Below are 57671 nucleotides of genomic sequence, written 5' to 3'. Positions count from 1 at the left end.
TGATGACGAAGCCGTCCCCTGTCACATGCTGTCAGGAAAGCCCGGGCCACTTCAGCCGGGCACCGAAGAGTTTCAAACCAACATGGCCGCATATGCCCATGACGCAGGGCGCACGGTCACACTGCGTCACCGGTGGCCGATACGCGCCCGGAAACGCGCCATTTCCTCTTCGGGGGGGCGTTTGCCGGTGTAGATTTCGACGTAATGCGGGAAGCGTTGCAGGCGAATGTCCATCGGTTCTTCCACGCGCATGGAAATGTATCCGATCTGCACGAGGTAGATCGTACGGGCGCGCACATCCGCGTCGTCGGGGGCATGGCCCCAGCGTACGAGCATTTTCGTGAGCGCGTCGAGCCGGACAGTGTCGGCCTGCTGCACGCGTTCGACTACCTTGCTGTCCTGCTGGGCCCAGGACCTGACGGCCTGCTCGAGCCGGGAATCGAAGCGGTCGTCGGGCAGGAAGCTGCTGATGACGTTCAGCATCGCCTCGGTCTCGGTCGCCGCATAGTCCTCGGTGGCGCGGACGAGGTGGCCCGTGGTCGAGTTTTCCCAGCGGTCCAGAAGCGCGTCGAGAAGCTGATTCCGATCCTTGAAGAACCAGTAGAAACTGGTGCGCGACAGTTTCAGCGACTGCGCGAGCGGCAGAATCTTGACTGCATCGACGCCGTGTTCGGCCAGGGCCGCATAAGCCGCGTCGAGCCAGACTTTGGGCGACCCGCGCCATCCGCGTTCGGGGAGCGACTCATTTGGCATGTGCATATCCGCGTTAGAAGCGACAGAATTTCGAGAACTGTACGTTAAATGTGCGCTCTTGTTCATTTCTGCAACCGAAATTTCTTGCAGCTCGCGTGTTTCGCGCCTGCTCGCCTCCCGCTCCCACAGGGATATGCCTTGGTAAGCGACTGATAATAATCAATTCAAATTAGCTGCTCCGGCAAGGTTTCTAAAAAAGACACTACTGAACAATAATATTGACATAAGTGAACATTATGAAAAAGGATGTCGTCAATCCTTGTATCTTCCAGCCCACAAGAGACGCGACACATGTCTAACGATCCCTTGCTCCAGCCCTATCAGCTTAAACACCTGACGCTTAAAAACCGGTTCATGATCACCAGTCACGAGCCGGCCTATCCCGAGGATGGCATGCCGAAAGAGCGCTACCGCGCCTATCATGTGGAGCGTGCGAAGGCCGGTGTCGCGTTGACGATGACCGCCGGATCCGCATCCGTTGCGCGCGACAGCCCGCCCGTCTTCAACAACATCCTGGCCTGGAAGGACGAGGTCGTCGGCCATATGAAAGCGCTAACCGATGCCTGCCATGACGAAGGCTGCGCTGTCATGATCCAACTCACCCACCTCGGGCGCCGTACGCGCTGGGACAAGGCGGACTGGTTGCCGGTCGTTTCCCCGAGCCACGAGCGCGAAGCCTCCCACCGCGCTTTCCCTAAGAAGTTGGAAGATTGGGACATCTCGAGGATCATAGAAGACTACGTCGATGCCGCCGAACGGATGAAGGCAGCCGGTCTCGACGGTGTTGAAATTCAGGCCTACGGCCACCTGATGGACCAGTTCTGGTCGCCGCTGACCAATGATCTTGAGGGTGACTATGGCGGTAGCCTCGACAACCGCCTGCGTTTTACCTTCGACGTTCTTCAGGCCATTCGCGAGCGCTGCGGCGACGGGTTCCTTGTCGGTGTGCGCTACACCGGGGACGAGGACCTGCCCGGCGGGCTGACCAAGGAGGATGGCCTCAGCATTTCCCACAAGCTCAGGGATAGCGGGCTGGTCGACTTCCTCAACGTGGTCAAGGGCCATATCGATACCGATCCGGGGCTGACGGACGTCATCCCGATCCAGGGCATGCGCAATGCACCGCATCTGGATTTCGCCGGAGAAATCCGCGCCGCAACGCAGTTCCCGACGTTCCACGCGGCGAAAATCCCGGATGTCGCCACGGCCCGCCATGCCATCGCCAGCGGCAAGCTCGATATGGTCGGCATGACGCGCGCGCAGATGGCCGATCCGCATCTCGTGCGCAAGGTGATGGAAGGGCGGGAGGATGATATCCGTCCCTGTGTCGGCGCGAATTACTGCCTCGACCGCATCTATCAGGGCGGCATGGCGCTTTGCCTGCACAATCCCTCCACCGGGCGCGAGATCGAACAGCCGCATGCGATCGCCAAGGCGGAAAGCAAAAAGCGCGTGACCATCGTGGGCGCAGGTCCCGGCGGCATGGAGGCGGCGCGTGTCGCGGCCGAACGGGGCCATGAGGTCAACGTGTTCGAAGCCGCCGATGCACCGGGGGGGCAGATCCGTCTCACCGCGCTTCAGGAACGCCGCCGTGAAATGATGTCGATCATCGCCTGGCGCTACGATCAATGCGTCAAGATGGGCGTGAATTTCCACTTCAACGTCTTTGCGGATGCCGATGACGTGGTGGCGACGACCCCGGACGAAGTCATCGTTGCGACAGGCGGGTTGCCGCATACCGAGGTGCTCGGAGAAGGGAACAATCTGGTGGTGTCGAGCTGGGACATCCTGTCGGGGGACGTGGCCCCGGGCAAGAACGTGTTGGTGTTTGACGACGCGGGCGATCACGCGGGACTTCAGGCGGCAGACCTGATTTCCGAACGCGATGGCCGTGTCGAAATCGTCACGCCGGATCGGTCCTTCGCTCCGGAGGTCATGGCGATGAACCTCGTCCCGTACATGCGCAACCTGCAAAAGCGCGACACGGTGTTCACCGTGACCTGGCGGCTCAAGTCGGTGGCGCGCGAGGGCAACCGGTTGAAGGCGCTGCTTGGTTCCGATTACGGCGACATGACGCGCGAAAGGATCGTGGATCAGGTCGTGGTCAACCACGGTACGCGCCCGCTTGATGACCTCTATTTCGACCTCAAACCGAAGTCGCGCAACCTGGGCGAGGTCGATTACGAGGCGCTTGTCGCCGGGGAAGAACAAGCGGTCGAGCGCAACGCTGACGGGGCGTTCAGGCTATTCCGCATCGGCGACGCCGTTTCCGCGCGCAATACCCACGCGGCGATATACGACGCGCTGCGCTTGACGCGCTGCTTTTGAACCGATGCCCCGGAGTTTCACGGCTCCGAGCATTCGCCCGATACGCGGCCGCACGCGGGTGTGGCGTCGCCCTCCGGACCGAAACGGCCGCGCTGGACCTTTGCGTCGCGATAATCAGGCGGCATTCCGGGCGGCGGCGCGACCGGCGGCTTCGCCGGTTGCGAATGCCGTCCCCATTACCCGGATCGAGGCATAGGCCGCCGCATCGGCTCCGATCGTACGGCCCGCGAAATACAGGTTGTCCAAACCTTTGGCGCGCAGGCAATCAAGCGGGATGTCGGCATAGCCATCGCCGCCGATCGGACGATAGACCGGTTTGCCCGCCACGGCGTGATCTTCGATGGGCCAGGCCGCTTTTGCCACGCCGTCGGGGCGTTGCCGACCGGTCAAAAGGTCTTCGCCGGTCAGTTCGTAGCGCGCCGCGGGATGGCGGCTTTCGCGGATGCCGATTTGCGGGCCCGTTTGCGAAAGATAGGCGTTTTCGAAACCGGGCACGCGATTGCGCAGCACCTCGACATAGTCCTGCGCGGCGGCGCGGGCCGCCTGCTCGGCGCGGGTGAAGCTTTCGGAGCTCAGGTCGGGAAGCGCGTGATCGTACATCATCCACCACATGTCGCCGGTGCGGGGCACCTGGGTGAATATGCCGCCGTCCTCGCGCGCGGTCGGGTAGGCGCCGGTTTTGTTATATTCCCTGAAGGCTTCGATGATCGCCGTGCGGTCGATCGGCACCGAGGTATCAAGCCCACCGACGCGAATGGGGCCCGACACCGCCTGAAGATGGCCCATGTCATTGCCGGTCCGGCAGGGCAGCCCCGCGATCAGCGACAGGTTAGCGTCGCCTGTCGCATCGATGAAGGACTCGGCCACCACGCGCCGGCGCCCGTCCATGCCCGCAAGCGTCACCGATTGAAGCCTCTCGGCCGTCCGTGTCGCCGCAGCCACGCGGGTATGGAGCAGAACCGTCACGCCATGCGCCGCCAGCACCCGGTCCAGCGCCAGCTTGACCGCCTCGGGTTCAAGCAGGATGATCCAGTTCTGGGTCGTGGGCGAACAAAACGGGGCGCAGTCGAGCCCGAGGCGGCGGAGTTCGTCCAGCACCAGATCGGCAACGCCGCCGACGGCCTTGATCGGGTCGGGGCCCTGTTGGAAAAAGCCGCAATAGGCCAGGACGTTCGATGTCGTCGCTGCGCCACCCAGAAACCCGTATTTTTCCACCAACAGCACCCGTGCGCCGGCCTGTGCGGCGCCTAGGGCCGCGCCGATGCCGCCGGCGCCGCCTCCGCAAACGATGACGTCGTAGTCGCTTTCGGGTTTCGCGCTCATGTGGGATGCTCCTAGGTCAGGGCGGGCCGCTTGTGGGCCGCAATGATCGGCACGCCATGCGTCGCGTGGCGTGCCGGTATCGTGGTCACTGGGTCAGGTCAGGGTCGAGAAGTAATGCTTTCCGGGCGCCCTTTCGGTTGGGCTGCCGGCATCACATCCGCCAGCCCAGCAAGCGTCGCTCGATCCATCCGATCGCCGCGCTGATGATCACGCCCAGAAGCGACAGGATCACCACCCCCGCGAACAGCCGTTCGAGGTCATAGAGCGACCCCGCCTCGAGGATGTAGGCGCCGATGCCGTATTCCGCGCCCAGCATTTCCGCCGCGACCAGCAGGATGATGGCGATGGCCAGAGAGATGCGCAGGCCCGACAGAATGCCGGGCATCGCGCCGGGCAGAACGATCTTGCGCACGATGGACCACCACGAAAGGCCGAAGCTCTGCCCCATCCGGATCAGGGTACGGTCTACGTTGTCGACCGCGCCATAGGTTGCCACGACGGTCGGGGTGAAGGTGCCGAAGGCGATCAGGGCGTATTTCGATCCCTCGCCGATACCGAACCAGATCACGAACAGCGGCAGCAGGGCGATTTTCGGGATCGGGAAGATCGCCGCGATCAGCGGCACCATGCCGGACCGGATATAGGAAAACAGCCCGATCAACACGCCGACGCTGATCCCGATACTCACGCCGATCGCCGCCCCGACCGCCAGTCGCGACAGCGAGGGGCCAAGATGCTTGAACAACAGGCCACTGGTATAGAGCCCTTGCATGGTTTCGAGAACGTCGGACGGTTTGGGCAGTGTCAGCGCCGAAATCCAGCCCGCCCGTGTCCCCATTTCCGCAATGGCGATGAGGACCACGAAAACCATGACGCCGACCCAGCGTTGCGGCTTGGGCGCAAAGCCGCCCCCGCGGAAAACGACGGATTTTGCTTCGACTTCAGACATTGATCAACTCCGCATCCGCTGCACGGGCTTCATCCCGCATCAGGAGCCACAGGTGTTTTTGGGCGGTTTCAAGGTCGGCATCGCCGGTTTCGCGTTCGGCAAGCGGAGTGTCGATATTGACCACCTCGCGGATACGTCCCGGGCGGCGCGACAGCACCACGACCTTGTGGCCAAGGCGCACCGCCTCGGCAAGGTTGTGGGTGACATAGACCGCGGTGAAGGGTTGGCGGGTCCACAGATCCACCAGGTCGTCCATCAGCAGTTCGCGGGTCTGCGCGTCGAGCGCAGACAGCGGTTCGTCCATCAGCATCACCGCGGGCTTGACCGCCAGCGCGCGTGCAATCGCCACGCGCTGTTTCATGCCGCCGGAAAGCTGCTTGGGCAGGGCTTTGGCAAAATCGGTAAGCTTCGTTCGGGCAAGGACATCGTCGATGATTTCCTGCGCCGCAGCGCCCTTGATGCCGTGGTCTTCCAGCACCAGCGAGATATTGCCCGACACCGTGCGCCACGGCAGCAGGGCAAAGTCCTGGAAAACATAGGTCAGCGGGTTCAGGCAGCCTTCGGGCGGTTCACCCATTTGCAGCACGCGCCCCGACGTCGGGCGTTCCAACCCGCCGATGAAGCGCAGCAGCGTGGACTTGCCACAGCCCGAGGGGCCGACGATGCACAGGATTTGCCCTTTGGGGATGTCGAGGCTGATGTCGCGCATCACTTCGAAATCATCATAGGAATGGCTGATGCCATCCAGTCGGATATCCATGAAATACCTACCGTTTTGAGGCGGGGGCATGTCGTTGCACGCCCCCGCCGTTGAGAGACAGCTGAGTTATGCGCCGACGGTCTCGACGTAAGAATCGTCGACCAGCGTATCGAGCGTGATGTCCGCGCCAACCAGGCCTTCGGACTGGAACCAGCTGAGCTGATCCTGCACCGACGCCACGTTCAGCGCCGCGTTCTTGCTCAGGCGCATGGTGCCGTTGACGATTGAAGGCGCTGCCTTTTCGCGCGGCCGGTCCGTGTAGACATATTTGTGGATCAGATCGATCATTTCGTCCTGGCCCGCATCACCGCCGGTCTTGTCGATCATCGCGGCGGCGTAATCGTCGACGCCCTTGGAATAGCCGGCCAGGAAGCTTTCGGTCTGGCCCCGTTCATCCGCGGCGTTCTTGGCCGAGGTGAAGACGGTGGTGACCTGATAGTCCGGGATGTAGTCCGATACGTTGCCGGCGATGTGCCACGCGCCCGCCTTGGCCAGCGGTTTGGCGATATGGGGCACGATCGACCAGCCATCGACCTGGCCGGATTTCATCGCGCCGATGATCGCGCCGACCTTTTGCAGCGGCGTGAAGCGCAGGTCGATCCCTTCGGCCGCGGCCATCTTGGACCCCATGTAGTGGAACGACGATCCGGCTTGCGTCACCGCGTATTTCTTGCCGTCGAGATCCTTCAGCGTCGTGATGCCCGCGTCGTAAGAGGCGCTGGAAATCAGGTACTTCTGGCCGTCGATGCCTTCTTCTTCGGTCAGGGCGCCACCGATGACCTTGATCGCACCCTTGTCGGCGAGGCTGATCAGGCCGCCCGAAATGGCCGTCACGGCATAGTCGATGTCGCCGCTTGCGATGGCCACGGCCATCGGTTGCGCCGCCTGGAAGAACTCGAATTCGACATCCAGCCCGGCCTCGGCGAAATAGCCGCGTTCGAACGCGACGAAGCTTCCGGAATGCGAGGTGAAGCGCAGCGCGCCGACCTTGACCTTCTTGTTCATGGCGATGGCCGGTGCGGCCAGTCCGCTGGCGGCCAGGGTGCCGCCCATCAGGGCGAGTGCCTTGCGGCGATTGAGCGTGATCATGATAATCCTCCCTATGATCCTGGTTCAGGTTTCTGCAGTCAGTTCGGCCTCGATATCCTTTTGCAGGATCGCGATGGCCTGATCTTCGTCGCGTGCCAGCACCGCATCGACCAGCTGGCGCTGCCGGTCCTTGCGTTTGCTGAAATCCAACCGGCCTTCGCGCAGCAGCGCCAGGCGGAAACGGCGGCTCTGGTCGAAGAGTTTGCGATGCAGGTCGATCAGGCGCGGGCTTTCGCAGCCCTCGATCAGCGCCTGTGAAAAGGCGCGGCAGGCTTCGTCCCATTCCAGCGCGGTCAGGTCATCGGCGTCGCCGGCCACCACGCTTTCCGTCTTCTGCAGCGCATGATGGGCGGCGATCACGCGGCCTTCCCAGGCGACATCGCCGATTTTCAGCGCCAGGCTCAGCGCGATCTTCTCGATCTCGCTGCGTACCATCATGATGTCGCGCAGGTCGTCCTCGGTCGCCGAGGCGACGCGGAATCCACGCTGCGCCGACGCCTCGACCAGACCCTCTGCGGCGAGCGTCCTGAGCGTTTCGCGCATCGAATGGTTCGATCCGCCGTAACGGGTGCGCAGCTCTGCGATTTTCAGCTTCTGGTCCGGCAGCAGGGTGCCGAAGGAAATGTCCCGGCGCAACGCGGAGGCCAGCATATCAACGATCGTGTCGTCATCGCTTGTATCGCGCCTAAAGATCATTTTGTTCCTCATTCATAAAAATGTTGGATATTATTGCGATTGATGTATGTTTTCTGTCAAGTCTGTTTTTGCCGGAGCCTCAAGCAATGGATATCACTGGAAAAACGAAGCTCTTTCCAATCATCGGCAGCCCCGTGGATACGGTGTTTTCCCCCGGGGCCTTCAACGAGTTCTTCCGCGGCAAGGGAATCGATGCGCGTATGATCGCGCTGGAAATCCCGTCGGACGCGTTGGGCGATTTCTGGGCATTGCTGCGCGCGAGTTCGAGCTTTCTGGGCTGTTCGGTTACCTATCCGCATAAGCAGGCCGCCTTCGGGCAGGTCGATGCGTTGACGCCGCGCGCATCGCGCCTTGGGGCGATCAACACGATCAACCGCGGCCCCGACGGGCGCCTGACGGGCGATGCAACCGACGGGGTCGCGATGCGCGCGGCTCTCCGGGCGGCAGGGGGCAGCGTGCGGGGCAAGACGGCGGTCATCCTCGGTGCCGGAGGCGGGGCAGGGCAGGCGATTGCGGATGCCTTTTGCGAAGCCGGGATCCGTCAACTCTGCCTGATCGAGCCGGACGACGGGCGCCGGGCGGCGGTTGTGGACATGATCGCCATCCATTGGCCGGACGTGTCCTGCACAGAGCAGCGCGCCGGGGCCGAAATCCTCGTCAATGCAACCACACTGGGAAAATCAGCCGATGATGCGGTGCCCTTCGGAGAAGACGACCTGGAGCAGGCGGAAATCGTGTGCGACGTCGTGACCGGCCCGTCTGTCCCGCCTCTCCTGCTGGGGGCGGAGCAACGCGGCGCGCTTACGGTTTCGGGCGCGCAGATGGGCGCGCAGCAAATCCCGGCCCAGCTGTCTTTCATCGGCCAGGTCTGAGGTCGCGCGCTTCGTCATCAACACTGTGCGGGGTTCTCGGCTGTCATCGTTCCGGTCGAGACCGGAAGCGCTACGGTCGCCTCGAAGCCCGAAGCCCGACCCGGTCGGGGCGATTTCAGGTCAAGTTCGCTGCCGATGCGTTCCGCGATCGCCGCGACGATGGCAAGCCCGAGCCCGCTGCCATCGATGCCGGTTCCGGCGCGTTCGAACCGGGCCGTCAGCTGCGTCAGCGTTTCGGGCGGCACGGTGGCCCCGTCATTGGCCACGCTCAGCGTCCCGTCTGCCATCAGTTCCACTTCGACCGGGGCGGTATCCGAACCGTGTCGCAAGGCGTTCTCGACAAGGTTACGGCACAGGATGCCGAATATGTCCGGGTCGAGGTCGGAAATCACCGGCTGATCCGGCAGCGTGAGCGCAATGCGCCCGGACGGAGCCGCCTGCCCGATATCCTCGATCACGATACGCGCCACCGTTCGCAGGTCCGAGCTTCGGTCCAGCCGCAGCCGGCCGCCTTCGGCGCGGGCGAGCTGCATCAGCCGCTCGGACAGTCGCGTGAGCCGTTTCAGGGTCGCCTCGATGTCGCCGGCCCGCGCCTTGGCGGCGGGATCGGTGGTTTCGGCTTGAAGGCGTTGCGCCTGTGCGATCGCCCCGGCCAGCGGGGTCCGCAATTCATGCGCGGCGTTGGCGGCAAAGCTGCGCTCGGCGTCGAACGCCGCGCGCAAGCGTTCCAGAAGGGCGTTGAGCGTCGCCGCCATCGGGGCGATATCGGAGGGCAAGCCGTCTGCGGGCACCGGCGAAAGGTCGCGGGCATTGCGCGCATGGAGCGTTTCGCGGAACCGGCGCAGCGATCCCAGGCTGGCCCGCACCGCGAAAGCGATGACCAGCAGCGCGACGGGAATGACGATCAATAGGGGCAATCCGAGACCGATCTGGATTTCGCGCGCCACGGCCGCCCGGTGGTCGAGCGGTTCGGCGACGGTGATCCGGATGCTGCCCTGAAGCGCGTCGTCGTTGTAGAGCCTGTGGGTCGCCGTCTGGCGCAGCCCCGGTCCGTCATAGGCCGGGAACACCGCGGGATCGGCGGCGTGCGATTGCAGCAGGATACGCCCCTCTGCGTTCCGCACGATATAGGTGAAAAACTCGTCATGTTCGCGGACGGCCCCAAGCCGTTGCGTAATGCCGGCATCTTCGCGTCCGATGATATCCACGACCGCCAGCGGCAGCAGGCGTTGCGCGGTTTCCTTCAGCGCGGAATCGAACACTTCGTCCATTTCGTGACGCAAGAGCGTGGCCGTCACCGAAGCGGCCGCGATCCAGAGGATCGTCAGCAATATGCCCAAAGACAGCGCCAGCCGGGCCATGAGGCTGCGCGGCGGTTTCATGGCGTGCCCAGCCGGTAGCCCATGCCGCGTTCGGTCTCGATCACTTTCGGTCCCAGCTTCTTGCGCAGGCGGCTGACATGGACCTCGATCGTGTTGCTTTCCACCTCGGCATCGAAGGCATAGAGCTTTTCCTCGAGCTGCGCCTTGGACAGAAGCTGACCGGGGCGAGACAGGAAGGCCTCGAACAGTGCCCATTCGCGGGCGGTCAGCTGAACCGGCTTTCCGTCGCGGAAAACGCTGCGCGCGGCAAGGTCTATTTCCAGCGCGCCGTGGTTGATGATCGGGTTCGGGTTGCCGCTGTAGCGCCGCGCGACCGATCCGATCCGGGCCGACAGTTCGGCTAGGTCGAACGGTTTGACCAGATAGTCGTCGGCGCCCGCGTTCAGCCCCTCGATCCGGTCGGACACCTGGTCGAGCGCGGTGAGAATGATCACCGGCGTCACGTCGCCGCGCGACCGCAGCCCCTTCAGGAAGGGGATCCCGCGGCCGTCGGGCAGCATCAGGTCCAGCAGGATCAGGTCATAGGCCGTGCCCGCCAACGCATCGCCGGCCGCATCGAGGCGCGTGACCCAATCCGCCGACTGGCCATCGCTCGTGATCTGGTCGCGCACTGCGGCGCCCAGAACCGTGTCGTCCTCGATCAGCAGAATGCGCATGTCCGTTCCCGTTCCTGTTCCGTTGCGCCCTTCATGACCGCCTTGGCTGACGCAAAGCTGACGCCGCCCGGGCACCGGGCTTCAGGCTGCTGTCAGCTTTGCCGCTCATAACCGATCCCGAAATGGCCGCAACACGGAGTTTGGCCCATGAAGAAGACACTGACAATTCTTTGCTTTCTCGCCGTTGTTCCGGCCGGCGCCGCGTTCGCCGACGACGATTGCTTCGTGCCGATGGCGGATTGGCAGCCGCGCGCCTCGGTCGCGCAGCTGGCCGAAGAAAACGGATGGACCGTGCGGCGCATCAAGATCGATGACGGCTGCTACGAAATCGACGGCACCGATGCGCAAGGCCGCCGGATCGAGGTGACGGTTCACCCCTCGACGCTGCAGGTGATCGAGTTCGAATACGAGGATGACGACGAACGGCCTCGGACTGACAAGGAGAAATCGGAAAATGACTGACACAGGCGCCCAGGGAACTGTCCGGATGAATGGCGGTGCGGAGGAAACGGTGCGGGTCTGGGACCCGCTGGTCCGCATCTTTCACTGGGGGCTCGTTGCCGCCTTCGCAATAGCGTGGATCACGGCGGACGAATTGCAGCCGGTGCATGAAATCGCCGGCTACGCGGTTGCAGGCCTGGTCGCGTTCCGGCTGGTCTGGGGCCTGATCGGCAGCCGCTATGCGCGTTTCACGCAGTTCCTGAAAGGGCCGGGCGCAACGATCGCCTATGTCGGTGACATGGTGAACGGCAGGGAACGCCGCTATCTCGGCCACAACCCGGCGGGAGCCGCGATGATCGTTGCGCTGCTCGCCACCCTGTCCGGCACCGCCTTCACCGGCTGGCTGATGGAAGAACCGGCCCGCATGGCGATGCTGCCCGATCTGCCGCAGGTCGTGGCACCGGCCTTCGCCGACGGCGACGAGGACGAGGAACACGAAGGCCGTGGCGAAGGCTATGGCGAAGGCGGTGAAGAGATGCTCGAGGAAGTGCACGAAGCCTTCGCCAACCTGATGCTTCTGCTCGTCGCGCTGCACGTGGGGGGCGTGGTTCTTGCGTCCTTCCGGCATCGCGAAAACCTTGCCCGTGCCATGGTCACCGGCGACAAGCGGGCGCCCGGACCCGGCGATATCGCCTGATCCCGCCCCCGGCCGACCGTCCCCCTCGGCCGCTCTGGCCCCGCCCATCCCGGCGGGGCCTTTTTCGTTCCTGACGGCTGGCTGAAGCGGGAATCGCGGCCGCGTCAGGAAACCCTCAGGTCGGGTTCCCAGATTGGGTGCAGCAGATGAAAGGAAACCCTGTGATGGAAAAGACTCTCACCCTTCTTGCCGCCTCGACCGCTCTGACGGCGGCCATTGGCGTGCCCGCTTGGAGCGCCATGCACGCACCTGCCGGGGACGGTGCATCCCGGCCCTTCGCGGTGCTTTTCGACGACGCGCAGGACGACCTGCCGCTGATCTTCGCCAGCAACCATGACGACGACGACGAACATGGCTATCGCCGTTGGTCCCGGCACGATGATGAAGATGATGACGACGATGATGATGACGACGACGATGACTATGGCCGCAAGGGGGGCGCCTGCAATCCGGCCCCTGCCGGTACAGTCGCCCCGCCGCAGAACGGCCTGTTCGGCAACGGCGCGCTGCCGAAGGTTCAGGTGAACTGAGCCCGGCCACCCTATCCATATCGTCGAAGAAGGAATTGACCCGATGAAATCCCCCCTCGCAATGCTTGCGCTGACCACGGCGCTGACGCTGCCCGGTCTGGCCATGGCGCGTCCGGTCACGCTGACCACCAACCTCAACAACTACGGCGGCGACGGCGCCTATCTCGCGCTTTATGTCACCGATGCTTCGGGCGCCTATGTCGGCAGCCTCTGGATGGCGGGCGGCAAGTCGAAATACTACGAACACCTGACCGACTGGTATCGCGCCACCGGCGGCGATCCGGCGCAGATCAACGGCATCACCGGGGCCAGCGTGGGCGCCGGCCGGTCGCTGGAGATCACGCTCGATCTGGCCGATGCGCTGTTCGACGCGGGCTACACGCTGCATATCGACGCGGCGGTCGAGGACATGCGCGACAGCCCGAACGAGGTCGCGGTGCCGCTGACCACCGAAGGCGCGGGCCAGCCCACGCGCGGCCGCCGCTATGTCGCCGATTTCAGCTACGACATGTAAGGAGGCGAAGCGATGATCCGCGCCCTTCACCGCTGGCCGGGGCTGGTGGCCCTGGCCCTTGTCACCGTGCTGGCGCTGAGCGGCGCGGCCCTGTCGATCTTCCCGGCGGCCGATCGGATCGCCGCGCCGCAGGCAGAAACCGGTTCGAGCGTTGCGGAACTCGGCGCACGCATCCGCGCGGCCTATCCCGGCGTTGAACAGATCCGCCGCGCGCCGTCGGGGCGGATCACGGCCTATTGGTTCGAGCAGGGGGCGCCCGGCGCCGCGGTGATCGATCCCGCGACCGGGCAGGGAGTTGGTTCGGCCGATCCCAACCAGGCTGAACGCTGGCTCACCAATCTGCACCGGTCGCTGTTTCTTGGCGATGGCGGGCGGGTCGCCATGGCGGCGGGGGCGGCGGCGATGCTGGTGCTGGCGCTGTCCGGCGCGGCGCTGGTGGCGCGGCGCGCGGGCGGTTGGCGGCGTTGGTTTGCGCCGCTGCAGGGACCGCTTGCCGGGCGGCTGCATGCGGAAATCGCCCGCTTCGCCGTTTTCGGCCTCGTCCTGTCCTCGGCCACGGCGCTGTGGATGAGTGCGGCCACGTTCGAACTGCTGCCCGATGGCGCCGCCGGCCCGGTCTTCCCAGCCGAAGTCAGCGGCGAAACCGGGGTGTCGCTTGCCGCCATCGAACAGTTGCGGGTGACCCCGGTCGCCGAGCTGCGTGAGCTGAGCTTTCCCTACCCGGACGATGCGACGGACGTTTTCACGCTGAAGACGGATCGGGGCACCGGATATATCGACCAAGGAACCGGCGCGCTTCTGTCCTGGGCCGACCTTGCCGTGTGGGAACGGGTGAACGAAACCATCTACATGCTGCATACCGGGCAGGGGGCTGCCGCTCTCGGCCTGCTGCTTGGGGTGATGGCGCTTGGGGTGCCCCTGCTGGGCGGCACCGGCGTTCTGGTCTGGCTTGCCGGGCGGCGCGGACGGCCGTGGATTCGCGGCAACCAGCCCGCCAGCCGTGCCGAAACCATCCTTTTGGTCAGCAGCGAGGGCGGCAGTACCTGGGGTTTCGCGGCGACGCTGCACCGGGTGCTGAGCGAGGCCGGGCAAAGCGTCTATGCCGCCCCGATGTCGGGGTTCGATCCGAACCGCTATGCCCGCGCCGAACGCTTCATCGTGCTCGCCGCGACCTATGGCGACGGTGATGCACCTGCCTCGGCGAAGGGGGTCCTCGACCGGCTCGAACGGCTTGAAACCGTGCCTGCAGCGCCGTTGGCCGTCCTTGGCTTCGGCGATCGCAGCTTCCCGGATTATTGCGCCTTCGCCGCCGCCGTGGACCGGGGCGCGCGGGCCAAGGGCTGGGCGCAACTTGTCCCATTCGACAGCGTCGACCGCCAGTCGCCGCAGGATTTCGCCCGCTGGGGCCGTGCATTGGGGCAGTCGCTTGGAATCGATATCGAACTGGCGCATCAGCCGGTGCAGCCGGTGACGCAGCAACTGACGCTGCTGTCGCGCCGCGATTACGGCGCCGAGGTGCAGGCCCCGATGGCGATCCTGCGCTTTGCGCTGCCGAAAGTGACGCTGTGGCAGCGGCTGACCGGGCAGGGCTTCGCGCGGTTCCGGGCGGGCGACCTGCTGGGCATCCTGCCGGAAGGGGCCGCCCTGCCGCGGCTTTATTCGCTCGCCTCCGCCCGCCGCGACGGGTTCGTGGAAATCGTGGTGCGCAAGCATCCCGGCGGGCTGTGCTCCGGCCAGCTGACGGCGCTGCGGCCGGGCGATACGGTGTCGGCCTTCCTGCGCCGCAATCCCGGGTTCCAGCCGGATCGTGGCAAAACCCCGTTGATCCTGATCGGCGCGGGCACCGGGATCGGCCCGCTGGCCGGTTTCGTGCGCGGCAACGCGCGGCAGCGACCGGTCCACCTGTTCTTCGGCATGCGGCATCCCGACAGCGATTTCCTGTATGGCGAGGACATGCCGGTCTGGCAGGCCGAGGGCTGCCTGTCCCGGATCGTCACCGCCGTGTCACGCGGGGTGCGGCCGCATTACGTGCAGGACGTGCTGCGCGCCGAAGCGCCCGAGGTCGTCCGGCTGATCCGGGGCGGCGCGCGGGTCATGGTTTGCGGCGGCCGCGACATGGCCGCGGGCGTTGCCGAGGCGTTGACCGAAATCCTTGCGCCCAGCGGGATGACCCCGGCGGTGCTAAAAGCGGAGGGGCGCTATGCAGAAGACGTCTACTGATCCCGAACGCCACGCCCTGAACGGGCCGACCATGGGCACGCGCTGGTCTGCTCTGTTCTTTGCGCCGAAGGGTTTTGATCCCGCGCCGTTGCAGGCCGCGCTTCAGGCGGCGGTGGACGAGGTCGACGGCCAGATGTCCACCTGGAAGCCGGACAGCGACCTGATAAGGCTGAACGCGGCGCCGGTCGGCGAATGGCTGGAGGTCCCGGCGCGGCTGGTCGAGGTGCTGCGCCTCGGCCTGGATATCGGGGAGGCTTCAAGCGGGGCCTTCGATATTGGCATGGGTGATGCCGTCAGCGCCTGGGGCTTCGGCTCGGAGGCGGCACGGCCCGAGCGCATCCGCGCCGCCTTGGCCGTGCCGCGCAGCCCGGCCTCCGATGCGCTTGAACTCGACATCGCGGCGGGGCGTTTGCGCAAGCTTGCGCCGGTAACGCTGGACCTGAACGGGATCGCCAAGGGCTATGGCGTCGACCGGCTGGTCGAGACACTAGCCGGTTTCGGGATCGGGTCCGCGCTTGTCGGCATCGACGGCGAAATGCGCGCGACCGCGCTGCGGCCCGATGACGAGGCATGGACCATCGCGGTCGAAGCCCCGGACCGGACCCGCCGGGCGCCGCATTCGATCCTCGCGCTGCAGGATGCCGCTGTCGCCACTTCGGGCGATTATCGCCATTGGGTCACGGTCAACGGCCGCGACCTGTCGCACACGATGGACCCGAGCAAGGGCGGTCCGGCGCTGAAAACGCCCGCTTCCGTGACCGTGGTGGCGCCGAGCACGGCGGAGGCGGACGCATGGGCGACCGCCCTGATGGTTCTGAGTGTTGAGGAAGGAAGCGCGCTGGCGCGGCAGCATGGTTTCAGCGCTCTGTTTCTTCTGCGCGATGCCGATGGTGGCATCCGCGCCACGGGTGTCGGTGCGTTGTTTTCGAAACAGGCTGCCTGACCACTTCGGGGCAGGCCTCCGGCTCAACGCAGTCCGCGCAGGAACGAATAGAACCGGCTGTCGTTCACACGGCTCCAGTTCAGCCGCAGGGCTGGGCCGTGATGCGTTTCGCCTGGCCGGAACAATGTTCCCGGAGCCAGGAAAATCCCCTGTGCCGCGGCCTGTTGCGCGACATCGAGATCGTCGAGATCGCCGGGCAGCGGAAGCCAGCCATAAAGCCCGCTCGCAGGCGGTGCAAAGAGCGGCATTCCCAGACCAGACAGCCTTTCGATCGCCTCTTCTCGCTCTCGCTCGAGCCTCTTGGCGAGCTGACCGCGCAGTTTCTCATACCGCCGCGAGCGGATGATTTCCGCGATCATCCGTTCGGTGAAAACCGAACTGCTGACCGTCAGCACCATCTTCAGTTCGGCCAGAGATGTCGCGATTTCCGTGTCCGCGATCAGGTAGCCCGAACGCAGCGATGGCGACAGGATCTTGGAATACGTCCCGATCTGGATCACCCGGCGGAACTGGTCCAGACAGGCCAGCCGGGTGCCGCTGACACCGGGCAGGTCGATGAACGGATCGTCGTCGATCACCAGCATGTCGCGTCGCTCGGCGATCTGGAGGATGGCATGCGCCGTGGGTAGGTCGATCGAGCAGCCGGTGGGATTTTGCGCCAGCGACTGGGTGAAAAAAAGACGGGCGCGATGGTGTTCGGCCGCCCGTTGCAGCGCGTCCGGATCGGGACCGCGTGGACCGCGTGGAATACCGATAACAGACAGCCCCGCGAGCTTGAGCTTGGCAAACAGCGGGTAATATCCCGGATCGTCGACCAGAACGGTTTCGCCGGGACGGGTGAAGCGCCTTATCACCAGATCAAGCGCATGATTGGCGCCGAAGGTCGTCACGATCTGCGCCGGGGAAACATCGATCCCCGCCGTGATCTGGGCGCCGGCGATATATTCCCGAAGGGCGAGCAAGCCATGCGGCGTGCCGTAACCACGTTCGCCCGAGCCGAGCGTGATTGCGGGGGCGGCATTGAGCAGCCAGCTTTCGGGCGGGCGCCCGTCGCCCACTAGGACCTTGTAGGGCCGGTCGAGCTGGGCATGGAGAAGCGAGACGCTGTCGCGGGCTTCGCGCAGGTTGACCGGTTCCGCCGTCGCTGCCGCCGGGTGGGAAACAAAGAACCCCGCCCCCTGCCGCGCGCTGGCGAGGCCTTGCGCGACCAGCCTGTCATAGACCGTGACCATGATGTTCTTGGACACGCCGAAACTTTCGGCCGCATGCCGCAGCGACATCAGCTGCGCGCCCTCGGCAAGTTCGCCGGATTCGATCCGATGCCGCAGGGTGTGAAATATCCGGTCTGTTTTCGTCTGAGCCATACGGCAAGTGTACCTGAAGTGGTGCGGGTACAGTACAGGTAAAATTTCGGTAACTGTACCAATACAAAGTGAACCGGATTCGCCAAACCTCCTGCGACGATCAGGAGGAAACGGTCATGAATACTTCCGCAACCAAACCCACATCCGGCGTCAATTCGCGGATTGAAGGGATGCGCGACATGGAACCCGCCGACCGGCGCGCGGCAGTCGCCGCCGCCGCAGGCATTGATGCAACGGTGCAAGCGGCTCTCTCGGACGAAGCGGCACTGCCGCTGGCCGTCGCGAACGGTATGATCGAGAACGTGATCGGCACGTTCGAACTGCCGCTCGGGGTGGCGACGAACTTCGTCGTGAACGGGCGCGAATACCTTGTTCCGATGGCGGTGGAAGAACCTTCAGTGGTTGCCGCGGCCTCTTACATGGCCAAGATCGTGCGCGCCGGTGGCGGTTTCAAGGCCAGCAGCACCACGCCGATCATGCGCGCGCAGATCCAGATCGTCGGTCTTGCCGATCCTTTCGGCGCGCGCGCGACGTTGCTGTCGCACCGCGACGAGTTGATCGAAAAAGCCAATTCCAAGGACACCGTTCTGGTCGGTCTCGGCGGCGGCTGCAAGGATATCGAAATCGACGTGTTCGCCGATACGCCGATCGGGCCGATGGTGGTGATGCACCTGCTGGTCGATGTGCGCGACGCGATGGGGGCGAACACGGTCAATTCGATGGCCGAAATGCTGGCCCCGCGGGTCGAGGAGATCACGGGCGGCAAGGTGCGTCTGCGCATCCTGTCGAATCTTGCCGACAAGCGCGTGGTCACCGCGAGCGCGCGCATTCCGGCAGAAGCTCTCACCACGAAGGCGCTTGAGGGCGCCGAGGTCGCGAAAGGCATCGTTGAGGCCTGTGCGCTGGCCCTGATCGACCCTTACCGCGCCGCGACCCACAACAAGGGGATCATGAACGGCATCGACCCGGTGGTCGTCGCAACCGGCAACGACTGGCGCGCGATCGAGGCGGGGGCGCATGCCTATGCCGCACGTAATGGCCGCTACACCTCGCTCACCACCTGGGAAATCGCGGCGGACGGCGCGCTCGTGGGAACGATCGAACTGCCGATGGCGCTTGGCATCGTGGGCGGCGCGACGCGGACCCATCCGGCCGCGCAGGCGGGGCTGAAACTGTTGAATATCACCTCCGCGCAAGAACTGGCCGAAGTGACGGCTGCCGTCGGGCTTGCGCAGAACATGGCCGCGCTTCGCGCCCTTGCGACCGAAGGGATTCAACGCGGTCATATGACATTGCATGCGCGCAATATCGCGATTACCGCGGGCGCGGCAGGCGGTGACATCGATCGAGTGGCGAAAGCCATCGTCGCAGCGGGAGACGTGAGTGTCGCCCGCGCAAAACAGGTGCTAGGACGCGCCTGAAGTTTCTGAAATCTGGGAGGAAACCTATGATCAATACGACCCGACGCAAGATGCTGGCCCTCGGTGCAGGGGGCCTCGCCGCCCCCGCGCTTGTCACCGCCGGCGCCGCCCGCGCACAAGGTGTGACCAAGTGGCGGATGCAGGCGCTTTGGGGCGGCGGCACGACGCCGATGCTCTACGAGGAAAAGTTCTGCGCTCGCGTCGCCGAACTGACCGGTGGTTCGCTCGAAATCACGCCGTTCTCTGGTGGACAGATCGTGCCCTCGGCACAGTCCTTCGATGCGGTGCGCGGCGGCGCGTTCGAACTGATGAAGACGTTTGACGGCTATACGGCGGGCAAGATCCCGGCACACGGGTTTTCCTCGACCGTGCCTTTCGGCTTCCCGGAACCGGACCAGTTCGAAGCCTGGTTCTATGAACGGGGCGGTCTCGAACTCGCGCGTGCAAGCTACGCGCCGGCTGGGCTGACCTATGTTGCGCCGACCGTATACGGTCAGGAACCGATCCACTCCAAGGTCGAGATCCGCAAGATCGCCGACATGAACGGGCTCAAGGGCCGTTTCGTCGGGCTGGCCAGCGCCGTAATGGCCGATTTCGGTGTCTCCGTTTCGCCGCTGCCCACTTCCGAGGTCTATTCGGCGCTCGACAAGGGGCTGATCGACTTTGCGGATCGCGGCGACATCAAGGCGAACTACGAAGAGGGCCTGTACGAGGTCGCCAAATACCTGATCATGCCGGGCGTGCATCAGCCGACCACCGCGACGTCCTACGTCGCCAATACCCGCGCCTTCGAGGCGCTGGACGAACAGCAGAAGGCCGCTCTCGCCGTGGCGGCGCGGGAAATCTCGGGCACGTTGCGTCAGAACATCCTGGTTTCGAACGGTGAATACCTGAAGAAATTCCAAGACGCCGGCGTCGAGATCATCGACTTCGATCCCGCCGACGTGGCCCAAGCCCGCGCGAAAGCGGTCGAGGTCTGGCAAAAGGCCGCGAAGGACGAGTTGTCCACGCGCATGATGGAGATGCAGATCTCGCTCATGCAGGAACTGCGTCTTCTCTGACCCCAACACCGCGTCAGCCGTGCCCCCGCATGGCTGACGCCGCTTTTGCGGAGCATCCAATGACATCACTGGCCCAGCTCGTCACCGCGCTTAACCGCGGTCTTTTTGCCATGGCGAAATGGCTCGTCTACGCGATCGTGTTCCTGATGCTTTGGGAAGTCGTGTCGCGCTACTTTTTCGCCCATCCCACATCCTGGGCGCCGGAACTCGCGACGCTGCTCTTCGGCCCCTTCTTCCTGCTGGGCGGGCCGTATCTGCTGTATCTGGGCGGTCATGTCGCCGTCGATGTGTTGTCTGAAAAGGCCTCGGGCCGCTTTGCAAAGCTGCTGCATCTGGTTGGCCTCGCCCTGGCCGTCGCCTTCGGTGCGATCCTTTTGTGGTTCAGTCTGCCGCTGGTGCTGCAATCCTTCAGCTATGGCGAAACCAGCTATTCGGCGTGGAACCCGGTGCTCTGGCCCGCCAAGTGTTTCCTTCCGCTCGCGTCTCTCTTGCTGGTGCTTCAGGCGCTGGCCAACGCGATCCTGACCTTTGCCGATACGGAGGCCGCGTGATGGAAAGCTCGCTCATCCTCGCATTCATGTTCGTTTCCCTCATCGTGTTCATGCTGAGTGGTGCCGGGCTTGCCTTCGTACTGGGCGCGATCGCTTTTATCTCGACGATCCTTCTGTGGGGGCCGTCCGCCCTCATCGTCGCGGTGCTCAACACCTTCGAAACGATGACCTCGGAAGCGCTGATGGCGATCCCGCTTTACGTGCTGATGGCTTCGATCCTGCAAAAATCCGCGATCATCGATGCGCTTTATGACGCGATGGAAACGTGGTTTTCGCGCCTGAACGGCGGGTTGGCGGTGGGCACCATCGTGATCTGCACCATCCTCGCGGCGATGACCGGCGTGGTCGGCGCGGCGGTCGCGGCGATGGGCATCCTCGCGCTGCCTTCGATGCTGTCGCGCGGTTACCATCCGCAGCTCGCGCTGGGCGCGATCTGCGCCGGCGGGACGCTTGGCATCCTGATCCCGCCCTCGGTCGTCACCATCGTTTACGCGATCACCGCGCAGATCTCGATCGGCAAGATGTTTTCCGCGGGCATCGTCCCCGGCCTGATCCTCGCCGGCGGCTATATCGGTTACATCCTGGTTCGCACCTGGATCAATCCCGAACTGGCCCCGAAGCCCAGCCAGTTCGAACCGCTGCCGCTGCGCGAAAAGCTCGCCAAGCTCAAGAGCCTGATCCTGCCCGCATTCGTCGTTTTCGGGGTTTTGGGGTCGATCTATGCCGGTATCGCGACGCCGACCGAAGCGGCCGCTGTCGGCGTGCTTGGGGCGGCGCTGTCGGCGCTGATCACGCGCCGGTTGTCTATGCCGATGCTGTCGGAGGCCGCCACCGATACGCTGCGCGTCACCGCGATGATCCTGTGGATCACCATCGGTGCGCGGGCTTTCATTTCGGTGTTCGTGGCGACCGGCGGCGCGGATTCTCTGCTCGACTTCGTCGAAACCCTCGAAGCGTCACGCTGGATCATTCTGGGCGCGATGGTGATGGTGCTGATCTTCCTCGGGCTGTTTCTCGATGAAATCGGCATCATTCTTCTGTGCGTGCCGGTGTTCCTGCCGATCATCGGCGCGCTTGGCTTCGATCCGCTCTGGTTCGGTGTGCTGTTCATGATCACGGCGCAGATGGCCTATATCACCCCGCCCTTCGGCTACACGCTGTTCTATCTTAAGGGGGTGCTGCCCGAAGGGATCGGCATCGGTCAGGTCTATCGCGGGGTCATGCCGTTCTTCTTCATTCAGGCTGCGGTTCTGGTGCTTTTCGCACTGTTCCCGTCGCTCGTTACCTGGCTGCCCGAAGCCCTGACCCAGAACGCGAGGTGAAGCGATGGCCGATCATGTCACCGTTTTCGAGGTCGGTCCCAGGGACGGGCTGCAAAGCCTTGGCGCGCAGGTGCCGACGGATACCAAGATCGATCTCATTGACGCGCTGAGCAGGGCCGGTTTGAAAAAGATCGAAGCGACGAGCTTCGTCAGCCCGCGTTGGGTGCCGCAGATGGCCGATGCGGCCGAGGTGATGGCGGGAATCACGCGCGCCGAAGGCGTTTCCTATGCCGCGCTGACGCCGAACCTGCGCGGGCTCGAGGCGGCGGTCGCGGCGGGATGCGACGAGGTGGCGGTTTTCGCCGCGGCCTCGGAAGGTTTCAGTCGCGCCAATCTCAACTGCAGCATCGAGGAAAGTTTCGGGCGCTTCGCCCCGATCATGCGGCAGGCACAGGAAAACGGTCTGCGCGTTCGCGGTTATCTCTCGACCGTGATCGCCTGTCCGTTTGACGGCCCGACCCCGGCCGAAACGGTCACGCGTTGGACGGAACGGCTCCTCGAACTCGGCTGCTACGAAGTTTCCCTCGGCGACACGATCGGCGCGGGGCAGCCGGAAACGGTCGGGCGGCTTTTCGATGCGCTGCTTGAACGGGTGCCCGCCGAAAAGCTTGCCGGGCACTTCCATGACACCCATGGGCAGGCCGGCGCGCTGGTTGAGGTGGCGCTTGATCACGGGCTGCGAAGCTTCGATGCCTCGGTCGGTGGCCTGGGTGGGTGCCCTTACGCACCGGGAGCTCCGGGGAATATCGACACGCGGGCGGTTCTCTCCGTGATCGAAGCCCGCGGTTTCGAACATGGCATAGATATCAATGCCTTGCAGAAGGCGGAACGGATCGCCGCAGGAATTTCTGCCTGACACGGGGTCCTGATGGTTCTGGGATTGCCCTGTCGTGGCGCGATTGATGGCCGGGGCGATTTCAGCGGTTGACACCGCCGCCGCGCATTTCCATAGTCCCGCCATGTCAGGGGAGTCCCGCCTAGGGGACTGAGAGGCTGACGGGATGTGTTCGAAACACTTCCGGTGAAGCGACCCTTAGAACCTGACCCAGTTGATGCTGGCGTAGGAAGACCGAAGGGCATTTCCGCAATCCTGTGAAGAGGGGCGGTCCTTTCGGGCCGCTAAGGCCCATTGCGCGATCATGGCGCATGCGGGGCCGGTGGTCCCCTTTCTGCTCCCTGTTTCTCTTGGGTCTCATCGTAAGAGGAGACCGATATGAAAGACACCATTCCCACCATTTCCACGGGCGCTTTGCCCGCGTCGCGCAAGGTGTATGCGACCGGTGCGGTCCATGAAATCCGCGTGCCGATGCGCGAAATCGCCGTTTCCGGTGAAGACCCGCTTATTGTCTATGACAGTTCCGGCCCCTATACCGATCCGGCCACGGCGATCGACATCGCCAAGGGGCTGCCGGAAGTGCGCGGCGGCTGGCTCCAGTCCCGTGGCGAGGTCGAGGAATACGAGGGCCGCGAAGTGACCGGGGCGGACAATGGCTTCGCCACCGGCGACCGCCTGACGCCCGCTTTCCCGGAAAAACGTCTGCCGCTGCGCGCCACTGGCGACCGCGCGGTGACGCAGCTTGCCTATGCCAAGGCGGGCATCGTCACGCCGGAAATGGAATTCGTCGCGATCCGCGAAAACGAGGGCCGGAAAGAGGCGTACAGCCGCGACGGCGAAGGCTTTGGCGCCGAACTGCCCGATCTGGTGACGCCCGAATTCGTGCGCGACGAAATCGCGGCGGGCCGCGCCATCATCCCGGCCAACATCAACCACCGCGAACTGGAACCGATGATCATCGGCCGCAATTTCAAGGTGAAGATCAACGCCAATATCGGCAATTCGGCGGTCACTTCCTCGATGGAGGAAGAGGTCGAGAAAATGGTCTGGGCGATCCGCTGGGGCGCCGACACCGTGATGGACCTGTCCACCGGCCGCAACATTCACAACATCCGGGACTGGATCATCCGCAACGCGCCGGTGCCGATCGGCACCGTGCCGCTGTACCAGGCGCTGGAAAAGGTTGGCGGCATTGCCGAGGACCTGACCTGGGACATCTTCCGCGACACGCTGATCGAACAGGCCGAACAGGGGGTGGATTATTTCACCATCCATGCCGGTGTGCGGCTGCACATGATCCCGATGACCGCCAAGCGCGTCACCGGCATCGTGTCGCGCGGCGGGTCGATCATGGCCAAGTGGTGCCTGCATCACCATCGCGAAAGCTTCCTCTACGAACATTTCGAGGAAATCTGCGATATCTGCCGCCGCTACGACGTGTCCTTCTCGCTGGGCGACGGGCTGCGCCCCGGGTCGATCGCCGACGCCAACGACGAAGCGCAATTCGCCGAACTGGAAACGCTGGGCGAGCTGACCAAGATCGCGTGGGCCAAGGATTGCCAGGTGATGATCGAAGGCCCCGGCCACGTGCCGATGCACAAGATCAAGGCCAACATGGAAAAGCAGCTGGAACATTGCCACGAGGCGCCGTTCTACACTTTGGGGCCGCTGACCACCGATATCGCGCCAGGCTACGACCACATCACATCAGCCATCGGCGCGGCGATGATCGGTTGGTTCGGCACCGCGATGCTGTGCTACGTGACGCCCAAGGAACACCTGGGCCTGCCCGACCGCGATGACGTGAAAACCGGCGTCATCACCTACAAGCTCGCCGCCCATGCGGCCGATCTGGCCAAGGGGCATCCGGGGGCGCAGGCGCGCGACGACGCGCTCAGCCGCGCCCGGTTCGAATTTCGTTGGGAGGACCAGTTCAACCTCGGACTCGACCCCGACACGGCGCGCGAGATGCATGACGAAACGATGCCGAAAGAGGCCCACAAGGTGGCGCATTTCTGTTCCATGTGCGGGCCGAAATTCTGTTCCATGCGAATTTCCCACGACATCCGTGCCGAGGCGGAAAAGCAGAAGGGCATGAAGGAAATGGCCGAGAAATTCCGCGAAGGCGGGGAACTTTACCTGCCTGCCGAGGAAAGCGCGGAATGATATCCGTTCTGGGTGCGGGCGTGGCGGGGCTTTGCGCCGCCACCGCCCTGTCGGAGGCGGGGTTCGATGTCGAGGTGGTCGCCCCGGACGGCGCCCCGCCGCCAGCCTCGTTGCTGGCGGGCGGGATGCTGGCGCCGTTTTGCGAGGGCGAAAGCGCGCCCGATGTGATCGTGGAACGGGGGCAGGCGGCGATCACGTGGTGGCGCGCACGCGTCAGTGGCCTGGAGGCGCGCGGCACGCTGGTCCTCGCGCCGCCGCGCGACGGGGGGGACCTGGACCGGTTCGCCCGCGCGACCCGGTCGCATGACTGGGTGCGGCCAGACGATTTTGAACCCGGTCTGTCGGGCCGGTTCGCGCGCGGTCTTTTTTTTGCCGCCGAGGCGCACATGGACCCGGTCATCGCCATGGCTGAGTTGCGCGACCAGCTCACGGCGCGGGGCGTACGGTTTCACGGTGGCACGCCCGGCGGTCGGATCGTCGATTGCCGGGGGCTTGCCGCGCGGGACCGTCTGAAGGATTTGCGCGCCGTGCGGGGCGAGATGCTGGAGCTTTACGCCCCCGATGTCACGCTCACCCGCACCGTTCGGCTGCTGCATCCGCGTTTTCCCTGTTACATAGTGCCGCGCGGGCAGGGGCGTTATATGGTCGGCGCGACGATGGTGGAAACCGCGCGGTCCGGCCCGATCACCGCCCGTGCGGTGATGGAGTTGCTGTCGGCGGCCTATACCGTGCATCCCGGTTTTGCCGAGGCCGAACTGATCGCCACGGGTGCGGGATTGCGCCCGTCCTTCCCCGATAACCTGCCTGCCTTGCGCCGCGACGGCGACCGGATTCATGTGAACGGCATGTACCGTCACGGCTTCCTGATGGCGCCGGTGGTCGCCGGGGACCTGGTGCGGATGATGACTGAGGAGAAAATCAATGCGCATTGAACTCAACGGGACCGCAGTGGAGACCGCCGCCGCCACGCTTGCGGCCCTGATCGAAGAACAGGGCTATGAGGCCGCTTCGGTGGCGACCGCGCTCAACGGGCAGTTCGTGCCGCTTGCGGCGCGTGACACGGCCACGCTTCACGATGGCGCAAAGGTCGAAGCGCTGTCGCCGATGCAGGGGGGATGAAAGATGTTTTATGGCAGTGACCTGCAAAACCGGCTGATGCTGGGCACCGCGCAATACCCCTCACCGCAGGTGCTGCGCGAGGCGATCGCGGCGTCCGGCGCCGAAGTCATCACGGTCAGCCTGCGCCGCGAAGGGACGGGCGGCGACGCCTTCCGCGACATCCTCAAGGAAAGCGGTTGCCGCATCCTGCCCAACACCGCCGGATGCCATTCGGTGCAAGAGGCGGTAACCACGGCGCAGATGGCGCGCGAACTGTTCGGCACAAGTTGGATCAAGCTCGAGGTGATCGGCCACGCCGACACGCTGCAGCCCGACCCCTTCGCCCTGGTCGAGGCCGCGCGCATCCTCGCCGCCGAGGGGTTCGATGTGTTCCCCTACACCACCGACGACCTGATCGTCGGTGAAAAGCTGATCGAGGCGGGGTGCCGCGTGTTGATGCCGTGGGGCGCGCCGATCGGGTCGGGGCAGGGGCTGCGCAATAAGGAGGCGCTGAAGACCATGCGGGCGCATTTCCCCGATATCCCGCTGGTCGTCGATGCCGGGATCGGCGCGCCGAGCCAGGCGATGGAGGCGATGGAGATGGGATTTGACGCGGTGCTGCTCAACACGGCGGTTGCCAAGGCGCTTGACCCCGTCGGCATGTCCCGCGCCTTCGGTCAGGCGGTTTCGGCGGGGCGCGCGGCGCATGATGCGGGGATCATGCCCCGGCGCGACATGGCGGTGGCTTCCACCCCGATCTTCGGCATGGCGGAACTGGCATGAAGACGCTTGATCCCTTCTACCTCATCGTCGGTCATGTCAGTCGGATCGAACTTCTGGTGCCGCATGGTGTCAACTTGGTTCAGCTTCGGATCAAGGATCAGCCCGAAGACGAAATCCGCCGACAGATCGCCCGCGCCCGCGATTTCTGCGCGGTTCACCGCGCGCAGCTGGTGGTGAACGATTACTGGCAGGCCGCGCTCGATCTGCGCTGCGGGTTCGTGCATCTTGGTCAGGAAGACATGGATGACGCGGATTTCGCCGCGCTGCGCCGCGCGGGCGTTCGGTTCGGCCTGTCGACCCATGACGAGGCCGAGCTTGACCGCGCCCTGTCGCTTGATCCGGCCTATGTGGCGCTCGGCCCGGTCTATCCGACGCTGCTGAAGAAGATGAAATGGGGGCCGCAGGGACTCGACCGGGTGCGCGCGTGGAAAAAGGCGGCGGGCGGCACGCCGCTGGTCGGTATCGGAGGGCTGACGCTTGATCGCCTTCCCGGTGTCTTTGCCGCCGGGGCCGACAGCGCCGCCGTGGTGACGGACATTCAGCAGGCCGACGATCCCGAGGCGCGCTGCCGCGACTGGATCGCGACCACGCGGGAGTATCTGCGATGACCCGGTACGCGCGCCAGACATGCCTGCCGGAAGTGGGCGAGGCGGGGCAGAGGGCGCTTGCCGCCGCCCGCGTTCTCGTCGTCGGCGCCGGCGGACTGGGGGCCAGCCAGCTGCCGCTTCTCGCGGGCGCGGGGGTCGGGCTTATCCGGCTGTTCGATCCCGACCGGATCGAGGAAAGCAACCTGCACCGCCAGACCCTGTTCCGCATGGATGACATCGGCAGGCCGAAAGCGCAGGTGGCGGCCGAAACCCTGCGTCGGCTCAATCCCGACTGTCATGTCTGGCCGGTCATTTCCCGGCTCGATCCGCTTGCGGCGCGCAGCGAGATACCACATGCCGACATCGTGATCGACGCGGCCGACAATTTCGCGGTGAGCTATGCTCTGTCGGATCAGTGCTTCGCGATGGGAACACCGCTCATCAGCGCGTCCGTTCTGGCGCGGCACGGTTACGTCGGTGGCTTTTGCGGTGGCGCGCCGAGCCTGCGCGCGGTGTTTCCCGATCTTCCCGCGCAGCTGCAAAGCTGCGGCACGGGCGGGGTCATGGGGCCGGCGGTGGCAACGCTTGGCGCGCTTCAGGCGCAAATGGCATTGTCGGTTCTGCTGGGCCACGCCCCGTCGCCCTTGGGGCAGGTGCTCAACCTCGATCTTGCCATATGGCATCTGTCGGGTTTCCGTTTCGACGCTGCCCCCGAGCCCAAGCACGCACGGCCCGAGGTCATTTCCCGGGCCGAGATCGTGGCCGACGACCTTGTCGTCGACCTGCGGTTCAACGAGGCGCCCAAACTGGTGCCAGAGTCGTGTCAGAGGGCCGTTTTCATCTGCAAGACGGGATTGCGGGCGTGGCGCGCGGCGAAGGAACTGAGCGCATCCGGATTTACCGCGGTCGCGATCGTGGGGGACGGGTTTTGACCGTTTCCGCCCTGTTCGTCGGAGGCATGGATTCCAGTGGCGGCGCGGGGCTGATGCGGGATTGCGCCACCGCCGCGGCCATGGGCGCCGCGCCGCGCGTCGCGGTCACCGCGGTGACCGCACAGACCGACCGGAGCGTGACCAGCCTGCACCCCGTGCCGGCCCCGGACGTGGCCGCCCAGATGAAGGCGGCCGGGCAGGTCGGCGCGGTCAAGCTCGGGATGCTCGGCACCGCGCGGATCGTCGAAACGGTCGCGGACAACCTGCCAAACGTGCCGCTTGTCCTCGATCCGGTTCTGGCGTCCAGTTCGGGGCGCGCGCTTCTCGACGAGGCGGGCCTTCGGGCGCTGTTGTCCCGGTTGCTGTGCCGCACGACACTGCTGACCCCCAACCTGCCTGAACTGCGCGTGCTGGCGACGTGGCTCGGGCTGGCGGACGGCGCGGATGAACGGGCCCGCGTCAGGGCGCTGATGGCGCAGGGCTGTGCGGCGGTTCTGGTCAAGGGCGGGCATGCCGGGGTCGGGCAGACATGCGAAGACCGCTTGTACATGGCGGACGGCGACGTGTTTGCTTTTTCCGGCCCGCGCTTCGCTGTCGCCCTGCGTGGCACCGGTTGCCAGCTTGCGAGCGCCATCGCGGTTGGGCTTGGGTCCGGGCAGGACATGCGCACCGCGATCGCAACGGCAAGGGAGTTGTTGCAGGCGCGGTTCCGAAAGGCGCTTCAGCAGGTGTGAAGCCCGGATATCGGTTCCGTGCAGGCAAGGGGATCGGGCGCGATCCCCTTCAGACCCGCCCGATGTGGCTTATGCCTCCTCCGCCGCCAGTCCCAGAAGGGTCAGGCAGAACTCGGTCGCGACGGCCATGTCCTGCACCGAAATCCATTCCAGCGGCCCGTGAATGTTCTGCATGCCGGTGAACAGGTTCGGGGTCGGTACCCCCATTTCGGTCAGCCGCGACCCGTCGGTGCCGCCCCGGATCGGGACCGAAACCGGTTCCATCCCCAGCTTGCGGCAGGCGTCGCGGGCCAGGTCGACCGGGGTCATGTCCTGTTCCAGCCAGTAGCGCATGTTGCGGTATTGCGGGCGAATGTCGCAGGTGATCGTGGCGCGCGGTTCGGTCGCCTGCACCGCCGCGCAGACCTGGCGCAGCATTTCGCCCTTCTCAGCCAACCCCTCGCGTTCGAAATCGCGCAGGATGATCTTGATCTTCATCTCCGAGGATCCGCCGGTCATCTCGGTCGCGTGCCAGAATCCGTCCACCCCGTCGGTGACCTCGGGCGTCATGGTGGCCTGCGGTAGCGTTTCGATGATCTTGGACGCCAGATGGATCGCATTCACCATCTTGCCCTTGGCAAATCCCGGATGGATCGACACGCCGGTGACGGTGATTTCGGCCGCGTCGGCGGAAAAGGTTTCATACTCGATCTCGCCCATCTTGCCGCCGTCGAACGTATAGGCGAAATCGGCGCCCAGATCCTTCGGCAAGGCCTCGGCCACGCCGCGGCCGATTTCTTCGTCCGGGGTGAAGGCGATGCGGATCGGGCCATGCGGAATATCGGGATTTTCCAGCAGGTGGCGGGCGGCGGTCATGATGATGGACACGCCGGCCTTGTCATCCGCGCCCAGCAGCGTGGTGCCGGAAGCGGTGATGATGTCGTGCCCCTGCTTTTGCGCCAGATAGGGGTAAGCCTCGGGCGACAGCACCAGCGATGCGTCGTCGGGAAAGGTGATGTCGCCGCCATTGTAGCCGCGCACCACCCGGGGTTTGACGCCGGTCGCGTTGAATTGCGGCGCGGTGTCGACATGCGCCAGCAAACCGATGGTCGGACCGGGCACCGTGCCGGGGATCGTTGCCAGAACGGCACCGTAATCGGTGAGCCGGACATCCTGCGCGCCGATCTCGGTCAATTCCGTTTCCAGCAGGCGCAGGATGTCGAACTGCACGTCAGTACTGGGGGAACTGGGCGAGTCTTCGTCGCTTTGGCTGTCAATCGCGGCGTAGCGGACGAGGCGATCCTCTAGTTCCCGATCGAAGGGGTTTTGCATCTGCTTTTCTGCCTTTTTTGTCAGAGAGGACCGGGAGCGTGGAGAAGAGTCAAGACCTCTGCCAGCTGCGGGAAGGATGTATCGTCAGGCGCGTCGGGGCGCAGGACGGAAGCGTCAGCCGCTTGCCGCCGCCTTGTCGCAAAGCGCCGCGTGGATCGACAACGCGGTGCGCAGCGATTCCGGGGCAACCGGGGCGGTTTCTTCGTATCCGGTGATCGGTCTGACAGTGTGCCGGGCGGCTTCGATCACGGTTGCGTCTTCTGCCAGGTCCAGCTGCCGCAGCAGCGGGGCAATCTCCGCGTCGCGGGTAAAGCGCTGCATGTCCACCCAGATGATATCTTCGCGCTGCATCAGGTGCCGATAGGCGCAGATCCAGTAGCACAGCCAGTATTCCAGGCTGTCAGGCTGCAGTTGCGCGGTTTCCTCGACAAAGCCGGGAAACAGGATCGGCCGGTGCAGGGCGCCGAATTCGAAATGGCCCACATCGCCCATGTAGCGGCGGGCAAAGGCGTCTTCCCCGTGGATTTCCCCGAACCGCAAATGCTGCCGCAGCAGGGACTGCGCGTGATCCAGCGGGTGGCGAACGGGCACCACGAAAAACGCGTCGGGGAAATGGCGCCGCAAGGCTCCAAGCCGCGCGATGTCGGCGTTATTCTTGGCCACGTAGCGGTTGGGCGTTCCCGTCGCGCCAGCCCTTGAGGCGATCAACCGTGCCATATGATCGCGCAGCCCCCGGGCAACCTCGTCCGGGATGTCGGTGCTGATCTCGATCCCCCGGGGTGTGAAATTCTGCGGCGCCAGGTGCAGCCAGACCACTTCCTCGAAGGCTTCCGGGCTGTCGGCATCGATGGTCATACCGTCGTCATGGGCGCGTTCGGACTTGGCGATCGGGACATGGAAACGGGTCGACAGTTTGCGCCAGATCAGCGGTGACAGGATGAATGGCATATCGCGATAGCTGTGGGTCACGGCATCGCCGTGGCGGGCCAGAAGTTCCAGAAGCAACGTGGTTCCGGCGCGGGGAAGCGCGGTGATGAACACGGGGTTGCGCACCTGCACTTGCGCCAGCTGCGCCTTGTACAGGCTGGTTTCCAGATCATGGAGCAGGCCGCGCGCAATCGGCATGCCGAAGGCCATCTTGTGCACCAGCCGGTCGATCGGGCTGTAGGCGTCGGTCTGCATCGATCAGTTTTTCAGTCGGCGGCGCAGCATTTCCACGCCCGTCATCCCGACAAGTGTCGCCACCAGCACCGCGGGCTGTATGGTGAAGGCCCAGAACGCATCGACCAGGATCAGATGGAGCAGGGAGCCGAGGGCCAAAGGCACCATCGAGACGAGGACGATCACGGCCAGCGTGACGATCAGGCGGCTGGATCGTTTCGCTGCCGTGATCGCGGCCTTGCGCACCAGCGGTTCCTTTTCTGCGTCGGTCAGGTTCTTGTCGGCCATGACCGCGATGGCTTCGTTGAAGACGGAGGCGAGTTCAAGCGTGCGCGGGATCAGCCGCGATGTGATGAACATCGCATAGAACAAACCACAGCAAAGAAGGTATGTGACGGCGATCATGGCTGATCGGTGGGCGGCGTTTCCCCGGACGGTTTGGGTTTGCGAAACTTTGCGACCATCCGTTTGATCGGGTACCAGAAAAACCCAACGATCAGAAGAAAAACGACACCGAGGAAAGAAAGGATCGACCCCAAGGCGCCAAGCCCTGTGCCCGGCCCGATATAGGCGGCGGCGGGTTCAGCAAGAAAAAACCACGCCAGGGCGGGAAGAACCGCGAGGGGGAAGTGTTTGGCCATACCTGCTCCTTTGAAGCCTTCGCTACGCAGGGTAGGGTAAACCGCCGCGCGCCATCAACTGGAAAAGAGAGATTCCGTATGCCACGAAGTTCGGTGTAGGCTCCCCAAAAGTCGGTTTAACGTACATAGAGGCGCGCAAGATGACGCAGGATCCGCGGCGAGAAGAGGGACCAGAGGAAGCCCCGAAGCCGGCTCAGTTCAGACCTGATCGGATCGCTTTGATGGCGGTGATGTTCCTGATTGGCGGGTTTTTCAGCCATTTCAGCCTGCCGCCCTTCCCGGCGCTGCCCGAGGGGTTGATCAATACGATCCATTTCGTCGGTGACAGGATCATCAGCCGACCGGTGTCGATGAAAGACATAACCTATGAAGGGACCGGGCTGGTTACCCATGATCCCGACGCCGCGCAACCGGGATATACCCTGATACAGGGCGTTCTGCCCGGTGGTCCCCAGATCCGGATGCTGGATATGTCCGGGCGTGAAGTTCACCGGTGGGATGTCGATTTCTTCGCCGCCTGGGACGATCCGCAGCATCTTGATGCGGTGCCGATTTCGGACCTCTGGTACAATACTCAAGGTTTCCTGCCGCTGTCCGATGGATCGGTCCTGGTCAATATTTCGGAAAAGGGCAGCGTCATGCTCGACCGGTGTTCCCGGCCTCTCTGGACCGTCGATCGAATGATGCATCATTCGGTCACTGACGCCGGGGACGGGAAATACTGGATCCCCAGCCTGATACCGCTTGATGAAACGCCCGATGACTATTTCGCGCAGCATTTCCCCCGCGATCTGATCGCCGAGAACATGGAACCCGGCACCATGTCCTACAACAACAGTATCGCGCTGGTGGGCGACGGCGGCGCGATAGAAAAGGAATTTTCGGTTCTGCAGGCAATCGTCGACGCGAAGCTGGAACACGTGATGACAACCGCGCTTTTCGCCTATCCCTCGGACCCGGTGCACCTCAACGATATCGAAGTGGTGACGACCGAACTGGCCAACAAGATACCGGGGGTGGAGCAGGGCGATTTGCTGTTTTCCGCGCGCAATATCAACATGCTCGGGATTCTGGATCAGTCGGACGGCCATCTGAAATGGCACCACGAAGGCCCCTGGACCTGGCAGCATGACCCGGACATCATGCCTGACGGCACGATTGAGGTTTTCAACAACCGCAACAAGCTGACGTCGAATTTCGTCGACAGCAGCCAAATCCTGTCCTTCGATCCGGCCACCGGCGAAACCCGGGTTTTATATCCGCTTGCCGAGGGGGATGCGTTTTTCACCTGGATCGAAGGGGCGCATCAGCGTCAGCCGAACGGGAATATCCTGATTTCCGAAACCTATGCCGGCCGGATCTTCGAAGTGACACCCGACGGCAAAATCGCGTGGGATTACCGGCTGCCTTACGACGATGAGGCCGCTTCGATGTTCGAGGTCGGGATGCGTGTGCCGCTTGATTTCTTCGACGTGGATGATTGGAACTGCGACGCGGGCTGATCCGGTTTTGGCGGATCTGAACCGCCCCAGCGGTTTCGGCTGAAGCATGGGATGCGGGCAGCACCAACAATCGACGCAATCCCCAAACGGCCGCACGTCCGTGTCGAGCCGGGCGATCAGGGCTGCTCCCCCTGTGGTGGACGGCCTGCAATCGTCCGCTTGCGATGAAAATCCTTGAAATCTGCGGCGTTTCGTATAATTGATAAAAATGCTCGGAATTGGAGGCGGGACATGCATGTCATCAACGGCACCTTCGCCACCGCGCACGGATCGAAGTACCTGCAACAGCTGTGCAAGCATTTCGGGCACAAGAACGAAGTGGTTTTCACCGAATCCGAGGGTACCTGCGCGTTTGACGTAGGCAAAGCGTTCCTCACCGCAGACGAAAGCGGTCTTTCGGTCCGGTTCGAACTGGACGGCCCGGAACATGTCGAGCGCGCCCACCGGGTGATCGACAAGCATCTGGAACGGTTTGCCTTCCGCGAAGATTTCGAAGGAATGACCTGGAGGCAATGATCCGGGGGCGGTGACCGCCGGGATCAGACGACCGCGCGCCCCGTCCGCCTGTTCACGGCAAGGACAGCGATCCCCCGCCCTTGGCGGCGTAAAGACCATTGCGGAGGTGTTCGGTCATTTGAGACGCAGGGCTCGGCCTGCCGAACAGGTATCCCTGGAACAAGAAACACCCCCTGTCCTGCAAGAAGTCGCGTTGAGCTTCGGTTTCCACGCCTTCGGCGATGACTTCGTAGCCCAGTTCATGGCCCAGGCTGATAATCGCCCGGACGATTGAAGCATCGCTGGGATCGGACAGCATATCCGCCACGAATTCCTGCGCGACCTTGATTTTGCTGACTGGCAGCTTTTTGAGGTATTGCAGCGATGAATAGCCGGTTCCGAAATCGTCGATCGAGAAACGGATACCCGTCGCGGTGAGCCGCTCGATCAGCGGCGCCACCGCTTCGGGACGTTCCGCCACGGATCGTTCGGTGATTTCCAGTTCGAGGCATTGCGGCGAGAGCCCTGCTTCCTCCAGCGCGGAGAGCACGCTGTTTTCGAACTCCACGGTTTTGAACTGCAATGGCGACAGGTTGACGCTGATGATAGCTGTTTCCAGCAATCCCTGGACCTGCCATTCGCTCATCTGCCGGCAGGCCTGCCGCAGCACCCAATCCTCTATGTCCAGAAGACAGCCACTTGTTTCAGCGGCGCGAATGAAGGCGCCGGGGCCGAGCAGCCCGCGTTCGGGATGGTTCCAGCGCAACAGCGCTTCCACCCCGACCAGGCGTTGACGACGGGTATCGACCTGCGGCTGGTAGTAGAGTTCGAACTGGTTGTCGGCGCAAGCTGCGTGCAGCTCTTCCACCAAGGCGACGCGCTGGCGGACCTCGGCTTCGACCTGGGCATCGTGAAACCGGTACCTGTGCCGCCCCGCCGCCTTGGCGCGGTAAAGCGCGGTGTCAGCCTGGCTGAACAGGCGGGTCGGTTCGAGGTTGTCAGGCGTGCAAAGCGCGATGCCGATGCTGGTTTCGGTGTGAATCCGGTGTCCCGCGATGTCGAAGGGGGCCGTCATCACGTCGATCAGCCGTTGCGCGAACGTGGCTGCATCTTTCGAATCCGTCAGGTTTATCTGTAAAACGGCAAATTCATCGCCGCCCAAACGCGCCACGATATCGCTTTCCCGCGTGACCGAGGTCAATCGCCTGGCGACGGACGAAAGAAGCGCGTCACCGACCGGGTGGCCCAGCGTATCGTTGACATCCTTGAAGTGATCGAGGTCCAGCAGCAGCAGGGCGCAGCGTTCGGAATACCGTTCCGCGCGTTTGGTGGCCATCAACAGGCGTTCTTTGAATTGTGACCGGTTGGGGAGCCCGGTCAGTTCGTCGTAATTAGCCATCCGTGCAGTGCGCTGTTCGGATTTCCGGCGCGCTTCTTCGTTCTGGTTGGCTTCGACGACCTCGGCGATCGCAGTAATGAACGGGGTGATGCGGTCGACAAAGGACATGTCATACCCACCCCGGCGATTGGCCAGCCCGATCGCGCCGATGACCGTTTCCCCCCGTTTCAATGGAATGCCCAGGAAGCTGGAAATCGAGGGGTGCCCGGTGGGAAGATCCTTGCCACGGAACTGTTCGACCGGCGCATTGTCGATAACGATCTCACCGTTGAAAATGTCATCCGTGTTCAGCCCTTCGCAGGTTTTGAAAAGATCCTTGGGGTCTTGTGTGCCCCGGGACGGCCGCGTTTCGCCGTTCCGGTCGAGTTCCGACATCGCCAATGTCCGCATATGTGGCGCCCCGTTTTCGTCGGTGCGGCGATCCTGCAGGAAGCCGCATTCGCTGCCGCTAAGCTTCAGCAGTTCGTTCAGAACGATTTCGAAGGCGCGTTTGGCATTAGGCTTGACGATGAAGCTGGAAAGCGTGTCGTCGATTACCCGGAGCATTTCACGTTCTTCCGTGACGGATCGTTCCATCGCCTTGCGTTCCGAGATGTCCCGGGCGATCCCGATGGCATGCCATTTGTCGTTCAGATGGGCCGATGACACCGACAGTTCGATCGGAATTTCGCCCCGATGCCGCGTCACCGCGCGTGCTTCGAAGGTGACGCCGATCACCGGACCCTCGCCACTTTCGCGGAACTTCGGCCAGTTCTTCTTGTAGGTTTCGTGATATTCATCGGGCGCAAGCCAAAGATGGATGTTCTGCCCGATCGCTTCTTCCGCCGGATACCCGAAAACCTTTTCGGCGGCGGGGTTCCACAGCGTGATCCTGCCTTCGTCGTCGATCACTATAACCGCATCAAGCGCCATATCGGTGATGGCCCGAAACTTTTGTTCGCTTGCGCCAAGCGATTTGAGCGCCTGTTCGCGTTCCTGGACCGAGCTTTTCAGTTCCTCCGCCAGCATGTTCAGGCCCACGGCCAGCGCATCGAGCGTGGTGCCCGCGTCAGACGGCGAAAGCCGCGCATCGAAATTGCCCGAGGCGAGCTGCAGGATCAGGTCGAGAATGCGTTCCAGGTTCTCGTGGAACAATTTCGGGGGCTGCTCGCTCACTCTATGTAATCCTTCAGCCATTCGATCGCTTTGGTCTCCGAAGTGAAAATTCGTAGCGGGTAGCTGGGTCTGTTGAGGCCGATGAAGAAGCTGCCGATCACCTTGCTGACGGGGGAAGCCACGAGCAAAGCGACGGCGAAGGCAGGCCCGTCATGGTAAATGCGCCGGGCGCCTTGCGTGATGTCGCGCAGGTTCCTCATGTCAATCAGCAGGATGTGCCTTTTGGGCCCGGCGAGTTCGGCCACCCCGGCGACGCATTCCTTTGCCGTCTCGCTGTCAACCGTTGCTCCTGGCAATATGCGAAACCGGATGATGTGATCCTCCCCCATTTCCATGGCTCCGGCTTTCGTCTGGTAACGTGCTTTGACCATTGATCCACCTTTTGCGGCGTCAGACTGGTCGTTCCGCATGACCGCGGAAGACCGATATGCGCCGATAATGACGCGGATCATTCAACAAGAGGTAAAGGCGCAATTGGCCGTCTTACGGCCCGGGCCGGCAGGTGATGCAAAGGGGATTGGGGGCGCTTTCTACATGTATCCCTTCAGCCATTCGATTGCTTCGCTTTCCGAGGTGAAGAGCTTTATCGGGTGTCGGGGCCTGTTGAAGCCAATATAAAAGCTGCCGATCACCTTGCTCACCGGTGTTGAGACGATCAACGCCGAGGCGGCTACGGGAATGCTGAGGGACAGATCGCTGTAAAAGCGCCGTACATCCTGAGGCTCTTCGCGTGTCCCTTCCATGTAGATCAGGACAGGGCGCTTTTTCCCGCCGCACAACTTGTCGAATGCCCTAGCGTTTTCCCGGGCGGTGGCGAGGGTGTCGATCGTACCCGGAGGCGAACTGACCCGGATAATTCCGTCCTCCCCAAGCGTTATCACCGCGGTCTTCGTGATGATGCGTTTTTCTGACATTGGCCCTTCCACGCCCCCGCGTTCCGGCGATTCCCGACAAACGGTGCCGTCACCCCCGTTCCCCCAGTTTGGCGGCGATCCTTCAACATAGGGTAAAAGCCGTCTGCTTTTTTACGTCCAGGAGGGGGGCGTGCCGGTTTTGCGAAACAGGAAAGGGCCCGGGGGTATCCCGGGCCCTTTCAGATCGTTACGTGCCGACGATCAAATCAGACGGTCAGCCGCCATAGACCAGCCGTGGCAGCCAGGTGATGATCTGCGGGAAGAGCATACACAGCACCAGTCCCGTGATCTGCAGGAACAGGAAGGGCAGGGCCGATTTGAAGATGTCGCTCATCGGGATTTCCGCAGGCGCCACGCCGCGCAGGTAGAACAGCGCGTAGCCGAAGGGCGGCGACAGGAAGCTCATCTGCATGTTCACCAGATAAAGCACCCCGAACCACAGCACTAGGTCGCCTTCCGATCCCAGGCCGAAGGCCTGCGCGCCAAGCGCACGGATGATCGGCACGAAGATCGGAACCGCCAGCAGCAGGATGCCCACCCAGTCGAGGAACATGCCAAGGATGATCAGGATCACCTGCATCAGGATCAGGATGCCCCACGGGCCCAGCCCCAGGCCGGTCATCGTCTGTTCGACGAATTGCTGACCGCCTTCCAGGACGTAGAGCCCGACGAAGATGGTGGCGCCGAACATGATCCAGATCACCATCGCGCTGGCCTTCAGCGTGGTCAGGCAGGCTTCGCGGATGGTTTGCCAGCTGAGCTTGCGGTGGATCGCAGCGACGACGAAGGCGCCGAAGGTGCCGATGCCGGCGGCTTCCACCGGGGTCGCGACGCCGGTGAAGATCACGCCCAGAACCACGATGATCAGGGTGATCGGGGCCGCCATGTTGCCCAGCAGGCGCAGCTTTTCGCGCGTGTCGATACGTTCCTCGACGGGGATCGGCGGGCCTTTCTTCGGGTCGATGTAGCACATCGCGGTGACGTACAGGATATACATACCCGACAGCATCAGGCCGGGCAGGACCGCGCCGATGAACAATTCGCCCACCGACTGTTCGGCCACCACGGCATAGATGATCGCCAGGATCGACGGCGGGATCAGGATGCCCAGGGTGCCGCCGGCCATGATCGAACCCATCGCGATCTTGGGGTCATAGTTGCGCTGCAGCATGGCGGGCAGGGCGATGATGCCCATCGTCACGACCGCCGCGCCGATCACGCCGACCATCGCGGCCAGGATCGTCGAGGCGATGATCGTCGCCGCCGCAAGGCCGCCTTTGACGCCGCCCATCAGCTTGTAGATCACATCGAACATCTCGTTGATGATCCCCGCCCTTTCCAGCATCGCTGCAAGGAAGATGAATAGCGGGATCGCCGAAAGCTGATAGTCGGTCATCAGCGGGAAGATCCGCGACGGCACGATGTTGAGGGTCTGCGCGTCGCCCAGGATGAACAAGAAGACGCAGGCCAGGCCACCGGTCACGAAGGCAAGCGGCAGACCGGCCATCAGCAGCACCATGAGGCTGCCGAACATGAGGGCCGTCAGCCAGCCAATTTCCATTTCAATTCCCATGGATTACGCTCCCTGAAGGCTGTTGCGGACGGCGTTGACGTCGGAGGCGAGCTTGGCGACCCCCTGCAGGATCAGCAGCGCGCCGCCCACCACGATGGCCCATTTGAACGGCCAGTAGGCGATCTGCCATTCCGAGAAGGACACTTCGTTGACGACGGTCGCGTCCATTGCGAATATCCACCCGGTGGCCAGCAGAGTGCCCGCGAAGATGAAGAAGAAGATCGAGGTGAACAGGTCCACCACCGCTTTGCGCAGCGGCGACCAGTCGGCATAGAACACGTCGACCTTGACATGCGCGTCGGTCAGCGCGGCATAGGCCCCGGCAACGAGGTACTGCATGCCGAACATCAGGAACATGCCTTCGTGCACCCAGATCGTGGGCGAGTTGAAGACATAGCGCGCGACCACTTCGTAGTAGTAGGCGATCACGGCGATCACCATCCAGTAGCTGACGAATTCCCCTGCATAGAAGGACAACCGGTCGATCGCGCCGGTCCAGCCGGTGCCGATATGATCCATGTCGTTCTTGACGTCTTCGGTTTCCAGCTGCTCCAGGCGCTGCTCGGCTTCATGTTCGATGGCGGCAAGGCTGCCAGCGGCATCTTCGTGCATTTCTTCCTGCGCGACGCGTTGCTGGGCCTGTCTGACAAGCCGGGGCAACAGGAACGCATCAACCAGCATGAAGGCGCAGATGATCATGAAGGCGTAGAAGGCCAGGTTCGCCCATTTGGCGCGATCGGCCTTGGCATCCGCCAGTGCGGGTTCGCCCGCCGTCTTGTCGGCGCGGGCCTTTTCGATCCGATTGGCGTCGTCGATCAGGGTCTGTTCGGCCTTTTCAAGCGTACGCTGGGCGCGCTTCTGCGCGAAAGTGCCTTCTTCGGCGGCGGCCAGATCGGCGCGCAACTGTTCGATCTTGCCATCGGCGGCTGCGATTTTCGGTTCCAGACGTTCGATGACACGCTGGGCGCTGTTGACCACGTTGGCGGCCTGCGATTCCGCTTCGCGGGCGCCCTGCCCCTGAGCATTGGCGAACAGGATGAAGAAAAAGATCGGCAGATACAGCAGCCCCCACAGGTTGCGCAGGTAGAGGCGGTGGAGGCCAAGAATGCCCCCCGATATCAGGATCATGTAGGCGATGGGGCTGGAATATCCGCTGGTCTGTGTCCGCCGCGCCATGATCATGGCGATAAGCGGGAAGACGATCAGCGTGCCCCAGTAGACCCAGTGAGGCAGGATGAAGCTAATGCTAGGCATGGGTGGTTCCGTTCGGTCTGTCGGATGAAGTGCGCCCCCGAGGGTGAACCGGGGGCGCGACGTTTTCAGGATGGGATCGGGATCACAGATCCAAGGTCTGCCCTTCGACCATTTCGGGCGTCACGTATCCCAGCGAACCGGACATCATGTAGTCGAGCTGGGTCTTGAACACTCGCGCGGCGTCCTTGTCGCGGTTGGCGTATTTGAACCAGATCGGCACGGCGACTTCGGTCATCAGTTCGACGTCGGTCTGGCTCAGGCGGGTGACTTGGGTGCCGTCGGCCTCGAATTTCTTCCAGGCTTCCTGGTCGGCTTTCTGGATCGCCGCGTGATGTTCGTCGGAGTAGCTCTTTACTTCCATCTCGACGAATTGCTTCATCTGCGGGCTCAGCGCGTTCCAGCTGTCCATGCCCACGGTCAGGTCCATGATGTCGACCGGCTGATACACCGACATGAAGCCCGGAGGGCCCATCGAGATGTAATCGGTCACCTGGCTGAAGCCGAGCGCATAGTTCACTGCCGGGCCGACGTAATCGGCCACGTCGATGGTGCCCTTTTCCAGCGCCGGGAAGATTTCCGAACCGGGCAGCAGCGTGGTCTTGGCGCCGAGCGCCGAGAACAGTTCGGCCACCATGCCGCCGGGCGCGCGCATCTTGCGGCCGGCGAAATCGTCGACCGAGCGGATCGGCACCTTGGAGTGGATGATGTTCGGGCCGTGATGAATCGGGCCGACGAAATACATGTTCTGCTTGGCATACAGCTCGCGCGCATGCTCCAGACCGCCCAGACCGTAGTAATAGACGTCGAATTCATGCGGGTTGCGCAGGCCCAGCGGGTAGCTGGTCAGGAACATGGCCGCGGGAATGATGCCCTGGGCATAGATGGTGAACGGGTTCACCGCGTCCAGAACGCCGTTTTTCACCGCATCGTAAAGCTGGAAATCGCCGACGACGTCTTTTGCGCCGAACGGTTCAAAGGCAAGCTCTCCGCCGGTTTTCTCGACGATGGAACCGGCCCAGTCCTTGAAGATCTGCAGGCCGATCCCGCCCGGCCACGATGTCTGAACCTTCCAGGTCGTGGTCTGGCCTGCCGCGGTCGCGAGCGACGGCGCGGCAAGGCTTGCAGCGCCGGCGGTGGCCAGGCCACCCAGGGCGGCGCGGCGGGAAATTGGTTTGCTGGTCATAATGGTCCTCCTCCCATTTTCTGCGATCTGGTCGAAATTTCTGCCATTTCGGGCCTTTCCGCAGTGATGCTATGTTACGAATATGAGGAAATTGGTAAAGTCCTTTTTCCAATTTCGGAAACAATTTTCGCATAGCTCATGCGGCGCATGGGCAAGGAAGTTTCGCCGGCGTTCAAAAAAACGGACGCCGGCGTTTTGGGCCGGCGTCCGAAATCTTCATTTTTTCAAGCGTTTCGCTTCCGTAGGGTCAGCTGACATCAAACCGGTCCGCGTTCATCACCTTGGTCCAGGCCGCGACGAAATCCTTGACGAATTTTTCCCGGCTGTCGTCCTGGGCGTAGACTTCGGCATAGGCGCGCAGAATCGCGTTAGACCCGAATACCAGGTCGACTCGTGTCGCGGTCCATTTCACGTCGCCGGATTCGCGGTCGACGATTTCATAGGAATTGCCCCCGGTCGGGTTCCACCGGTTGCCCATGTCGGTGAGGTTGACGAAGAAATCGTTCGTCAGCGTCCCGGTCTGGTCGGTAAACACACCATGCGCAGTGCCGCCATGGTTGGTGCCCAGAACACGCATGCCGCCGATCAAGACCGTCATTTCGTGAGCGGTCAGGCCCATCAGCTGAGCGCGGTCCAGCAGCATTTCCTCGGGGCTGACGACATAATCCTTCTTCAGCCAGTTGCGGAAACCATCGGCAAGCGGCTCCAGCACGTCGAAGGATGCGGCATCGGTCATCTCGTCGGTGGCGTCGCCGCGGCCCGGCGTGAACGGAACCGAGGTATCGTAACCGGCAGCCTTGGCGGCCTGTTCGATGCCGACGTTACCGGCCAGAACGATCACGTCGGCAGCGCTTGCGCCGTATTCCGCCGCGACCGGTTCGAGAACGTCCAGAACCTTGGCCAGACGGGTCGGTTCGTTGCCCTCCCAGTCCTTCTGCGGCGCCAGCCGGATACGGGCGCCGTTGGCGCCGCCGCGCATGTCCGACCCGCGATAGGTGCGGGCGCTATCCCAGGCGGTCGAAACCAGCTCGGAAACGGACAGGCCGGAGGCGGCGATCTTCGACTTGATGGCGCCGATGTCGTAGTTGTCCGGACCGGCCGGGATCGGATCCATCCAGATCAGTTCACCGGTCGGAACGTCGGGGCCAACGTAACGGGCCTTCGGGCCCATGTCGCGGTGGGTCAGCTTGAACCATGCGCGGGCGAAGGTGTCCTTGAAGTATTCCGGGTTGGCCATGAATTTTTCGCAGATGGCGCGATAGGCCGGGTCCACTTTCATCGCCATATCGGCATCTGTCATCACCGGCATCCGGCGGACCGACGGGTCGGTCGCGTCAACCGGCATATGTTCTTCCTTGATGCCGACCGGCTGCCACTGGTTCGCACCGGCGGGGCTTTTGGTCAGTTCCCAGTCATAGCCGAACAGCAGTTCGAAATAGCCCATGTCGAAAGTGGTCGGGTTGGTGGTCCAGGCCCCTTCGATGCCAGAGGTGACGGCGTTGGTCGCCTTGCCGCCCATGTTCGGGTTGATCCAGCCGAAGCCCTGGTTTTCGATATCCGCCGCTTCCGGTTCCGCGCCAAGCGCATCGGCGTCGCCATTGCCGTGCGCCTTGCCGACGGTATGGCCGCCCGCCGTCAGCGCGGCGGTTTCTTCGTCATCCATAGCCATGCGGGCGAAGGTTTCGCGCACTTGCGCCCCGGTTTTCAGCGGATCGGGGTGACCGTTCACGCCTTCGGGATTCACATAGATCAGGCCCATCTGCACGGCAGCGAGCGGGTTTTCCATCGTGTCCGGCTTGCCGACGTCTTCGTAGCGTTCGTCGGACGGCGCGAGCCATTCCTTTTCGGCCCCCCAGTAGGTGTCTATTTCCGGGTGCCAGATGTCTTCGCGGCCGAAGCCGAAGCCGAAGGTCTTCAGCCCCATCGATTCATAGGCGATGGTGCCGGCCAGAATGATCAGGTCGGCCCAGGAAACCTTGTTGCCGTATTTCTTCTTGATCGGCCACAGCAGACGGCGTGCCTTGTCGAGGTTGCCGTTGTCCGGCCAGGAATTCAGCGGCGCAAAGCGGATGTTGCCGCAACCGGCGCCACCACGGCCGTCGGCCAGACGATAAGACCCGGCCGAGTGCCACGCCAGACGGATCATCAACCCGCCGTAGTGACCGTAATCGGCCGGCCACCAGTCCTGACTGTCGGTCATCAGCGCGTGGATGTCTTTCTTCAGCGCTTCGACGTCGAGCTTCTTGAGCTCTTCGCGGTAGTCGAAGTCCGGGCCAAGCGGATTGGTCTTGGTGTCATGCTGGTGCAGGATGTCCAGGTTCAGGGATTTCGGCCACCAGTCCATGACCGCCGTACCGGTTTCGGTCATGGCGCCGTGCATCACGGGGCATTTGCCGATATCGTTGCCATCCATATCAAGTCTCCCTTTCAAATATGTCGTCTCGGTTGCGGCTGGGCGGGGCAGGCAGTTCGGTCCCTCGCTGGCCTTGCCGCGCCGTGGCGCGGATCGGCGATTCCACCCTGTTCCCGGAACCAGTCTAGGATACAAATTTCATTGGAAGAAATTTCAATTTCCGATGATTGCGATAATCTTGGGTTATGTCTTTCGCGCGCCCGCCTGTCGGTCCGACCTGTCCCGCTCGCCAAGGCGACGGCGGATCAGCCGGCGAAGGCGGCAGCCAACGCTTTGGGCATATCGAATTCGGCCAAGGCTTTCGCCCGGCCCTCGGGTGACATTTTGCGGGCGGTCTTGCGGACGATATCGACCAGCTGTTCTTCGCTGCGGGTTCCCGCGAAGGGTTGCAGATACCAGCGGATGAAGGTGAAGCAGATCGCGTCTTCCAGCGCCTGCACTTCGGCGTCCTGCTTGATGCCTTCCTTGCGCAGCAGCACACCGGCCCGGTCCTGGTCGGCGATGGAATATCCCGCATCGGCCATGATCCCGGCCACCCGTTCAGCGTGGCGGCGGGCCTGTTCCTTGCGCCAAGCGTAATACCCCGCCTTGCCGTCGGGGTAGTCCTTGCGGGGCAGCCGCCAGCGTTCGATGTGCTGTCCCCGCGCGGCGATCTGCAGCACTTCGGAGGCATCGGGAAACAGCCGGTTCAATTCCCCGGTCATCCGTTCGCCGTAAAGCAACGCGGCAGGGCGGCCGTCTTCGAGGGTCGGGTCGGCCGCATTGGCCGCATCGATCGCGGCCAGGGCATCGGTCAGGCGGGGCATGGCTGAATCCTGTTTGATGTGGCTGCCCCAGTAGGCGGTAAGCCGCAAGGGAACGCAAGCGCCTAGCGCCAGATCGGGTTGGACCAGGCGCGCCGCCCGGCCCGGTCCATCACCGATACCCGAAGCCAGGGCGAGCGTGCGAAACGGTCCAGCTTGATCGTGGCGTCGGTCAGGGATTCCCCGTGACGGGCCTCCGCCGCCGATCCGTGCCCCTGCACGATCACCGAAGCGACGGCCGAGGACTTCACCCTGATTTCCTTGTCGCTCAGCGTGATGTCGCGCAGTTCGGGGCCTTGCGAGGAATAGTAATTTCCGTCCTTCAGCGCGGTCAGGAGCGCTTCGGGGGTGTTGTGCGGTGCCTTGACCATGACCCAGCCGCCGAAATGGTTCGGTTCGCTGAAATGCGCGTCGTCGGTCGCCACGAGGTTCAGCTTGCGGCCCTCCGACAGCAGCAGATCCAGCGTGTGGAACCCGTGCGGCCGGTCACAACCCATCGCGCAGCCGTGGTTGTAGGTTTCCACCGCGTGCGCCGCATCGATCGTGCGGGCGTCTTCCATCGTCAGCCCGGACCATTCCGGGTGGGCAATGGCGACGAAGGCGCCGGCATCGCGCGCGCGCCGGGCCAGTTCCGCGCCGCTTTCCTGATCCTCGACCGGCAGGAAATGCGGTGCATCGGGCGGGGTGAAATCTTCGGGTAGGCCGACCGCGAGGATATGCCACAGCTCGCCGTTTTCCATCGCGCCGGAATGCAGTTCGGCCCCCAGGATGGTGGTGAAGTCGTCGCCTCGGAACGGTTTCGTGTCGGTGATCGGGTAGCCGTAGAGCCCGATGAAATGGTCGGTCAGTGCGATGAAATCATAACCTTCGGCCTTGTAGCGGCGGCAAACCTCGGCCGCGTCCAGAACGCCGTCGGAGCGGTTGGAATGGGTGTGCAGGTTTCCTCGGAAAAACCGTCCGGGTGCGGTGAAGAACTCGGTCATGGAGGGTCTCTATCTGATCGGTTGGAGCCGCTATGTCGCAGGAAATTCTGACTGTCGCATGACATTGGCCGTGAAGAGGGGTGCCCGATCGCGTTTCGGGCGGCTTCAGTGGTGGGCTGGAAGGGGCTCAGGTTTGATCTGTGAGGCTGTCGGAAATCCGCACAGCGTGGTCCGCGTTGGCGCTGTGGTTGGGCGGGCGACATGTGCTGGACCGTGGTGTGGCGGGCGCGGACGCCTGAAAGTCGCGGGATTCACCGGATGACTCGCCCCGGTCGAACAATCGCCCATGTTTTTTTGAATTTTTTGACTCCATCAGGAATCCCAACCTTTTCAAATGCTTCTACCCTTTAGGTTGTCGGATTTACAGGGCTTGCAATCACACGGGTATATTTTTGGGTAAAGCGAACGGGAGGTCGGACGTTATTAAGGTTACCTGGAATTCATCAATGTTGCTGTGCTCGTCGTGAAAAAAGAGATCGTCATGAATCAAAAGGGCTGCTCGGACGTCGCTTTTCCGAGTAATTGCAATGGATTGGCTCTGCTCACAGCAATGGTTGCGCAGTCGAAAACCGGGTGTGGAATTTGCGGCCTGCGCCCCCGTCTGGCGCGATTCCCGGGGAAAAGGAATGGTTGAAATGTGGAAGCCGATAGCCGTATTGGCCGCCGTCGGATCGGTTTCAGTCCACCTGATCGTGCTGTCCAGCTATTCGTCGCCGGAAGAGAATTCGTCATCGGTCAGCCTTCTGTCGAATCCCGATCAGATCGTCCAGATGGAGGGCTCCGACAAGAAAACCATCCTGATCGGACATCAAGCGAATGCCGGGGACGGCCCGGCGGTCAAAATGGCGCGGGACACGTTTTTCCGGTTTCCCGAAGGCACCCGTATCGTGTCCAAGACAGCGACCGAAAGCCTGATGATCGTCGATCTCGCTATTCCGATGGGGCGGACGGAGCTGGTCGACGAATTCCGCGCTGCAGTGAACAGCGCGGCCTATTCCTTCAAGTTGCCGAAGGGGCAGGGCGGTTCCGTCAAGATCGAGTTCTGGTCCGATGAAGGATCGGGGCAGATCGTGTTGGATGAAATTTCCGATAAAAAAACCTCAGCTTCCATCCGTATTTACGGACAAGGGCTGTTTTCAAGAACCTGACTTGAAAAAGGATGTTCCCGGGTCATCGCGCGGGTGATGTATCGCAACTGCTACCGCTTGGGAGTTCGGAATGAGTATTGCTGGGAAGGCCATCGGGGTTAAGAAGCTTCTCATTCTTCTGGTTGTGGTTTACCTGGCGGCGCTGCCGTTTCTATTCGCCGTTAAGCGCGAACGTCCGCAGCTGAGTTTCAATCACCTCGAAATGTACGACGACATCAACGCGTTGATGCAGGTCGAATTCCGGTTCCGCAAGTTGCTGGATGCGGTGAATGAATACCGACTGTCGCAGACCGAAAGCGCGCGCGAGGATATCCTGTTCCATCAGGAAATACTCGAAATCCGCACTCAAGACGGGCCGGCGAAGGAATGGGACACCAAGGACCTGCCGCGGGGCGGGTCGCTCACCGTTGTTGAATCGCTGCCGCAGATGGTTGATCTGATCGGTTCCGACGTGAAGCATTACCTGGCATCGGGCGAACCCGAACTGGGACGGGGATTGGCCGACAAGATCCAGGCCTACCTGTTCGAATTCAACTCGGAGCTGATTTTCCTGTCCGAATATTCGAACCAGGCGGCGCGGCGGCAGGAAATAAACCTTGTCGGCAATGTGCAGAGGGATTTCAACCTGCTGTTCGCCATCAACGTGATCATGATCGCGGCGCTGTCGCTGTTCGCCTATGTCCTGACCACCAAGGAACGCAAGCTGACCGAGCGCAGCAAGGAAGTGGTTGCGTCGGAGGAGAAAAGCGCGGCCAAGACGAAATACCTTGCCTCGATGAGTCACGAGATCCGCACCCCGATGCAGGGGATCATCGGGTTATCCCAAATACTGGCATCTTCCGATCTAAAGCCGGATCAGAAGAAGAATGTCGGGCTGATCGCGACCTCGGCCTCGACCCTGCTGGCGATCATCAACGACATTCTGGACATCGCCAAGATCGAAGCGGGCCGGATGGAACTGGCGCCGTCGCCGATCGATTTCCGCCAGACGGTTGAGGAAACGATCCAGCTGTGCAGTTCGATCGCCAAGGAACGCGATATCGAGTTGAGCTTTTCGTTCTCGCCCAACCTGCCCGACAGCATCCATGCCGATGGCACTCGGCTGAAACAGGTGTTGCTGAACCTGTGCAGCAACGCGATCAAGTTTTCCGCCGAGCAGATGAGCGGCAAGAAGGGCGCGGTCAAGGTGACCTTTGCAGCGCATGAACCAGGGCGCGCCTATTTCGAGGTCAGCGACAACGGTATCGGCATGTCCCGCGAAGTGGTGGAGCGGCTGTTTTCGCCCTACACCCAGGCCAGCGCCGACACCTCGGCGCGCTTCGGCGGTACCGGGCTGGGGCTGACTATTTCCAAGCAGATCGTCGAACTTATGAGCGGCCGCATTCACGTGCAGAGCGAACCCGGCGTCGGATCGACCTTCAGCGTCGATATCCCGATCAAGGAAATCGCCACCCATCAGCACAAGACAGACCTGAAGCATCAGGCGGTGATCGGTTATTTCGCGGATGACAAGGAGGCCGCGAATCTCAGCGGGCACATCAAGGTGGCCAACGGCGTCTACCAGGCGGCGCAAAGCTATGAGGATGTGATCGATCTGCTGCACACATTCGAAGTGCCGCCGGTGGTGCTGCTGCAGCAGCCGGTGAGCCAGGACCTGCTGGACAACATGATCCGGATCACAGACATCCATCCGCAGGTTCATTTCATTCTGTTGTCCGCAGCAAACGCACTTGGACTGGCGTTGCCGGACAATTGTACCGTGCTGGATACCAAGCCTCTGTTGCCGTCGAGCCTGCTCGAGGCGTTGCAGAACAGCGGCCGGACCGAAGCCCGGGGGGTGCCGGGGGATGCCGCTGACGAGGAGGCCCCGAAACAGGCCGTTGCGCGCAACCGAATCCTGTTGGCGGAGGATAACCAGATCAACCAGATGGTGCTGCGCACGCAGCTGAACCGGATGGGCTATGACGTGGATATCGTCAGCGACGGGGAGCAGGGGCTGCAGAAATGGTTGAGCGCGGGCTATGACCTGATCCTGAGCGATTGCAACATGCCGGTGATGAACGGGATCGAATTCGCCCGCAAGGTGCGGCAAACCGAAAGCGAAGAGGGCCGAGCCGAAATCCCGATCATCGCGCTGACCGCGGATGCATTCGAAGAACAGAAAGTTGAATGTCTTCAGGCCGGTATGAACGATTTCCTGATCAAGCCGACCTCGATCGAGGAACTGGGCGACAAGCTGGAATTCTGGCTGCGCAAGGGCGCTCCGCAGTCGAAGAACATGCCCCTGATGAACTAGCGGCGCGGCCGGAAGGGTCGACCGTGCGGCGGTTCGGGCGTCGCAAGGCAGGCGGTGGCAGCCTTCGCATCCGTACCGTTTCTTTGGGGCATTTTGTGCCATTTGCAGTGCGAAACGGTGCAGATGCCCGTTGCCGCCGAAACGGTGGAATCGGTGCCGGCACCGGGTTCGGTGGGACATCCGCCTTCTATGGCGCACGTCGCCGAAGCTTTTCCATCCACGCATAGAGAATGGCCATCGCGACGAGGATGATGGCGACGGCAATTACGTACCAGTTCAGCAAACCATGCTGCTTGAAGTCGCCGGGGTTGGCGATCGCGGCGGCGAGGAAAAGGACATGCCACAGGGCCATGCTCTGAACCCCGATGCGCCAGCATGACCAGCGCGGTTCAAATGAAATGAAGATATTCGAAGCCGCAAGAAGCATGCCCCATCCGGCCAGGAGCCGCGCGGTCAGCGGCCAGAGTGTCCAGGGCCAGATCGCAATCAGAACCTCAGGCGCGACGAAACCGACAAGGGCCATCGCGGCCAGTGTGATGCCCAGAATCTTGACACCTGTGCGGACAAAAAGGGGAACCTCGGCATCATTTTCCTCGGCTTTCCCGGGGTCGGCTTTGCGGTTGAAAACCCAAAGCAGTGGCACCACGACCGGCGTCACCAAGTAGAGCACCAGCCAAAGCTGAAACGGCAGATCGTCGACGGAGTACCTGTTCCAGTGCAGGATCGTCACCAGCAGCATGCTGACCGTGAAGGCCGTGACCGCCGGAAAGCCCGCGGCGACATGATGCCAACGCTTTCCGAACAGCACGTGCAGGAACAAGAAGGCGCCGCCGAGGTATCCGGCCCCGATATATGCCGCCATGACAGGCGGGTTGATCCGGTAGGCAAAACGTTGACCGGATTCTTCGGGGAAGAAGTAAAGGATAAGAAACGCGAGCAGCAGAAATGGAATGATCAGCGCGGATACGATCCTCGTTACCGAGTAGATCCGATCGTCAGCCGTTGAAGCCATTGGTAAAACCTTCCCTCACGTCCCGCTCCGCATGGATGCCGATCCCCGCAATCGCTCTGGGACGAGGGCCAAAACGGTTGGGATCACGAGCCCGCCATTGCTTTCTATCAGAAAAAGGCCGGCTTGGCTTCTAGCGCCGGGACAATTCAATCCAAGGTGCGAATGAGGTGTCGTTGTGGCGCCTGGTCCGGCCAGCGATTCCGTGCCTGTCGAATTGCATGAATTTATTCAAACTAATTTTCTGGACTTTTGTCCAAATATTTTGGTTTAGTTTGCGGGCGCCATGCAATCGGGAGGGATTCGCAGGGATTGCGTATAACGGACACAACCGGATCGGCGTCGCGAAACGGGGAAACAGGGAGGAAAAGATGAGCTACGACTTCGTAATTGTGGGAGGCGGCTCTGCCGGGGCGACGATCGCGTCGCGCCTTAGCGAGGACCCCAATGTAAAGGTCTGCCTGCTGGAAGCGGGCGGCGACGGAAAGGGCATTCTGGTGCGCGCGCCGCTTGGGGTGATCGCGATGCTGCCGGGCTATGGCAAGATCAACAACTGGGCCTTCGAGACGGTGCCGCAGCCGGGGCTGAACGGGCGTAACGGCTATCAGCCACGCGGCAAGGCATTGGGGGGATCGAGCGCGATCAACGCGATGATCTATATCCGGGGCCAGAAGGGGGATTATGACAGCTGGGCGGCCGAAGGTTGCGAGGGATGGGGCTGGGACGATGTCCTGCCCTATTTCAAGAAGGCCGAGAACAACGAGCGGCTGAACGACGACGCGCATGGCACCGACGGCCCGCTGCATGTGTCCGACGCGCAGGCGCCGCGGCCGATCTCGGAAGCCTTCGTCGAGGCCAACACCCAGATGCAGATCCGCCGCACCGAGGATTTCAATTCCGGCGACAACGAGGGCGCCGCGATCTATCAATGCACCCAGTTCCACGGCGAAAAGAACGGCGAACGCTGCTCGGCTGCAGCGGCCTACCTGCACCCGGTAATGGACAGCCGCCCGAACCTGACGGTGATCACCAAGGCGCGCGCCTCGAAGATCATCTTCGAAGGCAAGCGCGCCGTGGGGGTCGCCTATCGCGTCGGCAAGAAAACCCACGAGGTCCGGGCTGCGAAAGAGGTGATCCTGTGCGCGGGCGCGTTCCAGTCGCCGCAGCTTCTGATGCTTTCCGGGGTCGGCCGGTCGCAGGATCTCAAGCCCCATGGAATCGACATGGTGCAGGACCTGCAGGGCGTCGGGCAGAACCTGCAGGACCACCTTGATTTCATCCTGGCCTACAAGACCCGCGACACCGACAACATCGGCATCGGGCTGCGCGCCTCTATGAAACTGACCGCAGAGATATTCAAGTGGCGCAAGCACGGGAATTCGATGGTGGCATCGACCATTGCCGAGGCCGGCAGTTTCTTCAAGTCGAGCCCCGAGGTGGATCGCCCCGACCTGCAGACGCATTTCGTGATCTCGATCGTCGACGATCACGCGCGCAAGCTGCATCTGGGACATGGCTATTCCTGCCATGTCTGCAACCTGCGCCCCTATTCACGCGGCGAGGTGTTCCTGAAGTCGGCCGATCCGATGGACGCGCCGGGGATCGACCCGAAGTTCCTGTCCGATGACCGCGATCTCGACATCATGATCAAGGGCGCCAAGAAAACGCGCGAAATCCTCATGGCGCCGGCGATGAAGAAATACGTCAAGCAGGAACTGTTCGGCACCCATGACAACATGACGGACAAAGAGTGGGAAGAGGCGATCCGCAACCGCGCAGATACCGTCTACCACCCGGTCGGGACCTGCAAGATGGGGGTCGATGACACGGCCGTGGTCGATCCGGCGCTGAAGGTGCGGGGGCTCGAAGGTCTGCGCGTTGCGGACGCTTCGATCATGCCGCGCCTCGTATCGGGCAACACCAATGCACCGTCGATCATGATCGGCGAGAAATGCGCAGACATGATCAAGGCCGAATACGCCGCCTGATCCCACCCATTCGCCTGCGCCCGTGAGGGGCAGGCGCATCCGCTTTGAGACCAATAGGGAGTTAAACACATGCTGGGTTCGATGATGCGAAAAGAGCTGCTGATCAGTGACCTGATCGTGCATGCCGGAAAATACCACGCCGATACCGAAATCGTCAGCCGCGAGACGATCGGCGACATGCACCACACCAACTGGGGCGAGGTTGCCGCCGCTTCGCGCAAACTGGCGTCTGCGCTGGGCAAGCTGGGCCTGTCCATGGGGGACCGGGTCGCCACGCTGGCCTGGAACAACCACCGCCACCTGAAAATCTGGTTCGCCGTGTCCGGTGCCGGCATGGTGTGCCACACTTTGAACCCGCGGTTGGCGCCGCAGCAGTTCATCTTCATCTGCAACGATGCCGCCGACAAGGCGATCTTCTTCGACAAGACCTTCATGCCGCTGATCACCGGCACGAAGGAGCACCTGAATACGATCGAGCACTTCATTTTCATGGGGCCCCGCGATGAAGACGTCGCCGCCACCCTGCCCGAAGCGATCTTCTTCGATGAACTTATCGAGACGGGCGCCGACGACTACGACTGGCCGCAGTTCAGCGAGGATACGCCGTGTTCGCTCTGTTACACCTCGGGGACCACGGGCAATCCGAAGGGAGTGCTTTACTACAACCGCTCGACGATGCTGCACACCTTCGCCATCAGCCTGCCGGACGGGTTGAGCCTGTCGTCGCAGGAAGTCATCCTGCCGGTGGTGCCGATGTTCCACGCCAATGCCTGGGGCATCCCCTATGCCGCGGCGATGACCGGCGCCAAGCTGGTGATGCCGGGGCCGATGCTGGATGGAGACAGCCTTTTGGGTCTTATCGACGACCAGAAGGTGACGCTGGCGCTGGGCGTGCCGACGATCTGGATGATGCTTCTGGCCGCGGCCGAAAAGTCGGGTTCGAAGATGGAGACGCTGAAGCGCAACGTGATCGGCGGGTCCGCAGCGGCGCCGTCGATGATCGCCAGCTTCCGCGAAAAATACGACTGCGATACGATCCACGCCTGGGGCATGACCGAAACCTCGCCGCTTGGCACCTCCAACCGGCCCAAGGGTAAGCACTCGGATCTCGATGACGACGCGATGGCGCTTCTGCGGCTGGGACAGGGGCGTCCGCCCTTCGGCATCGATCTGCGCATCGTTGACGAAGAGGGCAACGCGCTTCCCCATGACGGGAAGGCGGAGGGCGCGCTGCAATGCCGGGGTCACTGGGTAGTCGATACCTATTTCGGCAAGGAGGACAGCGCCCTGACCGACGATGGCTGGTTCGACACGGGCGATGTTTCCACCATCGACGAAGACGGCTTCATGGTGATCCGCGATCGCACCAAGGACATCATCAAGTCGGGCGGCGAATGGATTTCCTCGGTCGATCTGGAAAACATCGCGGTGTCGCATCCGGGCGTGGCGATGGCCGCGGCCATCGGCGCCAAGCATCCGAAATGGGATGAACGCCCGATGATCGTCGCGGTGAAGGCCGAGGGCGCTGATCCGAGCGAGGAAGAAATCATCGCCTTGTTCGAAGGCAAGGTCGCCAAGTGGCAAGTGCCGGATGCCGTGGTGTTCAGTGACGCGATCCCGTTGAATGCTACCGGCAAGATGCTGAAGAACCAGCTGCGCGACCAGTTTGGCAACACCCTGATCGAGAGGGGACTGGCAGATGCTTGACGCCGCACAAGTGACGCTTGATGACCAGGACGCCTTGTTCGAGCACTACGAGGCCGCACTGGCCGACTTGGACGCGAACAAGGATAAATGGGCCCGGCTGCCGATCCCGGAACGCATCCGGCTTCTGTCCGAGATGAAAGACGGGATCATGAAGGTCGCCAAGGGCTGGGCCGAGGAAGCCGCGCGCAAGAAGGGCCTGAAGCCGGACACGGCGGTGGCCGGCGAAGAATGGATCGGCGGTCCCTATGCGACGATGGCGGGCTGCAACGGGCTGATCAGCACGCTTTCCCAGATGGAAGGCAAGGCGTTCATCGACCATTTGCCCACCCGTGAACTGGCCACCGGCCAGCTGGGCGTGAAGGTGCTGCCGCATTCGATCTGGGATCACCTGCTGTTATCGGGTGTGTCGGCCGAGGTCTGGATGCAGAAAGGCGTGTCGGAGGCAAACCTGAAGGACCATGTCGCCACCGCCTATGACACGCCCGAGGCCCGCCGCAAGGGCAAGGTCGCGCTGGTGCTGGGCGCGGGCAACGTGAACGCGATCACGCCGCTCGACGTGCTGCAAAAGCTCTACCTCGAGAACCAGGTGGTGATCCTGAAGATGAACCCGGTCAACGACTACCTGACCGATTACTACAAGATCGCGATGAAACCCTTCATCGACGAAGGCTATCTGCGCATCGTCAAGGGCGATGCCACGGGCGGCGCGTATCTGTGCGAACATCCCGTGGTGGAAGAGCTGCACATCACCGGCGCGGAAACCACCCATGACGCGATCGTCTGGGGTGTCGGCGAAGAGGGCGAAAAGAACCGCAAGGCGGGCACCCCCAAAAACGCCAAGCGCTTCACCTCCGAGCTCGGCTCGGTCAGCCCGACCATCGTGGTGCCCGGACCGTGGAGCGCGGCCGACATCCGGTTCCAGGCCGAAAACATCGCCACCATGAAGCTGCACAACTCGGGTCATAACTGCATCGCCTGCCAGGCGCTGATCATGCCCAAAGGCTGGGCCAAGGGCGCCGGCCTGATCGAGGCGCTCAAGAAGGTTGCCGCAGGATCGACCCGCCCGGCGTGGTATCCGGGCGCCATCGAGCGGCTTGAGGCCCACAAGGCGAATGGAGGCGATGTCGAAACCGTCGGCCGTGGCGAGGTCGCGCCGCCGCTGGTGATCAGCGATCTGTCAGAGCACCTGCAGAACCGAAAGACCGAGGTCTTCGGTCCCGCTCTCGGCACCATCGATATCGACGCGCCCGATCCCGCGACCTATCTCGAAAATGCGATCGCGTTCGCCAACGACGAACTCTGGGGGACGCTGGGGGCAAACATCCTGATCCATCCGAAGACGATCCGGCAGATCGGAAAGGCCCGGTTCGAGCAGATCGTGGCCAAGCTGCGATACGGCACCATCGGGATCAACGGCTGGTGCGGACTGGGCTTCCTGATCACCGCCTGCCCCTGGGGCGCGTTTCCCGGTCACACACTCGACGACATCGGTTCGGGGATCGGCACGGTGCACAATTCCTTCATGCTGGAAGATACCGAACGCGTGGTGGTCAAGGCGCCCTGGCGGCCGTTCCCGCGCGGCCTTCTGTCGCTGCAGTTCACCCTGCTGCCGCGCCCGCCGTTCTTCATTACCAACAAGCGCCAGCACAAGATCGGCGAGGCGCTGACGGCGTTCCAGCATAAGCCGAGCTGGCTGAAACTGCCCGGCATCTTCTTCCACGCGTTGCTGGGCTGACATTCCCAACCCGGGCGGAAAAGGTTGCGTTCCGCCCGGATCGAAGCCATGTGAGTGCCATGAACGAAGTGCCGTCCAAACTAAAGGCCCGCGCCGCCCGCAAAAGCGCCAAGCGTGAGGAAAAGAAGCGCCAGATCGCCGAAAGCGCGATCAAGGCGCTGAAAGAGCTGGGCTATGCCAATACCGGCCTGCGCGACATCGCCGAGAAAAACGACCTGTCGCTGGGCATGCTGCACTATTACTTCGAAGACCGCACGGCGCTGATCATCTATTGCGTCTCGATCTACAAAGAAGTGTTCGTGCGCAATATCAGCGAGGCGCTGGAAAAGGCCGAGGGGCGCGAGGAGGTCATCGAGGCATTTTCCGAAGCGTTGGTGTACTCGATCGTCGACGACGAGACGACACACCGGTTGTGGTATGACATCCGGGCACAGGCCATGTTCGACGAAACCTTCCGCCCCATCGTCGATGAAATCGAAAAGAAGCTGATCGGGATCGTCCGGACGGCCTTTGAAAAGGCCGGTCAGGACGTGCCGGAAAACATCGAGATCTCCTATGCGCTGCTCGACGGGGTCTTCCGGTACCTGATGCAGGGGCAGATCGGAAAAAACCGGAAATCCCGCGAGGAACTTATCCAGGCCTTCCGGACTCTGCTCGGCCAGTTCTTTTAACAGGCGCATCGCGGGGAACGGCGGGTTGGGCCGCAAAAAGCCGTCTGCATGTCAGCGGCAATCACCCTGACAGAAGGGTAGGTTTGCGTCTGCTTTTCAAGGGGGATTTGGTGGAGCCTAGGGGGAACCCGGGCAAGCCACTAACTTATTGATACTTAACGATATGGCGGTGCTGTGTTTGCTTGTGTGTCACACTGTAGTGTCACACTCCGGGGCGGCGCAATCACTTTCCTTGGCCAATATAAGAACACAAGCTAGCATGCCTATTCGAATAATTTCATTGAGGTGTTCAGAATGCGGTTTGTAGAGGGGCACGAGTATTCGCGGCAAAAAGATATCCACGCCAACTATGCCGGACAGGAGAGGGGTGGAATATCAACTCCTCCAGATCATCCCTATGTCTTCATCTTTACGGGTAAAAACGGAAAGAACTATGGGTACGAGGATGGTTGGAAGGGAGAAAATATCTTCCTATACACGGGCGAAGGACAGAAGGGGAATATGCGGTTTGTCAGGGGCAACGCTGCTGTTCGTGACCACGTCGCTAATGGTAAAGAGTTGTTGCTGTTTGAAGCCTTAGGGCATTCCAAGCCTGTTCGTTTTATAGGGAATTTTGCGTGCCAGTCGTGGGACACATACCAGGGTACAGATAACAATAATGATCTTCGAGAGTGTATCAGGTTTCACCTGGTCAAACTCACACCCGATATGGAGCCCAGTCCAGATGAAGCAATTCCTGTACGGGGTGATGCCGGTCTCATTGACCTTAGGGAGCGTGCGATGCGTGCAGCCGTTTCGTCGCCATCCAAGAATTGGGCTAATGCTCCAGCATCATACAGAGCGAGAAGCAGGGCAGTCAGAGAATATGTGTTGGCGAGGGCAGGTGGGAGGTGTGAACTCACTGGGAAACCCGCACCATTCCTTACCAAGTCTGGCCAACCCTACTTGGAGGTGCATCATACGCGACGTTTGTCTGACGATGGCCCTGATGATCCACGGTTCGTTGCCGCAATAGATCCAACTGTACACCGTCAAATCCACTTCGGTGAGAATGGAAACGCCTTGAATGCCGAGTTGATTGAAAAGCTGCGAACCATCGAGCCAGAACAGTAGTGAAGTGTTACAAGTGTTGTCGGCCCAGGGGGGTGGAGCGTGGCCAGTACATAGTATGAAGGTATGTACGAAGTTGTATATATATATCGGTAGGTTGTGATGCTTTTAGGTGGGTATTTGCATTACTAATAAACTAGGGTCAGGACTCATAGCCAATAGATGACGGTTGCAGCGAGCGCGATTGCGGAGAGGAAGACCTTCGGGCACCTG

52 protein-coding genes and 1 riboswitch are annotated in these 57671 nt (G+C 62.6%); of the genes, 29 read left to right on the top strand and 23 right to left on the bottom strand.

From position 1 onward, the window contains the following. Positions 1-126: 126 nt before the first annotated feature. Entirely contained in the window at positions 127-753 is a 627-nt protein-coding gene (locus tag IT775_RS16825) for a TetR/AcrR family transcriptional regulator (RefSeq protein ID WP_212702394.1), read from the bottom strand. A 291-nt stretch (positions 754-1044) separates the two neighbouring features. On the opposite strand from IT775_RS16825, the gene hpbA reads away from it, so the two are divergent. Beyond that, positions 1045-3081: an NADH:flavin oxidoreductase gene (gene hpbA, locus IT775_RS16820; protein ID WP_212702393.1), complete on the top strand. Its 2037-nt coding sequence runs from the start codon at positions 1045-1047 to the stop codon at positions 3079-3081. Positions 3082-3195: 114 nt separating this feature from the next. Here hpbA and IT775_RS16815 read toward each other — a convergent pair whose 3' ends face one another. The 5 genes from IT775_RS16815 to IT775_RS16795 form a co-directional block, all read right to left on the bottom strand. Next, complete coding sequence (locus IT775_RS16815) at positions 3196-4404, bottom strand: FAD-dependent oxidoreductase (protein ID WP_212702392.1); 1209 nt, start codon at positions 4402-4404, stop codon at positions 3196-3198. A 151-nt stretch (positions 4405-4555) separates the two neighbouring features. Continuing rightward, positions 4556-5353, bottom strand: a complete 798-nt coding sequence (locus IT775_RS16810) for an ABC transporter permease (protein ID WP_212702391.1) — start codon at positions 5351-5353, stop codon at positions 4556-4558. Continuing rightward, a complete protein-coding gene (locus tag IT775_RS16805) occupies positions 5346-6113 on the bottom strand; it encodes an ABC transporter ATP-binding protein (RefSeq protein ID WP_212702390.1) in 768 nt (255 codons plus the stop codon). Before IT775_RS16805 ends, IT775_RS16810 begins: the two co-directional genes overlap by 8 nt. A 66-nt stretch (positions 6114-6179) precedes the next feature. Next, complete coding sequence (locus IT775_RS16800; RefSeq protein WP_212702389.1) at positions 6180-7202, bottom strand: ABC transporter substrate-binding protein; 1023 nt, start codon at positions 7200-7202, stop codon at positions 6180-6182. A gap of 24 nt (positions 7203-7226) precedes the next feature. Next, entirely contained in the window at positions 7227-7898 is a 672-nt protein-coding gene (locus IT775_RS16795) for a GntR family transcriptional regulator (RefSeq protein ID WP_212702388.1), read from the bottom strand. Between the two features lie 86 nt (positions 7899-7984). Here IT775_RS16795 and IT775_RS16790 point away from each other — a divergent pair, with 86 nt between their 5' ends. Further along, positions 7985-8770 (top strand): shikimate dehydrogenase family protein, encoded by a 786-nt coding sequence (locus tag IT775_RS16790; protein WP_212702387.1) that lies wholly within the window; start codon positions 7985-7987, stop codon positions 8768-8770. A gap of 17 nt (positions 8771-8787) precedes the next feature. On the opposite strand, the gene IT775_RS16785 is transcribed toward IT775_RS16790, so the two are convergent. Together IT775_RS16785 and IT775_RS16780 are read right to left on the bottom strand one after the other, a co-directional pair. After that, positions 8788-10152: an ATP-binding protein gene (locus tag IT775_RS16785; RefSeq protein WP_212702386.1), complete on the bottom strand. Its 1365-nt coding sequence runs from the start codon at positions 10150-10152 to the stop codon at positions 8788-8790. Next, a complete protein-coding gene (locus IT775_RS16780) occupies positions 10149-10808 on the bottom strand; it encodes a response regulator transcription factor (RefSeq protein WP_212702385.1) in 660 nt (219 codons plus the stop codon). The genes IT775_RS16785 and IT775_RS16780 overlap by 4 nt, the downstream gene beginning before the upstream one ends. Before the next feature lie 147 nt (positions 10809-10955). Between IT775_RS16780 and IT775_RS16775 the strand changes: the two genes are divergently transcribed. The 6 genes from IT775_RS16775 (at position 10956) to IT775_RS16750 (ending at position 16153) form a co-directional block, all read left to right on the top strand. Continuing rightward, positions 10956-11270: a PepSY domain-containing protein gene (locus IT775_RS16775; protein WP_212702384.1), complete on the top strand. Its 315-nt coding sequence runs from the start codon at positions 10956-10958 to the stop codon at positions 11268-11270. Next, a complete protein-coding gene (locus tag IT775_RS16770) occupies positions 11263-11946 on the top strand; it encodes a cytochrome b/b6 domain-containing protein (protein WP_246525669.1) in 684 nt (227 codons plus the stop codon). Before IT775_RS16775 ends, IT775_RS16770 begins: the two co-directional genes overlap by 8 nt. Before the next feature lie 164 nt (positions 11947-12110). Further along, a complete protein-coding gene (locus IT775_RS16765) occupies positions 12111-12476 on the top strand; it encodes a hypothetical protein (RefSeq protein WP_212702383.1) in 366 nt (121 codons plus the stop codon). A 43-nt stretch (positions 12477-12519) separates the two neighbouring features. Next, positions 12520-12990, top strand: coding sequence for a DUF2271 domain-containing protein (locus IT775_RS16760; protein WP_212702382.1), 471 nt, complete (start codon positions 12520-12522; stop codon positions 12988-12990). A 12-nt stretch (positions 12991-13002) separates the two neighbouring features. Beyond that, the gene (locus IT775_RS16755) at positions 13003-15210 is read left to right on the top strand and encodes a PepSY domain-containing protein (RefSeq protein WP_212702381.1); all 2208 of its coding nucleotides are present in this window, start codon (positions 13003-13005) and stop codon (positions 15208-15210) included. Beyond that, positions 15191-16153 (top strand): FAD:protein FMN transferase, encoded by a 963-nt coding sequence (locus IT775_RS16750; RefSeq protein ID WP_212702380.1) that lies wholly within the window; start codon positions 15191-15193, stop codon positions 16151-16153. Before IT775_RS16755 ends, IT775_RS16750 begins: the two co-directional genes overlap by 20 nt. 23 nt (positions 16154-16176) lie before the next feature. Here IT775_RS16750 and IT775_RS16745 read toward each other — a convergent pair whose 3' ends face one another. Beyond that, complete coding sequence (locus tag IT775_RS16745) at positions 16177-17517, bottom strand: aminotransferase-like domain-containing protein (protein ID WP_212702379.1); 1341 nt, start codon at positions 17515-17517, stop codon at positions 16177-16179. 116 nt (positions 17518-17633) lie between these two features. Here IT775_RS16745 and IT775_RS16740 point away from each other — a divergent pair, with 116 nt between their 5' ends. The 12 genes from IT775_RS16740 (at position 17634) to thiD (ending at position 29007) form a co-directional block, all read left to right on the top strand. Further along, positions 17634-18938, top strand: coding sequence for a hydroxymethylglutaryl-CoA reductase, degradative (locus tag IT775_RS16740; protein WP_212702378.1), 1305 nt, complete (start codon positions 17634-17636; stop codon positions 18936-18938). Positions 18939-18964: 26 nt separating this feature from the next. Further along, the gene (gene dctP, locus IT775_RS16735) at positions 18965-19999 is read left to right on the top strand and encodes a TRAP transporter substrate-binding protein DctP (protein ID WP_212702377.1); all 1035 of its coding nucleotides are present in this window, start codon (positions 18965-18967) and stop codon (positions 19997-19999) included. 59 nt (positions 20000-20058) lie between these two features. Continuing rightward, on the top strand, positions 20059-20550 hold the full coding sequence (locus IT775_RS16730; protein WP_212702376.1) for a TRAP transporter small permease subunit: 492 nt from the start codon (positions 20059-20061) through the stop codon (positions 20548-20550). Further along, positions 20550-21872, top strand: coding sequence for a TRAP transporter large permease (locus IT775_RS16725; RefSeq protein ID WP_212702375.1), 1323 nt, complete (start codon positions 20550-20552; stop codon positions 21870-21872). Before IT775_RS16730 ends, IT775_RS16725 begins: the two co-directional genes overlap by 1 nt. Before the next feature lie 4 nt (positions 21873-21876). Continuing rightward, positions 21877-22728 (top strand): hydroxymethylglutaryl-CoA lyase, encoded by an 852-nt coding sequence (locus IT775_RS16720; RefSeq protein ID WP_212702374.1) that lies wholly within the window; start codon positions 21877-21879, stop codon positions 22726-22728. Between the two features lie 98 nt (positions 22729-22826). After that, positions 22827-22956, top strand: a riboswitch (TPP riboswitch). A 129-nt stretch (positions 22957-23085) separates the two neighbouring features. After that, positions 23086-24873 (top strand): phosphomethylpyrimidine synthase ThiC, encoded by a 1788-nt coding sequence (gene thiC, locus IT775_RS16715; protein WP_212702373.1) that lies wholly within the window; start codon positions 23086-23088, stop codon positions 24871-24873. Further along, positions 24870-25805, top strand: coding sequence for an FAD-dependent oxidoreductase (locus IT775_RS16710; RefSeq protein WP_212702372.1), 936 nt, complete (start codon positions 24870-24872; stop codon positions 25803-25805). Before thiC ends, IT775_RS16710 begins: the two co-directional genes overlap by 4 nt. After that, positions 25795-25992: a sulfur carrier protein ThiS gene (gene thiS / locus IT775_RS16705; RefSeq protein ID WP_212702371.1), complete on the top strand. Its 198-nt coding sequence runs from the start codon at positions 25795-25797 to the stop codon at positions 25990-25992. Before IT775_RS16710 ends, thiS begins: the two co-directional genes overlap by 11 nt. Before the next feature lie 3 nt (positions 25993-25995). Beyond that, positions 25996-26754, top strand: a complete 759-nt coding sequence (locus IT775_RS16700) for a thiazole synthase (protein ID WP_212702370.1) — start codon at positions 25996-25998, stop codon at positions 26752-26754. Beyond that, a complete protein-coding gene (locus IT775_RS16695; protein WP_212702369.1) occupies positions 26751-27362 on the top strand; it encodes a thiamine phosphate synthase in 612 nt (203 codons plus the stop codon). Before IT775_RS16700 ends, IT775_RS16695 begins: the two co-directional genes overlap by 4 nt. Beyond that, positions 27359-28273 (top strand): HesA/MoeB/ThiF family protein, encoded by a 915-nt coding sequence (locus IT775_RS16690; RefSeq protein ID WP_212702368.1) that lies wholly within the window; start codon positions 27359-27361, stop codon positions 28271-28273. The genes IT775_RS16695 and IT775_RS16690 overlap by 4 nt, the downstream gene beginning before the upstream one ends. After that, positions 28270-29007, top strand: coding sequence for a bifunctional hydroxymethylpyrimidine kinase/phosphomethylpyrimidine kinase (gene thiD / locus IT775_RS16685; protein WP_212702367.1), 738 nt, complete (start codon positions 28270-28272; stop codon positions 29005-29007). The genes IT775_RS16690 and thiD overlap by 4 nt, the downstream gene beginning before the upstream one ends. A gap of 69 nt (positions 29008-29076) precedes the next feature. Here the strand turns inward: thiD and pepT are convergent, their stop codons facing one another. From pepT to IT775_RS16665, 4 genes are all read right to left on the bottom strand, one after another. Then, a complete protein-coding gene (gene pepT, locus IT775_RS16680; protein ID WP_212702366.1) occupies positions 29077-30318 on the bottom strand; it encodes a peptidase T in 1242 nt (413 codons plus the stop codon). A 114-nt stretch (positions 30319-30432) separates the two neighbouring features. After that, on the bottom strand, positions 30433-31500 hold the full coding sequence (locus IT775_RS16675) for a sulfotransferase (protein ID WP_212702365.1): 1068 nt from the start codon (positions 31498-31500) through the stop codon (positions 30433-30435). A gap of 3 nt (positions 31501-31503) precedes the next feature. Beyond that, complete coding sequence (locus IT775_RS16670; protein WP_212702364.1) at positions 31504-31884, bottom strand: hypothetical protein; 381 nt, start codon at positions 31882-31884, stop codon at positions 31504-31506. Next, a complete protein-coding gene (locus tag IT775_RS16665; protein WP_246525667.1) occupies positions 31881-32120 on the bottom strand; it encodes a hypothetical protein in 240 nt (79 codons plus the stop codon). Before IT775_RS16665 ends, IT775_RS16670 begins: the two co-directional genes overlap by 4 nt. 140 nt (positions 32121-32260) lie before the next feature. On the opposite strand from IT775_RS16665, the gene IT775_RS16660 reads away from it, so the two are divergent. Together IT775_RS16660 and IT775_RS16655 are read left to right on the top strand one after the other, a co-directional pair. Further along, positions 32261-33622: an arylsulfotransferase family protein gene (locus IT775_RS16660; RefSeq protein WP_212702363.1), complete on the top strand. Its 1362-nt coding sequence runs from the start codon at positions 32261-32263 to the stop codon at positions 33620-33622. Positions 33623-33853: 231 nt separating this feature from the next. Then, complete coding sequence (locus IT775_RS16655) at positions 33854-34138, top strand: DUF2218 domain-containing protein (protein ID WP_212702362.1); 285 nt, start codon at positions 33854-33856, stop codon at positions 34136-34138. A gap of 52 nt (positions 34139-34190) precedes the next feature. Here the strand turns inward: IT775_RS16655 and IT775_RS16650 are convergent, their stop codons facing one another. The 9 genes from IT775_RS16650 to IT775_RS16610 form a co-directional block, all read right to left on the bottom strand. After that, positions 34191-36671, bottom strand: coding sequence for a bifunctional diguanylate cyclase/phosphodiesterase (locus tag IT775_RS16650; protein WP_212702361.1), 2481 nt, complete (start codon positions 36669-36671; stop codon positions 34191-34193). Next, positions 36668-37123 carry a DUF7793 family protein gene (locus tag IT775_RS16645; RefSeq protein WP_212702360.1) on the bottom strand — a complete coding sequence of 152 codons (456 nt, stop codon included), beginning with the start codon at positions 37121-37123 and terminating at the stop codon, positions 36668-36670. The genes IT775_RS16650 and IT775_RS16645 overlap by 4 nt, the downstream gene beginning before the upstream one ends. Before the next feature lie 78 nt (positions 37124-37201). Then, positions 37202-37585, bottom strand: a complete 384-nt coding sequence (locus IT775_RS16640) for a DUF7793 family protein (protein WP_212702359.1) — start codon at positions 37583-37585, stop codon at positions 37202-37204. 214 nt (positions 37586-37799) lie between these two features. Further along, the gene (locus tag IT775_RS16635; protein ID WP_212702358.1) at positions 37800-39158 is read right to left on the bottom strand and encodes a TRAP transporter large permease; all 1359 of its coding nucleotides are present in this window, start codon (positions 39156-39158) and stop codon (positions 37800-37802) included. A 3-nt stretch (positions 39159-39161) separates the two neighbouring features. Further along, positions 39162-40412, bottom strand: coding sequence for a TRAP transporter small permease subunit (locus IT775_RS16630; RefSeq protein WP_212702357.1), 1251 nt, complete (start codon positions 40410-40412; stop codon positions 39162-39164). 82 nt (positions 40413-40494) lie between these two features. Beyond that, positions 40495-41595, bottom strand: a complete 1101-nt coding sequence (gene dctP, locus IT775_RS16625; protein WP_212702356.1) for a TRAP transporter substrate-binding protein DctP — start codon at positions 41593-41595, stop codon at positions 40495-40497. 247 nt (positions 41596-41842) lie between these two features. Beyond that, the gene (gene katG / locus IT775_RS16620; RefSeq protein ID WP_212702355.1) at positions 41843-44008 is read right to left on the bottom strand and encodes a catalase/peroxidase HPI; all 2166 of its coding nucleotides are present in this window, start codon (positions 44006-44008) and stop codon (positions 41843-41845) included. A gap of 245 nt (positions 44009-44253) precedes the next feature. Beyond that, complete coding sequence (locus IT775_RS16615; RefSeq protein ID WP_212702354.1) at positions 44254-44814, bottom strand: DUF4202 domain-containing protein; 561 nt, start codon at positions 44812-44814, stop codon at positions 44254-44256. A 62-nt stretch (positions 44815-44876) separates the two neighbouring features. After that, positions 44877-45794, bottom strand: a complete 918-nt coding sequence (locus IT775_RS16610) for a PHP domain-containing protein (protein WP_212702353.1) — start codon at positions 45792-45794, stop codon at positions 44877-44879. Positions 45795-46429: 635 nt separating this feature from the next. On the opposite strand from IT775_RS16610, the gene IT775_RS16605 reads away from it, so the two are divergent. Beyond that, on the top strand, positions 46430-46942 hold the full coding sequence (locus tag IT775_RS16605; protein ID WP_212702352.1) for a hypothetical protein: 513 nt from the start codon (positions 46430-46432) through the stop codon (positions 46940-46942). A gap of 70 nt (positions 46943-47012) precedes the next feature. Next, positions 47013-49238 carry an ATP-binding protein gene (locus IT775_RS16600; protein WP_212702351.1) on the top strand — a complete coding sequence of 742 codons (2226 nt, stop codon included), beginning with the start codon at positions 47013-47015 and terminating at the stop codon, positions 49236-49238. A 187-nt stretch (positions 49239-49425) separates the two neighbouring features. On the opposite strand, the gene IT775_RS16595 is transcribed toward IT775_RS16600, so the two are convergent. Continuing rightward, positions 49426-50250, bottom strand: a complete 825-nt coding sequence (locus tag IT775_RS16595; RefSeq protein ID WP_212702350.1) for a hypothetical protein — start codon at positions 50248-50250, stop codon at positions 49426-49428. 368 nt (positions 50251-50618) lie between these two features. Here IT775_RS16595 and IT775_RS16590 point away from each other — a divergent pair, with 368 nt between their 5' ends. The 5 genes from IT775_RS16590 (at position 50619) to IT775_RS16570 (ending at position 57461) form a co-directional block, all read left to right on the top strand. After that, positions 50619-52235, top strand: coding sequence for a GMC family oxidoreductase (locus IT775_RS16590; RefSeq protein WP_212702349.1), 1617 nt, complete (start codon positions 50619-50621; stop codon positions 52233-52235). 69 nt (positions 52236-52304) lie between these two features. After that, on the top strand, positions 52305-53942 hold the full coding sequence (locus IT775_RS16585; RefSeq protein ID WP_212702348.1) for a long-chain-fatty-acid--CoA ligase: 1638 nt from the start codon (positions 52305-52307) through the stop codon (positions 53940-53942). Further along, positions 53935-55677 carry an aldehyde dehydrogenase family protein gene (locus IT775_RS16580; protein WP_212702347.1) on the top strand — a complete coding sequence of 581 codons (1743 nt, stop codon included), beginning with the start codon at positions 53935-53937 and terminating at the stop codon, positions 55675-55677. Before IT775_RS16585 ends, IT775_RS16580 begins: the two co-directional genes overlap by 8 nt. Positions 55678-55736: 59 nt before the next feature. Then, the gene (locus IT775_RS16575) at positions 55737-56348 is read left to right on the top strand and encodes a TetR/AcrR family transcriptional regulator (RefSeq protein WP_246525675.1); all 612 of its coding nucleotides are present in this window, start codon (positions 55737-55739) and stop codon (positions 56346-56348) included. A gap of 294 nt (positions 56349-56642) precedes the next feature. Next, positions 56643-57461, top strand: coding sequence for an SRA domain-containing endonuclease (locus tag IT775_RS16570; RefSeq protein ID WP_212702345.1), 819 nt, complete (start codon positions 56643-56645; stop codon positions 57459-57461). The last annotated feature ends 210 nt before the right edge of the window (positions 57462-57671 follow it).

This window comes from Thalassovita aquimarina (assembly GCF_018219815.1).
GTDB lineage: Bacteria > Pseudomonadota > Alphaproteobacteria > Rhodobacterales > Rhodobacteraceae > Thalassobius > Thalassobius aquimarinus.
The sequence above is the reverse complement of the archived record's forward strand: the minus strand, read 5'-3'. Positions and strand labels throughout refer to the sequence as shown.

Coding starts and splice junctions, on each gene's coding strand:
- IT775_RS16825 (WP_212702394.1), bottom strand. CDS start 753: ATGCCAAATGAGTCGCTCCCCGAACGCGGATGGCGCGGGTCGCCCAAA.
- hpbA (WP_212702393.1), top strand. CDS start 1,045: ATGTCTAACGATCCCTTGCTCCAGCCCTATCAGCTTAAACACCTGACG.
- IT775_RS16815 (WP_212702392.1), bottom strand. CDS start 4,404: ATGAGCGCGAAACCCGAAAGCGACTACGACGTCATCGTTTGCGGAGGC.
- IT775_RS16810 (WP_212702391.1), bottom strand. CDS start 5,353: ATGTCTGAAGTCGAAGCAAAATCCGTCGTTTTCCGCGGGGGCGGCTTT.
- IT775_RS16805 (WP_212702390.1), bottom strand. CDS start 6,113: ATGGATATCCGACTGGATGGCATCAGCCATTCCTATGATGATTTCGAA.
- IT775_RS16800 (WP_212702389.1), bottom strand. CDS start 7,202: ATGATCACGCTCAATCGCCGCAAGGCACTCGCCCTGATGGGCGGCACC.
- IT775_RS16795 (WP_212702388.1), bottom strand. CDS start 7,898: ATGATCTTTAGGCGCGATACAAGCGATGACGACACGATCGTTGATATG.
- IT775_RS16790 (WP_212702387.1), top strand. CDS start 7,985: ATGGATATCACTGGAAAAACGAAGCTCTTTCCAATCATCGGCAGCCCC.
- IT775_RS16785 (WP_212702386.1), bottom strand. CDS start 10,152: ATGAAACCGCCGCGCAGCCTCATGGCCCGGCTGGCGCTGTCTTTGGGC.
- IT775_RS16780 (WP_212702385.1), bottom strand. CDS start 10,808: ATGCGCATTCTGCTGATCGAGGACGACACGGTTCTGGGCGCCGCAGTG.
- IT775_RS16775 (WP_212702384.1), top strand. CDS start 10,956: ATGAAGAAGACACTGACAATTCTTTGCTTTCTCGCCGTTGTTCCGGCC.
- IT775_RS16770 (WP_246525669.1), top strand. CDS start 11,263: ATGACTGACACAGGCGCCCAGGGAACTGTCCGGATGAATGGCGGTGCG.
- IT775_RS16765 (WP_212702383.1), top strand. CDS start 12,111: ATGGAAAAGACTCTCACCCTTCTTGCCGCCTCGACCGCTCTGACGGCG.
- IT775_RS16760 (WP_212702382.1), top strand. CDS start 12,520: ATGAAATCCCCCCTCGCAATGCTTGCGCTGACCACGGCGCTGACGCTG.
- IT775_RS16755 (WP_212702381.1), top strand. CDS start 13,003: ATGATCCGCGCCCTTCACCGCTGGCCGGGGCTGGTGGCCCTGGCCCTT.
- IT775_RS16750 (WP_212702380.1), top strand. CDS start 15,191: ATGCAGAAGACGTCTACTGATCCCGAACGCCACGCCCTGAACGGGCCG.
- IT775_RS16745 (WP_212702379.1), bottom strand. CDS start 17,517: ATGGCTCAGACGAAAACAGACCGGATATTTCACACCCTGCGGCATCGG.
- IT775_RS16740 (WP_212702378.1), top strand. CDS start 17,634: ATGAATACTTCCGCAACCAAACCCACATCCGGCGTCAATTCGCGGATT.
- dctP (WP_212702377.1), top strand. CDS start 18,965: ATGATCAATACGACCCGACGCAAGATGCTGGCCCTCGGTGCAGGGGGC.
- IT775_RS16730 (WP_212702376.1), top strand. CDS start 20,059: ATGACATCACTGGCCCAGCTCGTCACCGCGCTTAACCGCGGTCTTTTT.
- IT775_RS16725 (WP_212702375.1), top strand. CDS start 20,550: ATGGAAAGCTCGCTCATCCTCGCATTCATGTTCGTTTCCCTCATCGTG.
- IT775_RS16720 (WP_212702374.1), top strand. CDS start 21,877: ATGGCCGATCATGTCACCGTTTTCGAGGTCGGTCCCAGGGACGGGCTG.
- thiC (WP_212702373.1), top strand. CDS start 23,086: ATGAAAGACACCATTCCCACCATTTCCACGGGCGCTTTGCCCGCGTCG.
- IT775_RS16710 (WP_212702372.1), top strand. CDS start 24,870: ATGATATCCGTTCTGGGTGCGGGCGTGGCGGGGCTTTGCGCCGCCACC.
- thiS (WP_212702371.1), top strand. CDS start 25,795: ATGCGCATTGAACTCAACGGGACCGCAGTGGAGACCGCCGCCGCCACG.
- IT775_RS16700 (WP_212702370.1), top strand. CDS start 25,996: ATGTTTTATGGCAGTGACCTGCAAAACCGGCTGATGCTGGGCACCGCG.
- IT775_RS16695 (WP_212702369.1), top strand. CDS start 26,751: ATGAAGACGCTTGATCCCTTCTACCTCATCGTCGGTCATGTCAGTCGG.
- IT775_RS16690 (WP_212702368.1), top strand. CDS start 27,359: ATGACCCGGTACGCGCGCCAGACATGCCTGCCGGAAGTGGGCGAGGCG.
- pepT (WP_212702366.1), bottom strand. CDS start 30,318: ATGCAAAACCCCTTCGATCGGGAACTAGAGGATCGCCTCGTCCGCTAC.
- IT775_RS16675 (WP_212702365.1), bottom strand. CDS start 31,500: ATGCAGACCGACGCCTACAGCCCGATCGACCGGCTGGTGCACAAGATG.
- IT775_RS16670 (WP_212702364.1), bottom strand. CDS start 31,884: ATGATCGCCGTCACATACCTTCTTTGCTGTGGTTTGTTCTATGCGATG.
- IT775_RS16665 (WP_246525667.1), bottom strand. CDS start 32,120: ATGGCCAAACACTTCCCCCTCGCGGTTCTTCCCGCCCTGGCGTGGTTT.
- IT775_RS16660 (WP_212702363.1), top strand. CDS start 32,261: ATGACGCAGGATCCGCGGCGAGAAGAGGGACCAGAGGAAGCCCCGAAG.
- IT775_RS16655 (WP_212702362.1), top strand. CDS start 33,854: ATGCATGTCATCAACGGCACCTTCGCCACCGCGCACGGATCGAAGTAC.
- IT775_RS16645 (WP_212702360.1), bottom strand. CDS start 37,123: ATGATCCGCGTCATTATCGGCGCATATCGGTCTTCCGCGGTCATGCGG.
- IT775_RS16640 (WP_212702359.1), bottom strand. CDS start 37,585: ATGTCAGAAAAACGCATCATCACGAAGACCGCGGTGATAACGCTTGGG.
- IT775_RS16635 (WP_212702358.1), bottom strand. CDS start 39,158: ATGGGAATTGAAATGGAAATTGGCTGGCTGACGGCCCTCATGTTCGGC.
- IT775_RS16630 (WP_212702357.1), bottom strand. CDS start 40,412: ATGCCTAGCATTAGCTTCATCCTGCCTCACTGGGTCTACTGGGGCACG.
- dctP (WP_212702356.1), bottom strand. CDS start 41,595: ATGACCAGCAAACCAATTTCCCGCCGCGCCGCCCTGGGTGGCCTGGCC.
- katG (WP_212702355.1), bottom strand. CDS start 44,008: ATGGATGGCAACGATATCGGCAAATGCCCCGTGATGCACGGCGCCATG.
- IT775_RS16615 (WP_212702354.1), bottom strand. CDS start 44,814: ATGCCCCGCCTGACCGATGCCCTGGCCGCGATCGATGCGGCCAATGCG.
- IT775_RS16610 (WP_212702353.1), bottom strand. CDS start 45,794: ATGACCGAGTTCTTCACCGCACCCGGACGGTTTTTCCGAGGAAACCTG.
- IT775_RS16605 (WP_212702352.1), top strand. CDS start 46,430: ATGTGGAAGCCGATAGCCGTATTGGCCGCCGTCGGATCGGTTTCAGTC.
- IT775_RS16600 (WP_212702351.1), top strand. CDS start 47,013: ATGAGTATTGCTGGGAAGGCCATCGGGGTTAAGAAGCTTCTCATTCTT.
- IT775_RS16595 (WP_212702350.1), bottom strand. CDS start 50,250: ATGGCTTCAACGGCTGACGATCGGATCTACTCGGTAACGAGGATCGTA.
- IT775_RS16590 (WP_212702349.1), top strand. CDS start 50,619: ATGAGCTACGACTTCGTAATTGTGGGAGGCGGCTCTGCCGGGGCGACG.
- IT775_RS16585 (WP_212702348.1), top strand. CDS start 52,305: ATGCTGGGTTCGATGATGCGAAAAGAGCTGCTGATCAGTGACCTGATC.
- IT775_RS16580 (WP_212702347.1), top strand. CDS start 53,935: ATGCTTGACGCCGCACAAGTGACGCTTGATGACCAGGACGCCTTGTTC.
- IT775_RS16575 (WP_246525675.1), top strand. CDS start 55,737: ATGAACGAAGTGCCGTCCAAACTAAAGGCCCGCGCCGCCCGCAAAAGC.
- IT775_RS16570 (WP_212702345.1), top strand. CDS start 56,643: ATGCGGTTTGTAGAGGGGCACGAGTATTCGCGGCAAAAAGATATCCAC.